This window comes from Halococcus hamelinensis 100A6 (assembly GCF_000336675.1).
Classification (GTDB): domain Archaea; phylum Halobacteriota; class Halobacteria; order Halobacteriales; family Halococcaceae; genus Halococcus; species Halococcus hamelinensis.
This window is the reverse complement of sequence record NZ_AOMB01000011.1, coordinates 1-56,922: the sequence shown is the minus strand read 5'-3', so window position 1 is coordinate 56,922 and position 56,922 is coordinate 1. Positions and strand designations below refer to the sequence as shown.

The following is a 56,922-nucleotide window of genomic DNA, read 5'->3' as shown; positions in this document are numbered from 1 at the left end:
TCGTTGTCTCATGCCCGACCAGCCGAAGCAATCGTGTCTCCGAGCGTGCGACTGCCGGGTGGACGGATCCGGCGGTTGTGGCTTTGAGAACGGCCGTACGTCCGGCGTGGTGTGAGGATTCGACGAGTCAGCGTTCGTCCACGACCCAGCGGTCGGAGTAGGCCGTCCCGCACTCACAGACCGCGTAGGCGTGGATCACGTCGCCCTCGGCGTAGATCTCGCCCACCTCCTCGTTCTGTTCCTCCGCGAACGCGAAGACGAATCGCGGGGCGTGCTCGCCACCGTCGCCCTCGGGACACTCGCCCTCGAACGAGTCGAGGTCGAGGGTTCCCTCGGCCTGCATCGCCGAGCTCGCGAGCGCCATCGGGTCGACGCCGGTCGCGCCCTCGAACGCGCTCCGGCCGCGTTCGGCTTCGAGGACGAGGACGACCCCCCGAGGGACCTGTTCGCCGTGCTGGGAGAGGGTGCCGAGGTCCGAGACCGCCGATTCGGCGAAGAAGACCAGGACCTCGTCGGGTTCGTCGCCCGCGAGGAACGCGCGTCGTTCGGGGTTCATGCGCGCCGTAGTCGATCCGCGAAGAAAAGCCCGGGGGATTCAGCCGTCGAGGTCGCGCGCGATGGACGCGAGGCTCTCGTTCGGTGACTCGACGGCCTCGTAGACCGAGCGCTCGCCCGGTTTACGGATCCCGTAGAGGAACCCCGACTCGACGATGTCGAGGGCGACCCGCCGACCGTGGTCGAGGCCCACCGCACGCCGCCAGGCTTCGAGTCGGTCCTCGCCGTCGTGCTCGCGCGCGAGACGGGCGTTATCGTAGGCTCCTTTGACCTCGTGGCCGCCGTCGTCGGTGGTCTCGATGGTCGCGTGGCGGGTGACGTCGTCGACGACCAGCCGCACGGCTCCGGGAGGAAAACGGCCATCGGCGGGGAGCGAGAGACGGGATCGGGTTCGGCCCCAGCGGTCGATGGTCACCTCGACCGTCTCGACCGAGGGGTGGTCGCTCGGGAGGCGCTCGGGCACTACTCGTCGGCGTCGTCGCCCTCGCCGAAGAGCTCGTCGACCGACTGGTCGCCACGCCCGGTGATGGTGGCGTTGATCTGGCGGGTCTCGTCGCCGACCTCGCGGCCCCGAACCGTGACGCGCTTTCGCTCGCCGTCGCTCGTCGGGTGGTACCCGGTGCCGCCCGAGAGGAGCACCGACGAGAGCGTCGAGCCCGCGACGTCCTCGCGCATCGGTCGGCCGGCGGTGTCCGACCCGCCCGTGAGTTCGACGGTGTAGCCGTCGAGCCCGACCGCGCCGCCATCGACCTCGTCGCCGATGGACCGTCCGATGAATCGGTTCGCGTCCTGTCCCTCGACCGCGCGCTGGTAGGCCGCCCCGTCCTCGGGGTCGGCGACGACGACCGTGAAATCAGCCATGGCGGAAGGAAGCCGGTCGCCCCTCAAAAGCGTATTGAAAGCCGGTCGCCCGGGCGACGCCCGTTCGACCCCGAGCGGCGGACGACCAGTAGATTCATGGCAACACCCGTTTCAAAAAACGCATGGTACGACGAACGGCCCTCATCCTCGTCGTCATCGCGCTCGTCGCACTCGCCGGCTGTAGCGGCCTCTCGAACAGTGGGGACTCGACCGCCGTGCCCACCGAGAACGGCTCCGAGCCCGGACCGACGGCCACGGCCGTCAAGGCGACGGCGACCGGGACGTCGATGTCGACGGCAGCGCCGACCACGGCCGTATCGACCGCGACCGTCACGTCGAGCGAAACGACCGACGGGACGGCGACGGCCACCGGAACGCGAACCTCGGCCACGACAGCCACGGCAACCGAAACGCCGGCCGGAACCACCCCGGCGACCGAGACGCCGACGCCAACCGAGACACCGACGGCAACGACGACACCGACCAACACATCGACTGGAACCGAGACCACCACGGCGACCGGTACCCCGACGTCCACCGAGACGGCAACCGAGACACCGACCGAGAACACGACGTCGACGACCGAAGCCGCCGTCGGGCCGGAGCCGCCGCTCGACGCCAGGTCGATCGCCGACGCCCACGAGAGCGCGCTGCAGTCGGCCGGGAGCTTCACGGTCAACGCGAGTTCGACGCTCCGCGACCCGACCGCGGACGGTCCCGAGACCGAGACGAGCGGCGCGCGTGTCGACCTCGACGCCGACACCGCGTATCAGGTCTCCAGCCCCACCGAGGAGGCCACTCGGTACACCTACGCCGAGGGCGCGACGGCCTACAAACGAAACGTGCTCTCGGGCGACTCCCAGTACGAGACCGAGGAGCTCGGCAAGCCGCTGGCGGGAAGCCTCACCGGTAGCAACCGGGTCTACGAGACCGTCCGCGCGGTCGACTACGAGCGCTCGGACACCGTCACCCGCGACGGCACCCGACTCGCGGTCTACGTCGCCAACGGGACCGACAGCGTCGACACCTCGGGCGCGCTCTACCGAGGCGAGGACGTCACGGCCTTCGGTTCGACGCTGGTGATGAACCCCGAGACCGGCGTGGTTCGGAGCCTCGAGACCACCCGGACCACTGACTACCTCAGCTCCGGCGAGCCCGTCACCATCGAGACCACCCGTCGGTTCTCGGGCGTCGGCTCGACCGACGTCGGCCAGCCGGGCTGGGTCGACGAGCTGAAGAACGACTGAGCGCGGGACCGACGGGCCGAAACCCGTCGGGCCGGTAGGGTCCACAATGGAACTCCGTTTCTGCGGCGGAGCACGCGAGGTCGGCCGGAGCGCGGTCCTCCTCGACGACTCGCTGCTCCTCGATTACGGCATGAAGTCCGGAACCCCGCCCGGGTTTCCCGTCGGCAACGTCGATCCGGACGCGGTCGTGGTCTCGCACGGCCACCTCGACCACGTCGGCACCGTCCCCGCGCTCCTCTCTGGCGACGCCCGCCCGCCGGTCCACTGGACGCCGCCGACGCGCGACCTGGGGCTGTTGCTCGCGCGCGACACCCTGAAACTCCGCGGCGGCACCCCGCAGTGTCCGTTCACCGAGACCGACGTCGCCCGGCTCACCCAGGTCTCGGAACTCCACGACTACCGCGAGCGGTTCGACGCCGCGGGCCACGACGTCACCCTCTTCGACGCGGGCCACATCCCGGGCAGTGCACACGTCCTCGTCGAGCGTGACGGCACCCGGATCCTCTATACGGGCGATTTCCACACCGCCGACCAGCGGATCGTGGGTGGCTCCACCGCACGGCCCGCAGCCGACGTCGTGGTCTGTGAGTCGACCTACTCCGACGTCGAGCACGAGGCGCGCGCGGCGGTCGAGGAACGGTTCGTCGAGAGCCTCCGGACCACGCTCTGGGAGGGCGGCACCGTCGTGGTGCCGGCGTTCGCCATCGGACGAACACAGGAGGTGATGGCGATCTGTGCACGTCACGACATCGAGTGCTACGTCGACGGGATGGGCAAGCGCGTCACCGAACTCCTCCGGCGCACGTCGGGCTTCGTCCGCGAGGACGCGCTCAAGCGGGCGAACGCACACGCCCGGTTCGTCTCGAACCCCGGCCAGCGCGAGCGGATCGCCGACCAGAACACGGTGGTGATCACCACCAGCGGGATGCTCTCGGGCGGGCCGGCGATGACCTACATCCCGCTCATCAGGGGGAATCCAGTGAACAAGGTCGCCTTCGTGGGCTATCAGGTCGCCGGCACGCCGGGACGGGAGCTGCTCGACACCGGTCGCGCCGAGATCGACGGCCGGGTGATGCCCGTGAGCGCACAGGTCGAACGCTACGACCTCTCGGCACACGCCGACCACGACGGGCTCAGCGCCTTCCTCGATTCGTACCGCGATTCGCGAGTGCTCGTCAATCACGGGGATCGATGTGCCGCGTTCGCCGCCGAACTGCAGGAGGACGGGTTCGATGCGAGCGCACCGGAACGCGGTGACGTCGTCGAGGTGTGAGGTCGGAGCCCGGAGCTGCCGACAGGCTTAGGACGGTAGCTCTATAACGTACGATCGTGTGAGATAATGGACTTCGAATACCGGGTCAGAGTAGCCGCACCGGCGACCGACGTCTTCTCGTTCGTCGCCGACCCCCGAAACGACCGCCAGTGGAAGGATCGAGTGGTAGCCGTGGACGAGTTCGACGGTGGGATGGCGGTCGGAGCCCGGTGGACGCGCGTGGTCCGAACGGCCGGCGGTCGCTCGGAGAACGTCGAGGAGTGTACCAGGTACGAGGCACCGACGACGTTCGGCTACCGGACGGTCGTCGGACGAACGCCCGTCGAGGTCACGTACACGCTGGCGACGTGTGATGGCGAGACCGTGGTCATTTACACCGGGAGCATGGCGTTTCGCGGTAGAATGCGGGTGCTCGCGCCGTTCGTTCGGGGACGCATCGAACGCGGGATCGGATCCAGCGTGGATCGGTTGGTCGAGCGGTTCGAACCCACCACCGCCGACCGAACCGACGCGGCGGTGTCGAGCGAGCCGGCGGTATAGAACCTCGAACCTCGGACCTCGGACCGAGTCAGACCGTCCGCGCGGGTGCGAGATCGTAGCTCACGCCGGTGAGTTCCTCCGAGACCGCCCAGAGCCGTCGGGCGGTCCCCTCGTCGTACGACCGGTCGCTCGATGCCTGGACCGCGGGGTGGCCGCGCATGTTCCGAAGGCCACCGGGGCCGACGTACTCGCCACCCTCGATGTCGGGCGTGGTCGCGGCGTAGAGCAGCGGGAGGGCTCCAGTGGCGGCGTCCTGGGCGACCAGCGCGTTCGCGGCCTGCATCCCCCAGAGCCGGAGCCGCGAGCCGGACTGCTCGGGACCGCGCCGCTGGAGGTCGGTCGCGGCGTAGCCGGGGTGACAGACCACGCTGGTGACGTCGTCGACCTCGGCCTCGCGGAGGCGACGGTGGAGTTCGTAGCCGAACAGGACGTTCGCGAGCTTGCTCTGGCCGTAGGCCGCCCACTCGTCGTATGCGTCCTCGCCCTGGAGGTCCTCGAAGTCGATCTCGCCGTTCTCGTGGAGTCCGCTGCTCTGGGTGACGACGCGCGTCTCGCCCTCGGTCTCGCGGAGGTGGCCCAGCAGCGCGGCCGTGAGCGCGAAGTGGCCCAGGTGGTTCACCCCGAACTGTGTCTCGAAGCCGTCGACCGTCTCGCTTCGGGGGACCGCCATCACGCCGGCGTTGTTGCAGAGCACGTGGAGCTCGTCGTGGGTGTCCGCGAACGCCGCGGCGAACGCACCCACCGACGAGAGGTCCGCGAGGTCGAGTTCGATCACCGTGAGGCGGGTGTCGGGTGCTTCCTCACGGATCCGTTCGCCCGCCTCGGTGCCCCGCTCGACGCTTCGACACGCGAGCACGACGTCAGCGCCGTGGAGCGCGAACTCGCGGGCGGCCTCGTAACCAAGCCCGCTGTTCGCGCCGGTGACGACGACGGTTTTCCCGTGTAGGTCCCCCATCTCGTCCGTAGTCCAGTCGCTGGCGGTCATGGACGGAACACGGGCCGGAGGACGGAAAGCGGTTGGCGTTCGAATCCAGTGACGGGGATCGAACCCGAAACCGCACGACTGAGAGCGGATCGGCGGCTAATCACCGTCGGAGCTTTCGGATCCCCTTGCCGCTAAACGGGAGTCAGGGTAGGGCTTACGGGTGGACGCGCGTTTATACAGGAAGCTACCGTACGATGTTCCGATGAAAGGAATCACTGCCGAGAGGGCACGACGGTCGCGGAGTCGCTTCCCGGGCGGCGTGCGGAGGACGAGCCGGTGAGCGACGCGAAAGCCGACGAGGAGTCCTCCTCGAACTACCTCGACGACATCGAGGACGGTGCGGGCTGTACTGAGATCTGGGAGCACCTCTCGAACCGGCGGGAGGCCGAGAGCGACGACGAAGAAGAGGACGACTGACCGGGTGCTCCGGGACTGCGGGGGCGGGGTGTTTTTGGTCGTTGCGACCACCGATCACCTATGAGCCCGGACGAGCCGACCACCGACCGCGAGTCACCGATCGGCGAGCCGGTCGTCCGGGGAGACCCGAGTTTCGCCGGCGAGCGCGCCGAGGAAGCCGTCCAGTTCGACCCGGACGACCCGGAGAGCCTCGCGACCGCCGCCGAGGTGGTCGAGGCGTTCGCCGACGATACCGTCGAGAGCGCCGACAGCGTCTACATGCTCCGTGGCGCGGCGGCGTGCGCGGCGCTCGTTCGCGGGGAGGGCTCCTACAAGGCCGCCGCCGCCCGTACCGGCGACGCCGTCACCGTCTCGTTCATCCGGAAGTGGGCCCGGGTCCACGACCTGCCCCGGTCGATCCGCCAGTACGTCGCCGCCGGCGAGATCGCGCCCACGGCGGCCAAACACATCGCGCGGGTCTCCGACCACGCACGCTTCCAGCTCGCGTGGGCGGTGCTCGACAGCGACCTCACCGTTCGCGAGGTCCGTGCGGTGGCGAGCGCGATCAACGCCGGCACCTCGCCCGCCGACGCCCTCGCTTCCCACGACGTGACGCTCGGCGAGCTACGGCTTCGGCTCCCGGTGGAGACCTACACCGAACTCAGACGCCGCGCCGCCCTCCGGCGGGTCGACCCCGCCGACGTGGTCGCCGACGCGCTCGCGGCCCTCGAGCCCACGACCGGCGAGCGGTACTGATTTACGCACGACACTCAAGATTCGGAACGAGGGCTGGTAGCTCAGTTAGGCAGAGCGTCTGGCTTTTAACCAGACGGTCGAGGGTTCGAATCCCTCCCAGCCCGCTGTTCCACTGAACGATAGTGAAGAGTGAACAGCGAACGCTGGAGGGTTCGGAGGACGGAACGAGCGAGCAACGCGAGCGAAGTTCAGGTGGTTCGAATCCCTCCCAGCCCGCTGTTCCACTGAACGATAGTGAAGAGCGAACAGCGAACGCTGGAGGGGTCGGGTCGAAGAGAGTCGTGAACGGAGCCGCGGGTCGGGGACGGTCGATGAGTCGAAAGCGCCAGTCGTCAGCCCCGGACCGGCAGATACGCCAGTGCGAGGACCAGGATGGCGGCGAACAGGCTGATGATGACGACACCCCAGAGCCCGAGCATGCGGTCGTTGAAGTGTTCGAGCGCTGCCTGCTCGGCCTGATAGCCCGAGACGTTCTGTGAGAGCACGACGCTGTCGTTCTGTGGGAACTGGGCGACGTAGGTCGTGCCGCCGAGGGTGACGTTCTCCCCGGCGGCGAGCTCCTGTGAACGCGTCAGGTTCGCCCGCCAGGCGAGCGTCACGCCGCTGGTGTTGATGGACTCGACCTGCGAGGAGTTGTTCCGGTAGGGGAATCGGTCACCGACGGAGACGTTTCGGGTCGTCGGTTCCGGGAGGTAGGCCTCGAGCGTCTGGGTCGTTCCGTTGCGATATCGGACGTACTCCGTGTCGTTCGCACCGCTCAGCGTGGTGTCCGCGACCGCCGGGTCGGCCCGCAGGCGGGCGGCGGTGTCGAACTCCTGGTGGAGGGTGAACGACGAGACGTTCGCGGCCGACGCGTTCCCGCCCGACGCGTTTCCACCCGAAGCGCTGCCCGCCGACTCGTTGGGGATGACGACGCGGAACTCGGTGCCGGGGGTGCTCGACGAGGCGTTCGTTCCGCCGCCGCTCGTGGTGGCGCTCGTCGACGGGCCAGTCGTGCTGGTGCCGGTCGTTCCGGCACCGCTCGTGGTGCCGGTCGATGCCGTTCCAGCACCCTCGCTGGAGTCGTTCGGTGCCGGCCGATACATCCCGTTCTGGAAGGCGAGCGAGGAGTTGTTCGAGAACGAGGTCGTGAACCGTGCCGAGTCGTTGGTCGACGAGACGTTGCCGCTTCCATCCGCGATGTTGACGGTCCACTGCGTGCCGCCAGCGGTGATGGGATCGCCCTGTGCGTAGCTCTCGCCCTCGACCGAAACCGACGGCTCCTCCGCGACCGTCGTCAGGGAGTACGCCGCGATCGCGACCACCACGAAGAAAACGACGTAGATCGCCGCAGCCCGTCGTTGCATACACCCCAAGATAGGTTCCTCCGGTATAATCGTTGCTTTTCGTGAGATGGATATTCGTGGCCGCTCCGCTATCCGATGGTTCCGGAGCAGTCACCCCGACGGACGATCAGCGGGACACAGTCGCTACGAAGCGAACTGGAACGGAAAATGGGTCGAAGGAAGCCAAGGGCCGGATTTGAACCGGAGAGAGGCTCACTTCGTTCCCCTCTCGTGATTCGAATCGGCGTGGCTTCCGCTGTTCGCGTACGTGCTCACAGCAGAAAGCCAAGGGCCGGATTTGAACCGGCGATGGGCGGCTCTGCAGGCCGCTGCGTTAGGCCGGACTCTGCCACCTTGGCGCGGTTGACACTACTCGTGGTGCTTGTATAACGATAGCGATCATCGCCGAGCGTTTCCACTCAGCGATGGTGAATGATGGGTCGGTGCACGCGAGGCGTGCACCGAGATATGAATGGGAGGCGGCGAACCACCAGTTGCGAGCCGTTGTAACGGAACGGTCTCGGGTTCCACCGGGACGGACCCTGCGTGTACTACCGATTGCGTTCCTGGGCTCGTACTTGGCCCCTCTTGCGAGGCAATTTTCCCAGAGGCTCGCGCACTCCAGTACTCGTTGGAACGCTGGCGGGCTTATCTGCCGTGTTCGGGATGGGTACGGGAGTCGCCCCGCCGCTGTGGCCGCCTTAATGCCGATCCGTGGACTCGAACCACGTGAAGCCGACGATCGGTGGCCGATGCGTTCGGGCTGCGTCGATGTGTGTAATACGTGCGATCCAGTTTGCGCCTGGACCCGTCCAGCTGGACGGATTCCAATGCGATATGACTAGTGTGGCTTGGTCTGTTAGTGCTCGCGGGCTAAACGCCTCGTTGCCTCGGCGCGTACACCCCGAGTCTATCGAACTCGTCTTCTACGAGTGACCTCGGTGGAACCTCTTTTCCGGGTGGGTTTCGAGCTTAGATGCGTTCAGCTCTTACCCCATGTCGCGTGGCTGCCCGGCACGTGCCCTCTCGGACAACCGGTACACCAGTGGCGACCAATCGTAGTTCCTCTCGTACTATACGATCGTTCCCGTCAGGTACCATAACACCCCCAATAGATAGCAGCCGACCTGTCTCACGACGGTCTAAACCCAGCTCACGACCTCCTTTAATAGGCGAACAACCTCACCCTTGCCCGCTGCTGCACGGGCAGGATGGAGGGAACCGACATCGAGGTAGCAAGCCACCGGGTCGATATGTGCTCTTGCCGGTGACGACTCTGTTATCCCTAAGGTAGCTTTTCTGTCGTAAATGGCCCGCATCAAGCAGGCTCATCCGTTCGTTAGACCACGCTTTCGCGTCAGCGTTCCCGTGTTAGAGAGAACACTGTCAGACCATCTTTTGCTCTTACGCTCTTTTCCGGGTCTCCGACCCGGATGAGATGATCTTCGGGCGGGCTCGATATCTTTTCAAGCCCGTACCGCCCCAGTCAAACTGCCCAGCTACCGGTGTCCTCCTCCCGGAGTAAGGGTCACAGTCACTAGTGGGTAGTATTTCAGTGATGTCTCGGCGGCCCGCTGGCGCGGGTGCCTGCGTAACGACTCCTACCTATCCTGCACACTAGCGACCGTGTCCCAGCGACAGCTTGCAGTAAAGCTCTATAGGGTCTTCGCTTCCCCTTGGGGGTCTCCAGACTCCGCACTGGAACGTACAGTTCACCGGGCCCAACGTTGGGACAGTGACGCTCTCATTCATCCATTCATGCAAGCCGCTACTGAAGCGGCAAGGTACTACGCTACCTTAAGAGGGTCATAGTTACCCCCGCCGTTAACGGGTCCTTCGTCCTCTTGTACGAGGTGTTCAGATACCCGCACTGGGCAGGATTCAGTGACCGTACGAGTCCTTGCGGATTTGCGGTCACCTATGTTGTTATTAGACAGTTGGAGCGTCCGAGTCGCTGCGACCTGCTCCATTCCGGAGCAGGCATCCCTTATTGCGAACGTACGGGACTAATTTGCCGAATTCCCTAACGTCGGTTGTCCCCGACAGGCCTTGGCTTTCGCCGCCACGGACACCTGTGTCGGATCTGGGTACGGTCAGCGTGCGCCTTTTCACGGGCTCTGGGTTGGATCGAGTTTCCCTGTCTCAACGTTCGCCCGCTTCGTGCCATTACGGCTTCCACGAGTTTTGATGATTCGACCGGGCGAGTGCCCGGCTCGATCGACCCCAAAGCGTCGGCATGATTGCACGCAGGCACTGGAATATTAACCAGTTTCCCGGTTCGTCCCACTCGAATTGCGGTGGGACTAAGGACCGGCTAACCCTCGGTTGACGAACATTGCCGAGGAACCCTTGTCCGTTTGGCCGTCGGGATTCTTACCCGACTACCGCTGCTACTGTGGCCAGGATTATCGTCACTGCTCGGTCCATACGAGTTCTCACCCGTACTTCCACCCGAACAGAGCGCCGACCTACGGAATCACACGTATGTGTGTCGTCAGGTCTCGGTGGTGGACTTGAGCCCCGATCATTTTCGGCGCTCCAAACCTCGGCCGGTAAGCTGTTACGCTATTCTTAGCGGGTAGCTGCTTCTAAGCTCACCTCCCGGCTGTCTATGGCTCGGAACCACCTTCGATCGCACTTAGTCCACACTTGGGGACCTCAACCAAACTCTGGGTTGTCTCCCTCACGGTGCACAGGCTTACCCCGCACACCGGACTCCCTGCGTCTACGGCGTTCGTAGGTTCGGAGTTCGACAGGAGGGCTGACTCCTCTCGGAGTCAGACCCTCCAATCGGTCGCTCTACCCCACGAACTACCTCAGCAGAGGTCATGCTTCGACATGTTTCGGTCGGAACCAGCTGTTGCCGGACTCGATGGGCCTTTCACCCCTACACGGCGGTCACGGGAGGGTATTGTAGGACACCATCCCTAGCAGGCCTCCACGCGGCTTTCGCCACGCTTCACCTTGCCGACGCGTAGATCGTCCGGATTCGGGTCGTGTCCGCTCGACTCCCCGCGCTTGAACACGGCGGCCCTCGCATCAAAGATGCTGCGGCCATGTCGGTTTCCCTGTGCCTTCCCCGATACTCGGGTTAGACTCGTCAAGCAGACACACTCCCTGGCTCGTTTTTCAAAACGCACGACGGAACATCGGCTCGCAACGAATCCTACTGCGGGGTCGCCCCCGGGTCGTTGTTCGTTGCGCCTTGTATGCCCCGTCGCTCGATCGCCAACTGAGTTCAAGCCCTATTGCACCTCCCTTCTTGGGGTGCTTTTCAGCGTTCGCTCACGCTACTTGTTCACTATCGGTCTCGAGTTGTGTTTAGTCTTAGCCGTCGATGCCGGCTATATTCACGAGGGATATCCAACCCCCGATACTCTGGAGCTGACGCACACCGTACTGACCTGTATTACGGGGTTTTCACCCTGTTTCACGCTCCATTCCAGGAGACTTCATACAGGCGATCCGGTGATGAGAGTCAGTCCGCACACCACATTGCTCACGAGGCGGTTGCCTCGAAGCTTCGGTTTGGACTGTGTCGTGTTCACTCGCGGTTAGTAACGACATCCCGTTCGGTTTCTCTTCCTGCCGGTACTGAGATGTTTCAGTTCCCGGCGTTCCCCATTGCGCGAAGCAATTGTTGTAGGGATTCCCATTCGGAAATCTCAGGTTCTAAGCCTCCGTGCGGCTCCCCTGAGCTTATCGCAGCTTGGCACGTCCTTCATCGGCACTCGAGCCGAGCTATCCACCAGTTGGCATAGTAGCCACGGTCTTCAATCAGAATCCATGAACCCGCTGAACGGGTCCAGTGGACGCCTGGATCGCACGTACACACGGTCTCATCCACACGCCTGAGTGTTGGCAGGCGTGTCTCAACCCTTCCCACCCACGCTTGCACGGGGTGGTGCATCGGTTCGGTCGGATTCAAGCATATCCCCGAGACCCACTTAAGGGACTCGGTTCGCTTCAACCCGACATATGGACCCACTGGGATTCGAACCCAGGGCATCCTCCTTGCAAAGGAGGCACTCTCCCACTGAGCTATGGGCCCGCCTTCCTCGTTCGCGTCCACCCGCTGCGGGACACGACAACGGAAGGCTGTCGCGTTCTGTCGGCAGCCCTTGGTAGTTCATCGGTGCCCGGTCGGCACCGTGGGTCGCTGACTGCGAACGTACGTGGGCCGGGCCGTCGGCCCGGTCCCGTTCGTTAGGAGGTGATCCAGCCGCAGATTCCCCTACGGCTACCTTGTTACGACTTAATCCCCCTTGCGAAGCCCAGATTCGACCGACGTTGCGTCGGCCTCATCCCGACCTCACTCGGGTGATTTGACGGGCGGTGTGTGCAAGGAGCAGGGACGTATTCACCGCGCTCTTCTGAAACGCGATTACTACCGAATCCAGCTTCATGCGGATGAGTTTCAATCCGCAATCCGAACTACGACCAGGGTTAGGAGATTAGCGTCCCCTCTCGGGGTAGCGTCCCACTGTCCTGGCCATTGTAGCCCGCGTGTCGCCCGGCACATTCGGGGCATACTGACCTACCGTTGCCCGTTCCTTCCTCCGTCTTAGCGACGGCAGTCTCCATAATGTACCCAGCCACCACAAGGGTGCTGCTGGCAATTATGGACGCGGGTCTCGCTCGTTGCCTGACTTAACAGGACGCCTCACGGTACGAGCTGACGGCGGCCATGCACCTCCTCTCAACGGCTCAGGTAAGCTCATCAAACTGACCGTCACTGCACGTTGTCGGTGCCGGTGAGATGTCCGGCGTTGAGTCCAATTAAACCGCAGGCTCCTCCGGTTGTAGTGCTCCCCCGCCAATTCCTTTAAGTTTCATCCTTGCGGACGTACTTCCCAGGCGGCTCGCTTCTCGGCTTCCCTACGGCGCAACGCAGGCTCGTAGCCTGCGTCACACCTAGCGAGCATCGTTTACGGCTAGGACTACCCGGGTATCTAATCCGGTTCGAGACCCTAGCTTTCGTCCCTCACCGTCGGGTCCGTTCTCCAGAGGCGCTTTCGCAACCGGTGGTCCGTCCAGGATTACAGGATTTCACTCCTACCCCGGACGTACCCCTCTGGTCTCCCGGCCCCAAGCCGACTGGTTTCCGCCGGACGCCCACCCGTTAAGCGGGGGGATTTCCCGACGGACCCGTTCGGCCGGCTACGGACGCTTTAGGCCCAATAAAATTGGCTATCACTCGGGCTGCCGGTATTACCGCGGCGGCTGGCACCGGTCTTGCCCAGCCCTTATTCTGTGACCACCTTACGGTCACGAAAAGCGAGGACTGTATGCCCTCGCACTCGGGATCCCCTTATCGCACTGTCGTGCAGTGTAAAGGTTTCGCGGCTGCTGCGCCCCGTAGGGCCCGGAATCTTGTCTCAGATTCCGTCTCCGGGCTCTTGCTCTCACAACCCGTACCGATTATTGGCACGGTGGGCCGTTACCCCACCGTCTACCTAATCGGCCGCAGTCACGTCCTCCGGCGGCGGACCGTTTCCAGCTTTCCGTTTTTCCAACGTGAAAGCAGTATCCGGGATTGACCTCAGTTTCCCGAGGGTATCCCGGTCCAGAGGGTGGTTTGACCACGTGTTACTGAGCTATACGCCACGAGTCTGAACTCGTACGACTAGCATGCCTGAATCGGATCCCGATAGCAATAGCCTCCGGCAGGATCAACCGGAATGTCCCGAGCACAAGGCTCGGGGGGTATAGGCGGGAACACAAGGGTGTGTTCACCTATCGGGTTCGCATTCAGCGACACCACGGACCGAACCGGGTGTCACCGAACTACCAAGGGCTACCATCAGATCCCGTCTTGACGGCGGACCGCAGGGGCGGAATCCTCATCTCCTTCGGACTTCCTCGTACATCGTTCGAAGGGATAAACCCTCCGAATCGGATGTCATCCGGGGCGAGTCGACCTCGCCCTCGGAAGCCCGCTGCAAAGACCGGCGTTGCCGGCCTTGGTTTCGCTTGCTTCGGATTCCATCGTACATCGTTCGAAGGGATAAACCCTCCGAAGCGATGTCGTCGAAGGCGAGCCGAACTCGCCTCCGGGAATCCATCCCGAGGGCCGAATTGAACGGCCCTCGACTTCGCTTGCTTTCTGCATTCCATCCGAGTGCCCTGTACCACTTAAGGGCGTCGGATTCCTGCTTCGTCGGTCGTTTCCAACCGACCTTCGCATTTCACTCCAAATCCCGACTAACTCATAAGTCCGTCGGATTAGACGCCGTGTGCGGCCCGTTGGCTTGCTTCGCGAAGTCGCCTCTCACGGACGATCCTTCATCGGGGATCGGCTGAAATGTTGCCGGTACCAAAACGAACTACCCTCAAAACGGTTCGATAGTCGGGGTCGTCGAGGGACTCGGAGGAATATCGCGCGGCTGGAGGCCGGCCGGTCATCCCACGCGTGCGCGTCGGGTCTGGTCGGGTGTCTGGCCGCGCAGCCGTGGCTCGTCGCGCGGCGGCAAAGTAAGTGGGGATTCGGCGGACTACAGTTCCTCTAGGTGTTCGATGCCCTGCTTCGAGACGTTCGCCTCGGTGATCGTCGAGGGCATCCAGTCCGGCTTGTCGTCGGGGGCGTCCTCGCGCCAGGCCCACCCCTCGTAGATGTGGACCTTGTGGGTCCCCTTCTCACGAAGCCGGAGGTCCTGTCGGCTCGCGTTCGACTCGCCGTCGGCCGGTTCGAGCCGTCGAGCGGCCTTCAGCGCAGCCTGACGCGGGGTTCGTCCCGAGAAAACGCTGGTCTCGCCGTTCGCGTCGCGCAGTGCGAAGTTCCGCTTGCCATCCGTATCACGTGCCATGGTTTCACCACTCCATGCCAACCCAACACAGGGCGATGTATAAACATGTCCCTCATATCGGGTGACGGAAGCCGATAGTTGGGGCTGGGTGGCCACGAACCCGACGGGACGACGAACGGACCGTAAGGTTAAGAGTATCCAACCGCGAAGTCCCGAGTCAGACGCCGCGATGGTACGGAAAAAGAAGCTCAGTCCGAGCGGGGCAAAAGACAACGAGGGCGAGTACCACAACGTACACGTCAACCTCCACGAAGACGAACTCTCGGTTGCGGGGATGGCGATCGGCGACGAGGTGTTCGTTCGCGTTCGCGAGGACAAGATCATCATCCAGAAGGCCGACCAGGACGAGGTCGAACACGACTTCTGAGGGTTCGACGTGACCGTCGGACCACCGAACCGCATGACAGGCTACGACGCGCTGAAGCCGCTGTTGTTTCGTCTCCCGGCGGAGTCGGTCCACGGAGCCGCGAAGACGGTTCTCGGAGCCGTCCAACACACCCCGGCCGAGCGCGCGCTCGACGCACGATATCGGGTCGACGACGACCGGCTCCGAACGGTCGCGTTCGGCCTCGACTTCCCGAACCCCGTCGGGATGGCGGCTGGCTTCGACAAGAACGCCGAGATCCCGCGGGCGCTGGCGGCGTTCGGCTTCGGCCACGTCGAGGTCGGTGGCGTCACCGCCGAACCACAGGGCGGCAACCCGCGCCCGCGGCTGTTCCGGCTGCCGGACGACCGCGCGCTCGTCAACCGGATGGGGTTCAACAACCACGGGGCCGACCGGATCGGCGAGCGCCTCGCGCACGCACGCGTGGACGTTCCGGTTGGCGTCAACATCGGGAAGTCGAAGTCGACCCCGCTCGACGACGCGGCCGCCGATTACGTCTCCTCCTACGAGCGCTGTTCGACGGGTGACTACTTCGTGGTCAACGTATCGAGCCCGAACACGCCGGGGCTCCGCGACCTCCAGAACCGCGCACACCTCGAACGGATCCTCGGAACGCTCCGCGAGGCGGGCGCGAGCCCGCTGCTCGTCAAGCTCTCGCCAGACCTCACCGACGACGCGGTCGCCGAGGCCGTCGCCGTGGCCGAGGACGAGGGGCTCGACGGGGTCATCGCGACGAACACGACCACCGAACGGCCAGCATCACTCCGCGGGGCACACCGGGACGAAAAGGGTGGGCTGTCCGGGAAGCCGTTGGATGCACGCGCGACGCGTACGGTGGCGTTCGTCGCCGAGCGCACCGACCTCCCCGTCGTCGGGGTCGGCGGCGTATCGAGCGCGGCGGGTGCCTACCGGAAGATCCGGGCGGGCGCGTCGCTGGTGCAGCTCTATACGGGGTTCGTCTACGAGGGACCGGCCATCGCGCGCGACATCAACCGGGGACTCCTCGAAATGCTCGACCGCGACGGCTTCGAGTGCGTCGCGGACGCGGTCGGCGCGGACCTCGATTGACTATCGGAGCGCGTCGGCCCGGAACTCGAAGCCCACGACGGGAACTTCGAGGCCGTGCTCGACGAGAACTTCTGGGTGGAGTTCGCCGACGACACCCGCGTGATCGCCGTCGAGCACCACGCTCGCGGCGCGCCCGTCGATGAACGAGGGGTGCTCGGTCGCGGGCGTTTCGAGGTCGACGTCGAACGCGCGCGCGAGCCCCGACAATCGACTTTTGGCGTCCTCGAACGAGGCGTCGGTCCGGGCGAGGACGCCGGCGACGTGGCGCTCCTCGGCGAGGTCGGTTTCTTCCTCGGGGTCGACGTGGGCGACGAGGCCGACCTCGGCGAGGGACTGTGGGTAGCGCCGGTGGGTGTTGTTTTCGAGCACCATCAACAGCGAGGGCAGTGCCCAGGTCCGGACGACCTCGTAATCACGGCTGTAGGGCTCGGCGATCCGGGCGGGGTCGGCCGCGCCGAGGGCGTCGTCCGACGGGTCGAGGGCCATCCGGTCGAAGTTCTCGGCCTCGCCGATGAGGTGGAAGTTCAACAGGTCCTCGAAACCGAGCCCCACGAGGGTCTCGCGGACCGCGCGTTCGTGGCGCGAGCGCTCGTGGCGGCCCCCGACCGTGCTGACGTCGGGGTACTCCGGTTCGAGGGCGTTGAAGCCGTAGGCCCGCCCGATGTCGTCGATCACGTCGACGGGGTGGAGCACGTCCGTCCGGTAGGGCGGTATCGAGACGGTGTAGACCGCGTCATCGGTCGGGTCGGTCTCGGCGTCGAGGCCCGACCGTTCGAGGAGGTCCACCACCTCGCGTTCGTCGAGCGCGACCCCGAGCGCGCGCTCGATCCGGTCGTGTGCGACGGTCTTTTCGGTCACCTCGAAGTCGGGCCGGTCGAGGTCGCCGTCGGGGTACTCGACGGTCACGCGCTCGACCGTCGCGCCGCGGGCGTCGAGCGCATAGCAGATGATGGCGCACATCCGGTCGATGGTCCACTGGTCGGTTCCCGTGAGTTCGACGAGGAGCTCACGGCTCCCGGTGTCGACCTCGGTCCGCCGGCCGTTGATGACGGGAGGAAACGAGAACAGCCCGAGGTCGTCGTAGATCGCGGGATAGCGCACGTAGTCGTCGAGGAGGTCGGCGTAGGTCTCGCCGGTCGGGTGGTCGGTGAGGATCTCCCCGGGGGTGCGTTCGGCGTCGTCGTCGAGCGCGACGAAGCTATCGCCATCGGGGTCGACCCCGCGGTAGGTGATCGAGTTCTCGCCGCCCTCGATCCGGGCCCGGCCCTTGACCATCGCCAGGTCGTGGATCCCGATGGCCCCCTTTGCGCGCCCGCGGCCCATCGTAGCGTGGAGTTTCTCCTGCAACTGGATCAGCGAGTCGAGTCCTGCCTCGTCGAGGTCCACCCCTCGGATCACCGCGCCCGTGACGTAGGGCCGCTCGTCCGGGACGCTCTCGTCGACCTCGATGGTCCAGTCGGGCGCGTTGGTGTTCGGGACGTAGATCCCCCGGTCGTCGCCGTACTGGTAGCGAAGCGAGCGCGCGACGCCCTCGACCGAGAGTCTGTCGAGCCGATCGGCCTCGAATTCGAGCTGGAACAGGCCGTCCTCGGTCTCGCCTTCGAACTCGAGGCCGAGCTCGAAGAGGTCGGCGAGGAGTTCGTCGTCCTCGGTTTCGTGACCGGTGAACCGCCGGAGTTCGTCGGGGTCGACGTCGACGACGGGCATCAGTAGACCACCTCCGCGTTCCGGAGGAAGTCGAGATCCACGAGCGTGCCGTGGACGTCACGAATGTCCTCGAAGCCGTGGGTGAGCATGAGGAGGCGTTCGAGCGCGAGCCCCCACGCCATCACGTCACAGTCCACACCAAGGGGATCGAGCATCTCGGGTCTGAAGAGCCCGGAGTTACCGATCTCGACGAGTTCCCCAGTCGTCGGATGTTCGCCGAAGAGTTCGAAACTCGGCTCGGTGTAGGGGTTGTAGGTGGGTTTGAACTGGAGGTCGGTGATCCCGAACTGCGCGTAGAACTCGGTGAAGGTGCCCATCAGGTCGCGTACCGAGAGGTCCTCGGCCATCACCCAGCCCTCGATCTGGAAGAACTCGAGGAGATGGGTCGAATCGAGGGTGTCGTTGCGGTAGACCTTCTCGACGCTGAAGAACCGCTGTGGCGGTTCGAGGTCGCCGACCGCCTCGCCCGAGAGGTAGCGCGCCGACAGCGAGGTGGTGTGTCCACGCAGTGTGAGGCCGCGCGCGACGTCCTCGGCCCACGGCGAGTGATAGCCCTCGCCGTCGTCGACGCCCTCCAGATGGGCACGCTTGACCCCCGCGACCAGGTCGTCCGGCAGGTCGTCGATCGCCGGGGGGTCCGCGAGCGTGAACTGGTCCCAGTGGGTTCTCGCGGGGTGGTCCTGGGGCATGAACAGCGCGTCGTTGATCCAGAACTCCGCGTCGGCGTGCGGGCCGTCCATCTCCTCGAAGCCCATACCGACGAGGACGTCCTTCACGCGTTCGGCGGTCCGCCGGAGCGGGTGGATCCGACCGCCGTCGACCTGCTCGGCGTCGGCTTCGACGTTGTACTCGGCGAACTCGACGTCGCGCCACTCGCCGGTGGTGAGGAGGTCGGAGGTGAGCTGGCCGACGGTGTCGGCGGCCTCGACGCCTTCCATCAGCGCCGTCACGCCGTCGTCGGTGAGTCGGACCTCGCGCACGACCGTCTCCTCGCGCTGGACGAGGTCCCGACTCGCGAGGCGGTCGAGGACCGCCTCGTCCGGGACCGATTCGCCGTCGGCGAGCGCGGCGAGCGCCGCGTGTTCGGGATCATCGTCGGGGTCGGCCTCGGGGTCGATGCGGATGGTTCCCGATTCGATTTTTCCATACTCCTTCCGGGCGAAGTTCGAGAGCGCGATGTCGACCGCCGGGCCGTCGAGTCCGGACGCGCCGATGACGGGCCCCATCTCGGCGTCGCCCTCGATCCCGTCGGCAGCCTCGTAGAGCCGGGTCTCGGGGAGTCCAGCGTCGGCGTACTCGCGGCCCTCGTCGGTGAGGCTCGCCGTCGTTCGGGTGTGTTCGATGACGTCGAGGAGCCCCTCGTCTTCGAGCGCGAAGGCCGCACCGGTGGCGGTCGTGGGGTTCGTGCCCGTCTCGGTCGCGATCTCGTCGATCGGCTGTGCCTCGTTCGCGCTCGCGGCTTCGAGCACCGCGAGCTGTGCTTCGGGGAGTTTCATGTGGGGTCTACCGGGAGTCGTTCAACTAACGGTTCCGACTCGGGTGTGAGGGTTTCGGCCGCCGCGGCGTCCACGCTCGTCAGAAGCGACCGAAAAAGCGAGAGCCGAAGCCGGGGCTGGTCGACGGTCGGGCTGCGTGCCGTCCACGGCGGCGTTCGGCTGCCATGGGAGGCAGTGGTCCGCTCGTCGGCAAAACTCTTGTGACGTGGTGGCGGGACCGCCGCGCTCGCCTATCCGCACGAGACGGGGCGACCGGGACCCAACCGTGGGTGTTTCCGGATGAGGTGGAGCCCGCGCCTTCGCGCGTCCGCACAGTCGAGCGGGCCCCGATACTCACAGATCCCGAGCCACTTCCCCGCGTCGAGGAACGGCGCGTACGCGTCGACTTCATCGTACTCGTAGGCCTGTTCGGCGAGACAGCCGTCGAAGGCGGGTTCGAGCGCCGCGACCTGTCCGGCGTCGTTCTTGAGAACCGTGGCGAGCCCGTGGTCGTGGGCGATCCGCGCGAGCAGCCGGTTGTACGCGATCTGGTCCGCCGCGGAGACCGAGACCCCGGTGTTCGGGTTGGCGTGGACGTCGATGTTGTCCCACTCGATGGCGTCGAACCCCTTCGAGCGCGCGAGCCGTGCGCGCTCGCGCATGATTGGTTCGAGGGCGTCGTGGCGGGTCACGTCGAGCCAGCGTTCGCCGGGCCAGCCGTCGAGCCCGTTGCCGAGTACCGAGTCCGGAAAGTCGCCCGCGTCGGGCCGCCATCGCTCGTACGACCCGCCCGAGAAGTACGCCATGAGGTAGCGTCCGTCGGCGGCGAGCGAGTCGAGGACCGATCGGGGTGTCTCGAACCCGTCGAGGTCGTAGAGCGCGACGTCGTAGCCGGTGTTCACGGGACCGGAGAGCTGCCACTGCCAGTCGGCGCTGGCCGGGGGCGGCGTCCATCCACCATCAAGGGGCCCGGTCGAATCGGCGTCGGTCCCGTCGGTCGCGCGGCGAACGAGCGCGTAGCCGATCCCCGCCGCACCGGAGAGCGCGAGCGCACTGAGGACGGCGCGTCGTGACGTCGGTAGTCGGGCGGTCGCGGTGGGGTGGACGGTCATCGGCTATCGATCGGAGGTCGGCGGCGAGGCGGGATAAACGCGGACGCATCGACGCGCAAGAACTAACGACGACGAGCGAGAGTGGACAGACAACAAATGTCCAAACGCCGTGCTCAAGAGCTGGCCGACGAGGCCGACATCGAGAACCAGCACGCGGTGGTGACCCGCGCGGAACCGATGGACCGCGACCGCACCGACGAGATCGAGACGGTGCTCGACGACGACCGCGAGACCCTCGTCGAGCGGTTGGACCTCGACTCGCCGCCGGGACCGATAACCGAGGACGCCGAGGGATGGGAGGAGGCCATCGACGCGCTCCGCGAGTCGGGCGCGAAGGCGGTCGCGACGGCGATGCGCTCGCGTGTCGACACCCTCCGCGAGCGCGCCGAGCGCTCGTATCCCTCGTTGCTTCAACTGGGATTCCGGCCCGAGCAGCCCTTCGAGTTCGTGCCGGGCCAGTTCGCCCGGATCAGCTACGAGGAGGAGGAACCCCGGGTCTACTCGATCGCGAGTTCGCCCAACGCCGAGGACATGGAACTCTGTATCCGACGGGTGCCCGGCGGCCACCTCACCCCCAACCTCTGTGACCGCACCACGGAGGGCGACGACCTCTTCCTGCGCGGGCCCTACGGCGACGAGTTCATGCTCCAGGACCCCACCGACCGCGACCTCGTCTTCGTCGCCACCGGGACCGGCGCGGCCCCGTTCAAGAGCATGATCGACTACACCTTCGAGGAGGGTCTCGACGAGTACGAGGGGACCGAACGCGACGTCTGGCTGTTCGTTGGCTCCTCGTGGGCCGACGACCTGCCCTACCGCGAGGCGTTCATGGACCTCGCCGACGAGCACGACAACTTCCACCCCGTGATGACCTGTAGCCGGGAGAAACACCTCGCCGAGTGGGAGGGCGAGACCGAGTACGTCCAGCACTCCCTCCTGAAGTATCTCGACCCCGAGAAAACCGACACTGGCTCGTTGCCACCCGAAACCGAGGAGTTCGTCGGCAGCGACGCGGCCTACGACATCGACGCGCGGATCGACCCCGCGAACGCCGAGGTCTACGTCTGCGGTATCGGCGTGATGTGCGAGAGCGTCAGGGACGTCGTCGAACCGCTCGGGGTCTCGGATCTCTACTACGAAGAGGAGAGCTACGGGTAAGCAAACGACCCGATTCTCGAGGCCGGTGCGGGAGACGGTGGCGCGCGATGAATCCGGCCGGAGGCCGGAGAACGCGCGAGGGATGAGCGGCGTGAGTGAAACGAACGGCGCGAATCGGTTGGGGAGGGTGTGGTCGGTGCGGGGCGGTGCGGTCCCTCGTTTGCGTCGGGATTTGCCATAGACGAGTTCGCTATCGACGCGACATCCGGTATGAAACTTCTACAGAGCTATTACGTCGCACGTGGGCTGTCGAGGTCGATGTCGAGGTCCTCCAGAAGTGCCTCGGCCTCCGCGCGTTTCTCCTGGTGCTCTGCGAGGAACTCGCGCATCAACTCCGCAGCCTGCTCCTTGCAACCACCACAGAGTCGCTCGCCGCCGGTACACTCCTCGTAGACCTTGGTCGCGAACTCGTCGTCGTCCGCCGCGAGGAGGTAGGCATAGAGTTCGTAGACCGGACACTCGTCGGCCTTCCCGCCGAGTTCGCGCTGTTTCTCCGCTGTTTCGCGCCCGCCGGTCGTGGCCGATTTCACTTTGTCGTAGCCGTCCTCGGGGTCGTCGAGCAGGCTGATGTGGCTCGCCGGGATCGAGGAACTCATCTTGCCGCCCGTGAGGCCGGTCATGAAGCGGTGATAGACCGAGGACGGGGCGACGAAGCCGTAGCCGCCGTGGTCGAGTTCGATCTCGCGCGCGAGGTCGTCGGCCGCCTCGGGTGAGAGCTCGAAGCTGTCGATGTGGCCCTCGTAGACCCGCTTTTCGCCCTCGACAGCCTCGATGAGCGCCGAGAAGGCGTCTTTGGTCGCGTTGCGGTCGAGAAAGCGGGTGCGCGGGCGAAGGGGTTCCTTGCCGGCGGCCCGGAGCTTCTCGATCGCCCCCGCCGCGGCGGCGGAGCCGTCGTCGCGCTCGGCGAGCCAGTCGGCGGCCGCGACGCACCTGACGGGGTCGTCCTCGTCGGATGAGGAGAGCGCCTCGAAGACCTCGGCGAGCAGCGCGCGTTCGGCGGGGTCGGCCTCGAAGCTCGCGTAGGCCTCCGTCACGCCGAAATATCGCATCCGCGCCGCGAGGTCGCGCGAGAGCCGAACGTGTGGGTCCTGGTCGGGGCCGACGGGGATCACCGTGGGTTTCGGCCCGTCGAGTTGGGGATAGAGGATGTCCGCCATCTGGGTCACGACCGACTGCATGTGCGAGACGTCGGTCTCGCCGCCGAAGCCGTAGATGCTCTCGAGTTCGGAGAAGTTCGTCTCGATACCGAGTTCGAACGCGAGGTCCTGGAGCGGGCGGTTGTCCGACTGCCGGTAGAGTTCGCCGTCCTCGGGGTCGAAGCCGAGCGCGATCAGGCTCAGGAGGTAATCCCGCGCGTGTTCGTCGATCTCCGCCCACGAGAGCCCGCGCGCGCTGTGGGCTTCGAGGTCGGCGATCAGGCCGTACGTATCCGCGCCGCGTTCCTGATGCCAGATCAGTTCGTCGAAGACGAGTTTGTGGCCGATGTGCGGGTCGCCGGTCGGCATGAACCCCGAGAGCGCGGCGGCGGGGTCGTCGTTCCGCAGCGCGTCGAGCACGCGCCCATAGCCTCGATGGCCGAAGATGACCCCGCGGCGCATCAGGTAGTGCGGGGCTGGCACGCCGGCCAGCACGTCGTCGAACGCCTCGATCCCGAACTCCTCGAAGAGGTTCCGGTAGTCGTCGACCGTCGAGGAACCCCACGGGTCGAGCGTCGTCTCGTCGGCCCCCGTGGCGGTATCTCGCGGACGTTGCCCGCTCGATCCATCCGAAGCGCTTCGCGCCTCGCGCCCGCCATCGGGATACGGCCGGTCCGGCGCTCGTGAGTCGTGGTCTGGGTCTGTCATGGGCGGATTCGCTCGACGGCGAGCCAGTCGATGGCTCCACTCGAAGCCGTCAGCGCAAAAACCGTTCGCTTGTGGACCCCACCCGCGAGCCGGGCATCGAGCGAGAGTTCGCGCGGCCCGAACGCGTAGCCCGCCGGGAGCACCCGGACCAGGTTCTCGGAGTGCCCGAGGTTCTCGACCGTTTCGACCGTGGAGTACGTCCGGAAATCCGCCCCGAACTTGAAGCCCGTCTTGGGGACCAGCCCCTTCGAACGGAGCGCCGCGTAGACCGTGAGCCGGCGGTCGAACCGTTCGCCCTCGACCTCGCGCCCGCGTTCGACGACCGCGGCGGGGTCGACGTCGAGGTCGAGGATCCCCTCGCGAGCGAGGTGGGCGGCCTCGACCAGCGAGAGCTGGAGCGGGCCGTCCTCGGCCCCGCGACCCGCGAGGCGCTGGCCGAAGAAACCGCGTTCGTAGAGGTTTTGGGGGGGATCCCAGAGCACGACCCGGTCCGCGAGGAGGTCGCCCGATGTGTGCGAGGGGTCGTAGTCGGTGCCACCCTCGATGGCCGGACGGGTCGTTTCGAGGTAGGTGATCTCGCTCTCCTCGTCGACCACCGCGAGCACGACCCCCCCGAGGTCGGTCGCCGGAACCGATTCGCGCTCGCCGGCCACCCGAACGCGATAGCGAACCTCGTCGTCCCACGGCCCCTTTCCCTGCGGGTAGACCACGAGGTCGGTGGCCGGATCGGGGTCCGCGACCCAGTCCTCGCGCGCGGGCGAGAGGTAGAACCCCCGTTCGCGGAAGTCCTTGTAGACCAAGAATCGAATTACGAGCCGGTCGTCGGTCGCGAGGAACTCCCGAAAGCCCATCCCGTCGACCGCATCGAGGTCGTCGCGGTAGAGGAGGTGGGCGGCCTCGACCGGGGCGAGCGCGACCCCGGACCCGGTTGGCCGACCGTAGCCCCGCGAGTCGTAGAACCGCTGGCGGGCGTCGCCGCCGGCGCGAACGACGTCGCCATCGAGCGTGGCGTCCATGGCCGAAACGGGCCGCGGGGCGACAAGTGGTCTGCGGTCGGGCGCGGCGGGAGAGGATGGAAGTCAGCCGGCGCGTTCGCAGGTCGCATCGAGACACCGTCGACCGTTGCCGGTCTCGAACGCCGGCAGTCCGCAGTCGCACTCGCCGTCGACGACGCCCGTCGGAACGGAATAAGCCGTCTCGCAGTCGGGGTAGTTCTCACAGCCCGCGAGGAGAGTCCCGTTTCGGACGATTCGGAGGCTGCCGTCACAGTCCGGGCAATCCCAGGACCGGTCGAACGCCGCCGTGACCGCCGCGTCGAGCGACTGACACTCGCGGTCGATACAGAGCGTGAACGCCCGGCCGCGCTCGACGCGCATCGTCGGGAGCCCACACGAGGAGCAGTCCTCGTCGAGGATTTCGACAGCCGCGGGCAGCCCGTACCGTGCCTCGCAGCCGAGACACGTCACGGCACCGTTCGCGCGGGTGAGCACGCCGTCGCAGTCGGGGCAGGTTCCCACGGGCGTCCCCGCGCGGGAGGCGGGATAGCGCCCGAGACCGTACTCGTCGTTCGCGGTGACCTCGAGCCGCGAGCCGTCGTCGACGGCGGTGAGCGAGAATTCCCCATCGGCAGTTCCGTCGTAGACCAGGCTCTCGGGCCGCGTGAGCCACGCGACGGGCTGGTAGCCGTCGCGGTCGTGGACCAGCACGGTGTTGTCGGGTTTGAGGAGCACGACGACCTCACCGCGGAGGTCGTTCTCCCTGGCTCCCGTCGTGGTGACGGTGCAGTCGCCGGCGAAGACCCGGATACCATCGGACATACCGAGGGTGGTCGCGTTCCCGTACTTAAACTCGGACCCGCTCGATCACGTCGGCGAAGCGCGTCAACCAGCGCTCGGGGTCGTCGCCGACGCCGCCGACGAGGACGTGGTCGACCCCCATCGATTGGAGGTCGCGGAAGTACTCGACGAACCACTCGCGCCCGGCGCGAAACCCCTGGTTGACGGGTTCGGGGCCCGTTTCGGGGTCGTCGGCGATCTCGGCCGTGACGGCCATCGCGAACGGCTTCTCCCCGCTCCGCTCGCGCCAGGTTTCGAGGTAGCTTTCGAGGGTAGCCTCGGGGAGGTGATAGAACAGCCAGCCGTCGCCGTGCGCGCCGATCCACTCGACGGACTGGCGCGCGTTGCCGGTCGGGAGCAGCGGGATCGACCCCGCGACGGGCTTCGGCGTCACGTCGAGGTCGCCGTCGAGGGTCCCCCACCGGGTCTCGCGTTCGGGGAACGACTCGCCCCACACGGCGCGGAGGAGGTCGACGGCCTCCCGGAACAGCGCCGCGCGGTCGTCCGTGTCGACGTCGAAGGCGGCGAACTCGGGCGGGCGGTCGCCGGTCGCGACGCCGAGCACCAGCCGTCCATTGGAGAGCCGGTCGACGGTCGCGGCAGCCTTCGCGACGTGAAGCGGGTGTCTGAGGGTGAGGACGACGCTCGCGGTGCCGAGCGCGATGTCGTCCGTGCGGGCGGCGACCTGCCCGAGCCAGACCCAGGGGTCGTAGGTCTGGCCCGCGTCGCGAAACGTCGGCCAGTACGTCGGGACGTCGCGTACCCAGAGGCCGTCGAAGCCGAGCGCCTCGGCGCGTTCGGCGAGCGCGAGTTCGTCCGCGATCGGCGGGGCGGACTCGTCGACCCCGGTCAGCGGGAAGCCGGTACCGAAGGTGAGTCCGTCGCCGGCGAAGAGTCGACGGAAGCCCGCGTTCTCGTGGGGTGACACAGCGGAGGTCGGCACGCGACCGGGAAGACCCTTGTCGACACCGGAACCCACTTTCCGGCCGGCCACCTCCGGCCGGTCGATGACCGAACTCCGCGCGGTGCTGTTCGACATGGACGGCGTCATCGTCGACTCCGAACGCTACTGGGCCGAGTACGAGGAGGAGCGGATCCTCCCCGCGGCGGAGGTCTCGGGGCTCGATCCCGGCGAGATCACCGGGATGAACTACAAGGAGATCGCCGCCTACCTCACCGAGAACTACGACGCGGCGGTCGGCGCGGACGAACTCCAGGGGATCTACGAGGAGTGCGCCGCGGAGCTCTACACCGAACGCGCCGAGCTCATGGACGGCTTCCGCGACCTCTGTGGCACGCTCCGGGACCGGGGAGTCCGGACCGCGATCGTGACCTCCTCGCCGCCCGAGTGGATCGAGATGGTCCGCGAGCGCTTCGACCTCACGGGCTTCGACGCGGTGGTCTCGGCCGAGGAGGTCGAGGGCCCCGGCAAACCCGAACCCCACATCTACCGCCACGCCGCCGAAGCGGTGGGCGTCGACCCGGCCGACTGCGTCGCGGTCGAGGACTCGACCAACGGCGTCGCGTCGGCCACGGCCGCCGGCACGACCTGCATCGGCTATCGCGGCGGCAGCGACCGAACCCTCGACCTCTCGGCGGCGGACGTCGTCGTCGATGGGCCGCAGGAACTCCGGGCCGAACTGCTAGCGCGATAAGCGAGGATTCGTGGATCGTTTCGTGAGATGGCTCGGCTCGGTGTCTGTTTTGAGAAGCACGTGAAGTCGATTGCGAACGCTGGTACAAATGAGAAACCGCACCGCGACCGCCCCGCGACAGCCACGAGCCTCCCACACCCACTTTTTTCCTCGTCGGGTGCGTTCGCTGCGCTCACACACCACTCCTCGCAAAAACCTGGACTAAAAAGGCCGCTCACTCACCTATGGCTCGTTCGCGGTTCGAACACAATCAGTCCACGACCGCCCCGCACCGCCCACACACCTCCCCAGCCGATTCGTTCGTGGTTCGAAAATCGCTACGCGATTTTCGTCATCACGAAAGGCGCTTCGCGCCTTTCGAACGACTCCCTCCGGTCGCTCACTCATCCCTCACACGAGCGTCGCGCGCCGCCCGTCGGACGGCGCGCGGGCCGCGTGCCGACCGCACCGCCCAGTGGATCACGGGTCGCCGTCGTCGAGCGAACGGTCCTGGATCTCGACCCGGCCTTCGGGCACTCGGAGCGCGACCACGACCTCCGTGTCGGGGTCGGACGAGTCGTCGAGTTTGTCCACCGAGTAGGCGGTGTAGGTGCACTCCTCGGGGGTGAACTCGACCACCGAGTAGCCCCAGTGGTGGCTGTCGAAGAACTCGATGTGGGGGTTCTGGACCCGGACGAACGGCGAGAGGAGCCTCTCCGAGATCGTCTCCCAGAGCCCATCGCTGGCCCCGAGACCCTCGCTGACCGTCACGCTCGTGATCGCGGGCGTCATGAACTCGACACCGACCCGGTGGTCGGTGTTCCCGGGTTCGCCGTTGAACACGTGCGAGAACGGGTTCTCGTAGGTCGTCTGCTGGTAGCTCGCGATGTAGCAGTGCATGTCGCCCGTGAGGGTGACGAAGTTCTCGATGTCGGCCCGCGCGACCTCGTCGGTGATGAGCCGGCGCTCGTGGCCGTACCCGTCCCAGCCGCTCTCGGAGGGGTGCAACGTCAGCGGCCCCATCCCCACCCGAAACGGCACCGTCAGCACCTCGTCGGACCACACCGTCCAGGTCGCCGTCGAGTCGCGCACCTCGTCGAGGAACCACTCGCGCTGTTCGTCCCCGAGCATGCTCCGTTCGGGCGCGTCGTAGCCGAACGAGAGCGGGAACCACGCCGGCAGGTGGTTGTCGGCGTTGCGCGGCGGGTCGCGATAGAGCCGTTCGTCGGTCATCACCAGGTCCACGAGGTCGCCGAACGCGAAGGACTGCCAGAGCCGGTAGCGCTCGCCGAACGAGTCGGCCGCGGGGTCGTAGCCGATCCGCGCGGGCATGTACTCCCACCACGCCGTGAGCGCGTCCGCCGCGAGCCCCAGCATGAACTCGGGGTCCCGCCCGCGTGGATGGTTCGGGCCGCGCGGCGCACCGGCCTCGGGGTCCCAGTAGACGTTGTCGGTGAACTCGTGGTCGTCGCGCGCGGCGATGATGGTGTGGCGTTCGAGCGCCTCCTGGAGGAACTCGTCCGACCGGTAGGCCCGATAGAGGTATCGGTAGTCCTCGAGGGTCCACGCGAGGTCGTGACCGCTCGGCAGTTCGAGGTCCCGGTCGGGCAGGTCGGGACTCCCCCGACCCTTGTAGTCGCCCGCGACGGATTCGTAGATGAAGTCCCCGACGTGGACCACGAAGTCGACGTCCTCCTCCGCGACGCGGTGGTACGCGCCGTAATACCCGTTCGTATAATCCTGACAGGTCAACACCGCCAGCCGGAGCGAGTCGGGGCTCGCATCCGCGGCGGGCAGCGTGTGACACCGCCCGACCCGACTCCGAACCCCGTCGTAGGTGAAGCGGTAGTGGTAGAACTGATCGGGGTCGAGCAGCCCCAGCAAGTCCACCGAAACGGCGTAGTCGTGGGCGGGCGTGACGTGCTCGGAACGGAGGGTGCCACGATAGACGGTCTCGTCGAAGTCCGGGTCGTGCGCGACCTCGATCCCGAGGGGTTCGTCCTCGCGGTACGCCTCGGGGTCGATACGGGTCCAAACGACGACCCCGGTCGGTTCTGGTCCGCCGCTCGCGACCGACTGCGGGAAGGTCGTCTCGGGGGCGACGTCGGGGTCGGCATCGAACACGTTCTCCTCGACGGTTTCGGCGGGTTCGACCGGGAAGGAGAGCGAGCGCGCGTCGAGCGCGGCGGCGAGCTTCTCGTGACCGTCGCTCGTCATCGGTTCGGCTTTCGGGCGGGACGGTTTGAAGCTACCGGACCCCACTTTTTTACTTCGTCGGGTTCGCCTCCGGCGAACCACTCCTCGCAAAAACCTGGACTAAAAACTGCCGCTCGTTCGGCCTCCGGCCTCACTCGCGGTACAACCACTAACCCTCCCGCTCCGCAGCCGCCTCGCGACAGCCACATACCTCCCCAACCGACTGCGCTCCTCGTTCGCTTCGCTCACTCCGGTGCTCATCCCTCGCACAATGTCCACGACCGGCCCTCACTATTGTTCGGACCGGTCGCGAGCGCGCGCCACGGTGGTTGGTCGCGACGCGGATCAGTCTTCGACGGTGGCTCAATCCACCCAGACGGTTCTCGTCTCCGTAACTGGCGGGAGCGGCAGGTCGGGAAAGACGACCTCGACGGCGAACGTGAGGGTGTCGGGGTCGCCGCCGAAGACCGGCGCGGGGAGGGTCTCGGTCCCCAGAAACGACGCGGTCTCGGTCATCTGGGTGTCGTTGACCGTCACCCGGAGGCCGGCCCGCGCACCCTCGCCCCGGTTCTCGACGGTGACCTCACACAGGTCGTTCTCGCCGCGCGCGATCCGCTCGGGGAAGGCCCCCCAGTCGATGTCGAGCGCGGGAAGGGCGCGCGCACGCTCGACCACCCGCTCGGCGACCCCCTCCGAGAGCCCGACCTCGACGAGTTCGTCGACCCCGGCCGAGACGACGTCCGCCGGGGTCTCGATCCCCGAGCTCGCGAGTTTGCTCGCCCGGCCCGGCCCGACGCCGTCGATGGCGGTGAGCGCGGCCGCGTCCTCGCCGACGCCGTTCTCGATGCGTGCCGCGACGCGACACGCCCGGTTGGCCTCCCAGGCCGACCCGAAACGGTCGAGGAAGGCCCCGAGTGCGGCGAGCAACCGGAGCGCGTTCTGGCGGATGACCCACGCGTCGCTCCGGAGTTCGGCGGGGGTCGAGCCACGGGTGCTGGATTCGAGGATCGCGAGCACCTTCCGCGGGCCCGAATCGAGGTCGTCACCGGAGCCGAGCACCCCCGCGATGGCGTCGCGTTCGGCACGGCGGGCGTTGACGCTGTCGAACTCCGTGCTCCGGGCGACGGTTTCGAGGATCGCTCGAACACTGGGGCCGGTCCCCGCGAGGTCGAAGAACCGGCGGGCGGTCGGCAGCCGGAGGTAGTACGACGAGGTCAGGGTGCCGAGCGGCGTCGCGGCGACGTCGAGGTCGTCCGTCTCGATGAACCCACGGTCCCGGAGTTCGGAGAGGGTCTCACGGACCGCCTCGCGGAGGGTCTCGACCGCGTCGGTCACGTGGTTGTTCTTCGCGCGGACGAACCCGAAGGTGGTTTCGAGCCAGTCCATCACGTCGCCCACGTCCCGGATCGTGCCCATCGCGATCTCGGCGTTGAGGTGGGTGTCGAGGTCCGCGGCGAGGTGGGAGTCGATCTCCTTGCCGTCACGGAGGAGTTTCCGGTACTTGTCGGCGTCGGCGGCGTCACAGACGACGTAGGCGTAGCCCGCGTCGTCGTAGCCCGGTCGACCCGCGCGCCCGAGCATCTGGAGCACGTCGAGCGGGCTCATGTCGACTTCCCCCTCCAGGGGGTCGTGGTACTTCGTATCACGGATCACGACACACCGAGCAGGCAAATTCACCCCCCACGCGAGCGTCGAGGTCGAAAAGAGGAGCTGCACCTTTCCCTCGCGGAACCACTCCTCGACGTGGTCCTTATCGGACTTCGAGAGACCCGCGTGATGGAAGGCCACGCCGTCGAGCACGGAGTTCCGGAGGGTCTGGTTCTCGAGGACCTGGCTTTCGGTGTGGAAATCGTAGTCGCCGCGCGCGCCCATCGGCACGTCCCGTGAGGCGAGTTCGTCGCGGGCCTTCTCGGCCGCCCTAACGGTGTCTTGGCGCGAGGCCACGAACACGAGCGCCTGACCCTCTTCCCGGATGTGGTCCTCGGCGAGGTCGAGCGCGCGATAGAGGCGACGGTACTTGTCGGCGAAGGCGTTCTCGCCGTGGGTGTAGGTCCGGACGCCCGATTCGAGGTCGACGGGTCGATACTCGTCGCCGAAGTCGAAGGTCGTCTCGGGGGGAGCGTCGAGCCAGTCGGCGATGTCGCCCACGTTGGGCATCGTGGCCGAGAGCGCCACCACGCGGGGGTCACAGAGCCGCCGGAGCCGGGAGATGGTGACTTCGAGCACGCTCCCCCGTTTCTCGGAGTCGAGGAGGTGGACCTCGTCGATCACACAGCACGAGACGTCGGTGATGAAGCCGTATCTGGGGGAGTCGTGTTTCCGCGTCGCGGAGTCGACCTTCTCGGGGGTCATCACGAGGATGTCGGCCCGCTCGGCGCGGTGCGGGACCAGGTCGCGTTCGCCGGTGACGACGTAGACCGAGTAGCCCATCGACTCGAAGCGCTCCCACTCGGACTCCTTCTCGTTGGTGAGCGCGCGCAGCGGCGCGATGAAGAGGGCCGTCCCGCCGGTCCGGAGGCACTTGCAGATCGCGAGCTCGGCGAGGGCGGTCTTGCCCGAGGCCGTCGGCGCGCTGGCGACGACGTTCTCCTCGCGTTCGAGGATCGCGGGCAACGCCTCGCGCTGCATCCGATTGAACTCCTCGAAGGCGAACGCGTCGGCGAACTCGGGGACCGTCTCGGCGACGCTCACGAAACCCACCGCCGGCGGTGGGTTTCGTGCGTTCGTTGCGAACGCAGTGACGCAACGGTGCTCACGGGGTCAACCTCGTGAGGCGGGTCCGCGCCGGTCCTCGCGGGTCGGACGAAACGACGGTGATCACGTGAAACGATACTGGGGGTGGGGCCGACAAAGGCGTTTCTTCTCCCGCATCGTGGACCGCCCGCGATCGTCCGCACGGTCCGGCAGCGGTTCAGTCGCCGTCGGAATCGCCGTCCGTATCCCCGTCGTCGCCATCCGAATCCGTGTCGCCGTCGGAGTCCGCGTCGTGTCCGTCGAAGTCCCTATCGATCCCGTCGAAATCCGCGTCGGCTCCATCGAAGTCCGCATCATAGCCATCGGAATCCGCGTCGGCTCCGTCGAAGTCCGCGTCGGCTCCGTCGAAGTCCACGTCGGCGTCCCGAACCACGCCAGTGGTGCTGGAGGCGTGGTCGTTCGGCGCGGTCGCGGGTTCGGGGTTCGTCGGTTGGGGTTCGGGTTCTGAGAGGTCGTCGCCGGTGAGATAGAGGTAGACCGGTGGGAGCAGGTAGGCGACGATCGCCACGAGGGCGAACCAGCGCTCGTAGTACGCGAGGAGTCCGAGAACGGTGAGCGCCGCCGTCGCGCCAGCGTGGACGCCCGTTCGCCGCAGTGTGTAGCGCCGGTAGTACTCCCAAGCCCCGCGGACGCGGTCGGTGATGGTCGCCACTGGCGCGGACATGGCGGCGATTGTGCCGAGAGCGGTATCAGTCTATCCACCGCACGGACAAGCCAAAGCCTCATGGGGGCCACGCGAGCACCCAAACTGAATGAGTTCCGAGAAGCCACAGGGACCGCTCGAACAACAGCTCCGCCAGCTCCGGTCGGTGAGTTCGCTCGAGGACCTCACCAACCGACAGCGGACCGTGGTGAAGTATATCGTGGTGCTCGTCTCGGTGCTCGTCAGCTACGCCGTCATCTACCAGGCCGGAATGCGGACCCTCGAAGGCGACGACATCACGATCTTCCGTGCGCTCCAGACGGTGGTCGAGACGATGACGACCACCGGCTACGGGGCCGGCGCACCGTGGGTGACGCCGTACATGAACCTCCTCATCATCTGGTATCAGATATCCGGCGTGCTCATCGGGCTCGTGACGCTGCGGATCCTCATCATCCCGCTGTTCGAGCGCGCCCCGGTGGTGCTCGACGACCGTCTGACCACCAAGGACGACCACGTCGTGGTCTGTGAGTACGGCCGGGGGAAGGACGTGCTGCTCGACGAGTTCGAGGCCTCGGGGATCGACTACGTCCTGGTCGACCCCGACAAGGAGGAGGCCATCGACCTCTCGAACCGCGACTACCAGGTCATCGACGGCGACCCGACGAGGACGGAGACGCTCCGACGGGCCGGGGTCGAGGACGCGGCGTTGGTCGTCACGGACGCACGGGCGCGCAACGCGAGCGTCGCGCTGACGGCTTACCAGTGCAACGACGACGTGCGGGTGCTCTCGCTCACCGAAACCCCCGACCGGCAGGACGCGCTCGAACAGGTCGGGGTGGACCGGGTGGTCTGCGTCCCGTCGCTCATCGGCCGCCAGTTGGCCGAGAAGGCGACGGCGACGGCGACGTTCGCGACCGCGGCCGACGCCATCGGCGACGGGACCGTGGTTCGGGAACTGGTCGTCCGCCACGACGGACCGCTCGCCGGGGCGCGGGTCGAGGACACGCCCATCGTGGCGAACCCGGACCTGACGCTGGTCGGAGCGTGGATCGACGGTGAGCTACGGCTTCCACCCCGGTCGTCCGAACGGCTCTCGCCGAACTCGGTGCTCGTGGTCGTCGGACCCGAAGCCGCTTTCGAGGGGATTCACGACGAGGACGACGGGTTCCGGTCGCTGACGACGTACGACAGTGTCGTGGTCGCCGGACTCGGCGAGGCGGGAACGGCGGTCACGGAACACTTCCCGGACGAGGTCGACGTCACCACCATCGACGTGGACGAGAGCACGGGGGCGGACGTGGTGGGGAACGCGAGCGACGGGCCCGTGCTCGCGGAGGCCGGTATCGAGGACGCGACGGCGCTCGTCGTGGCCGTCGACGACGACGAGACCGCGTTGCTCGCCACGGCGGTCGGCCGGTCGATGGCCGAGGAGATCGACATCCTGGTTCGGGTGACCAACGCGGAGGACGTGGCGAAGGGGTTCGACGCGGGGGCGGACTACGTGCTCTCCGAGCGACGAACGATCGCACGACTGCTCGCCGCCGAGGCCCACCGGGAGCCGGTGGTGCACCCGATCGGGCAGATACGGTTCGCCAGGGTCGAAAGCGACGAGTTCGTCGGACAGGACCTCGGGGAGATCCAGCGGAACGCCAACCAGGAGTGGGTGGGCGTGGGTCTCGAACGCGACGGGGAGTTCCTGACCGACGACACCATCGAGATCGCCGACAGCGACACGCTCGTCGTCGCGGGGACCGACGAACGGCTTCGACGTCTTCCCGACGAGTGAAACGCCCGTTCGGCCGCCGGTCAGGTGCTGGCGCGCTCGCTCGCCCGCTGGAGCATCCCGTCGCCCACCTCGCGACGGTAGTAGAACCAGAGACCGACGGCGACGACGAGGTTCGATATCGTCACGGCCCAGAACACCGCGACGACGCCGGCCCCCAACACGACCCCCGCGCCCGCGGCGAGCGGAAGCCGAACGACCCAGAACTGGGCGAGCGTGGCGACGAGGCTGGTACGGGTCCGGCGCGCGCCGTTGAAGCCCGCCTCGAAGAGGTAGGCGACGCCGATGGCGGGATAGCCGTAGGCGAGGATCTCGAGGTACGAGACCGAAAGCGAGAGCGCGCGGTCGGTGAACGCCGGCGCGAACAGGGTGGCGACCGGGACCGGGAAGAGCCACTGGACGGCACCGATGACCGCGAGTCCGCCGGCGGCGAGCCCGACACCGAGATAGGTCGCTCGTTCGGCACGGTCGGGCTTTGCGGCACCGAGGTTCTGCCCGACGACGCTCTGGGCGGCCTGCTGGAGGCCGAGGGCGGGCACGAAGGCGACCGACGCGACTCGGCCGCCGATGGAGTACGCCGCGAGCCCTGCCGTGCCGCCCGCCGCGAACGCCACCGTGACGATCAGGACCCGAACGACCTGACGCACGGCACCCTGTCCGGCGATCGGCGCGCCGACGTCGAACAGCTCACGGAGGTCGTCGGCCTCGAACCGGGCGGTCGCCCGGGTGTAGACCCAGCCGTCGCGGCCGGCGAGCGCGAGACCAGCCGCGAGCAGGAAGCCGGCGACGTAGCCCGCGACCGTCGCGAGCGCCGCGCCCTCTACCCCGAGCGCGGGGGCCGGCCCGAGCCCGAAGATCAGGACCGGGTCGAGCACGAGATTGGTGGCGACCGTGGCGACCGAGACGTAGAGCGGCGCGCGCGAGTCGCCCCAGCCGACGAACGCCGCCTCGATCGCGTCGCTCGCGGCCGCCGCCGGCAGGCCGACCGCGAGCACCGAGAGGTAGACCGTCGCGAGCGCCGTGACGTTCGCCCCGCCCGGCTGGACCCGCGTGAGGAGGTCGACGAGCGGGCGCGCCCCGACCCAGAGGACGAGCCCCCCGACGACCCCGAGCGCCACCGCGACCCCGAGCCCGGTCGCGGCGGCCCGGCGTGCCCCGGAGACGTCCTCGCCGCCGACGCGCTGGGAGACGAGGATCTGGGTGCCGACGAACGGGAGCGTGATCACGAGCGCGAAGCACAGCGCGAGGACCGGGAGCGAGAGCCCCACCGCGGCGACCGCGGCCGAACTCAGCCGTCCGAGGAAGAAGAGGTCGACCACCTGCTGGACGACCTGCACGAGGTTCTGGACCAACAGCGGGGTCGCGAGCACGACCAGCGCCCGCGTCAGCGACCCCTGGGTTATCTCCTCGGAGGAGAGGTCGAGCACGGAACGTCGTTGAAATGTAATGGTAATTAATCATTCGTATCTCCGGATGGAACGGAGGTCCGGATTCGGGTGTGTGCCGCGACGGAAGGGCGGGTTCGGTCGGCCTCGTGACGGCGAACCCCACCCTTTTGCCGACGCGACCCGGAGGGACACCAATGAGTCGCGCGCGAAAACCCGGCTGGCTGAAGAGCCGCCCGCCGTCGGGGGAGCGGTTCACCGACATCAAACGAACCCTGCGAGACCGCGACCTCCACACCGTCTGCGAGGAGGCCAACTGCCCCAACATGGGCGAGTGCTGGTCCGGGGGCGCGGGCGAGGGCCCCGGCACCGCGACGTTCATGCTGATGGGCGAGCGGTGCTCGCGCGGCTGTAACTTCTGTGACGTCGAGACCGGCGGGATGGGTGAATTGGATCCCGACGAACCCGAGAACGTCGCGGCGGCGGTCGCGGAGATCGGCCTCGACTACGTGGTGCTCACCTCCGTCGACCGCGACGACCTCGCGGACCAGGGGGCGGCCCACTTCGCGCGAACCATCGCGGCGATCAAGGAACGCGACCCCGAGATCCTGGTCGAGGTCCTGATCCCCGACTTCCGTGGCGATCTCGACCTCGTCGACGAGATCATCGCGGCGGGTCCGGACGTGATCGCCCACAACATCGAGACCGTCTCGCGACTTCAGTGGCCCGTCCGCGACCGCCGAGCGGGCTACGAGCAGTCGCTGTCGGTGCTCGAACACGCGGCGGACACCTTCGAGGGCTACACCAAGACCTCGGTGATGCTCGGCCTCGGCGAGTACGACCACGAGGTCTACCAGACCCTCTCGGACCTGCGAGAAGCGGACGTCGACGTCGTGACCCTCGGCCAGTACCTCCAGCCCTCCCGGAGCCACCTCGACGTCTCCGACTACGTCCACCCCGACAAGTTCGAGACGTGGCGGCGGGTCGCGGAGGCGGAGTTGAATTTCCTCTACTGTGCCAGCGGGCCGATGGTGCGCTCGTCGTACAAGGCGGGCGAGCTGTTCGTGGACGCGGTCGTCCGTGAGGGGCGCTCGGTCGAGGCGGCGCGGAAGAGCGCTCGGGCCGCATCGAACTCGGCGTGATTCGGGTCGTTCTTCGAAAAAGGTTTTTTTGAGGGGCCGAATCGGTTCGAAAGCCGCTGCGAACCCGACACAACTGAGAAACGCAGACCGCACCGCTCCGCGACGGCCACACGCCTCCGCGCCCACTTTTTTCCTCGTCGGGTTCGCCTTCGGCGAACCACTCTCTGCTCACGGGCGCGAAGCGCCCGTTCGCACGTCGAAGGAAATNCGGCCACACGCCTCCGCGCCCACTTTTTTCCTCGTCGGGTTCGCCTTCGGCGAACCACTCTCTGCTCACGGGCGCGAAGCGCCCGTTCGCACGTCGAAGGAAATCTCCGATTTCCTGACCGTTGGAAAGCCTCGCTTTCCAAGAGCACGAGGGACCGAAGGTCCCTCGCTGCTCGCAAAAACCTGTCTTGCTGAGTGCAACGAAGCAAGGCTCGGAAGACGCGAAGCGTCTTCCGGTGGACTAAAAAGGGCCGCTCGCACAGTGTTCGCGGTCGTGGATTCACGTCCGCTCACGGGTCACTTCGTTCCCCGTTCGCATCGAGGCGCTTCGCGCCTCGCGTCGCTCACCCGCGACCGCGAGCGCGCGCCGACCATATCGGGCTAGAATAGCCTACCGTCCGATTCGTCGACGATCAATGATAACTGTTGACGAACGTCGAGAGACGAGTATGTGAAGTAGACACATACGTGGTTTGACGGGGGCGGTCGGCAAGAATGGCACCCACAAGAAGGTTTTTACAAAAAGAATATAACCGCGGCGACCGATGATCGAACATGTCAATGAGGTGTCCCCGTCCGTGAGTACGTTACAGCACGACCCCGGCGACCGGATCGAGGTGCTCGACGAGAACGGCGGGGTGCGGGAGGGCGCGCGGGTGCCCGACCTCGACGAGGACCAGCTCGTGGGGATATACCGCGAGATGCGCCTGGTTCGCCACTTCGACCAGCGAGCGGTGTCGCTCCAGCGTCAGGGCCGGATCGGGACCTACCCCCCGCTGTCGGGTCAGGAGGCCGCCCAGGTCGGGAGCGCCCACGCGCTCGCCGACGACGACTGGCTCTTCCCGAGCTATCGCGAACACGGCGCGACCCTGATCCGCGGCTTCTCGCTCGAACGCACCCTGCTCTACTGGATGGGCCACGAGGTGGGTTACAGCGACGACGACGCCAACATCTTCACCCCCGCGGTCCCCATCGCGAGCCAGCTCCCCCACGCGGTCGGCGCGTCGTGGGCCTCGAAGTTGAAGGGCGAGGAGAAGGCCTTCCTCTGTTACTTCGGCGACGGCGCGACCAGCGAGGGCGACTTCCACGAGGCGATGAACTTCGCTGGCGTGTTCGACACCCCGACGATATTCTTCTGTAACAACAACCAGTGGGCGATCTCGGTCCCCCGCGAGCGCCAGACCGCCTCGGCCACCCTGGCCCAGAAGGCCGACGCCTACGGCTTCGATGGGATCCAGGTCGACGGCATGGACCCGCTCGCGGTCTATCGCGCGACGAAACTCGCCGTCGAGAAGGCAAAGGACCCCGACGACGAGCCCCGTCCGACCATGATCGAGGCGGTCCAGTACCGCTTCGGAGCACACACCACCGCCGACGACCCCTCGGTCTACCGCGAGGAGGGCGAAGTCGAGGAGTGGAAACGAAAGGACCCGATCCCGCGGCTCGAAGCCTACCTCGAAAACGAGGGGATCCTCGACGACGACCGCATCGACGCGATCGAGACCGATATCGAAGCGGAAGTCGCCGAGGCCATCGACGCGGCCGAGGCCCACCCGCGACCCGACCCCGCCGAGATGTTCGCCGACGTCTACGACGGGATGCCGAAACGCCTCGACGCCCAACTCCAGTACCTCGAACGTCTCCGTGGCGACCACGGCGACGAGGACCTCCTCGAATAATGAGTACGATACAACAGCTCGACGACGACGCATCGACCCAGAACCTCACCCTGGTCCAGGCGGTCCGCGACGGCCTCTACGGCGAGATGGAGCGGGACGACGACGTGCTCGTGATGGGCGAGGACGTCGGCAAGAACGGAGGGGTCTTCCGGGCGACCCAGGGCCTCCACGACGAGTTCGGCGAGGACCGCGTGATCGATACCCCGCTGGCCGAGTCGGGGATCGTCGGGACGGCGATCGGGATGGCGGCCTACGGGCTGAAGCCCGTCCCCGAGATCCAGTTCATGGGGTTCATCTACCCCGCCTTCGACCAGATCGTCTCGCACGCGGGCCGGCTCCGCAACCGCTCGCGCGGGCGGTTCAACTGCCCGATGGTGATCCGCGCGCCCTACGGCGGCGGCATCCGCGCGCCGGAACACCACTCCGAGTCCAAGGAGGCATTCTTCGTCCACGAACCCGGGTTGAAGGTCGTCGTGCCGAGCACGCCCGCCGACGCGAAGGGCCTGCTCGCGGCGTCGATCCGCGATCCTGATCCGGTGATCTTCCTCGAACCGAAACTCATCTATCGGGCCTTCCGGGGCGCGGTCCCGGACGATTCCTACACCCTGCCGCTCGGCGAGGCCGCGGTCCGACGCGAGGGGAGCGACGTCTCGGTGTTCACCTGGGGCGCGATGACCCGCCCGACGATGGAGGCCGCCGAGACCCTCGCCGAGGAGGGCATCGACGCCGAAGTGATCGACCTCCGCACGCTCTCGCCGCTCGACGACGAGGCGATCCTCGAATCGTTCAAGAAGACTGGTCGGGCCGTAGTGGTCCACGAGGCTCCCAAAACCGGCGGCCTCGCGGGCGAGATCACCGCGACGATACAGGAGGAGGCGCTGGTGTACCAGGAAGCCCCCGTGAAACGGGTGACGGGCTTCGACACGCCGTTCCCGCTCTACGCCCTGGAGGACTACTACCTCCCCGAGTCGGCCCGGATCGAGGACGGCATCCGGGAGGCCGTGGAGTTCTAGATGGTTCGCGAGTTCGAACTTCCCGACGTGGGCGAGGGCGTCGCCGAGGGCGAGATCGTGGGCTGGCTGGTCGAGGTCGGCGACGCGGTCGAGGAGGACCAGCCCGTCGCCGAGGTCGAGACCGACAAGGCGGTCGTCGAGGTTCCCTCGCCCGTCGATGGGACCGTCCAGGCGATCCACGCCGACGCGGGCGAACTCGTTCCCGTGGGGACGGTCATCATCACGTTCGCGGAGGACGGCGACGAGACGGCCACCGAGGACGAGGAGCCGTCGGAGACGCGAACCGACACCGCGACCGAGACCCGTTCCGAGGTCGGCGCGGTGGAGTCGAAGGACGACGGGGCGAGCGACGACGGAAGCGGATCGGCTTCGAGCGGCCGGGTGTTCGCCGCCCCGAGCGCTCGACGGCTGGCCCGCGAACTCGACGTCGACATCGGGGCGGTCGACGGCTCGGGCCCCGGCGGTCGGGTGAGCGACACCGACGTGCGGGCGGCCGCCGAGAGCGATGACGACGGCGACGGGGCATCGACGGCGGACGAACCGGCCCCGAAACCCGCCGTCGAGCGGGTCGAGGGCGGCGACGAATCGGATCCCGGGCCGGCGATGGCGACCGGGAGCGCGAGCCGCGAGCGGACCCTCGCCGCGCCCGCGACCCGCCGGCTCGCCGAGGAGTCGGGTATCGACATCGATAGCGTTCCGACCGACGAGGAACGCGACGGCGAGGCGTTCGTCACGCCCGCGGCGGTCGAGGCGTTCGCCGAATCCCAGCGTGCGGCCCAGGACGCCGACCGGGCGGCGCTCGCGGGATCGGGCGGGGAGGAGCGTATTCCCTACCGAGGCATGCGCCGGACCATCGGCGAGCAGATGGCGCGCTCGAAGGCCACCGCGCCGCACGTCACCCACCACGACGAGGTGGACGTGACCGAACTCGTCGAGACCCGTTCGGAGCTCAAGGCCGAGGCCGAAGAGCGCGGCATCGGCCTGTCGTACATGCCGTTCGTGATGAAGGCCTGCGTCGCCGCGCTCCGGGCGTTCCCGTCGATGAACGCGATGCTCGACGAGGAGGCCGAAGAGATCGTCGAGAAACACTACTACAACATCGGCGTGGCGACCGCGACCGATGCCGGGTTGATGGTGCCCGTGGTGCGGAACGCGGACGAGAGGAACCTGCTCGAACTCGCTTCCGAGATGAACGAGCTGGTCGGGAAGGCCCGCGAGCGCTCGATCAGTCGGGAGGAGATGCAGGGCGGCACGTTCACGGTCACGAACGTCGGCGCGATCGGCGGCGAGTACGCCACCCCGATCATCAACGTCCCCGAGGTCGCCATTCTGGCCCTCGGCGCGATCAAGGAGAAACCGCGCGTAGTTGACGGGGAGGTCGTTCCCCGTCACGTGTTGACGCTCTCGCTCTCGATCGACCACCGGGTGATCGACGGCGCGATCGCCGCACAGTTCACCAACCGGGTGATGAAGTACCTCGAAAACCCGCAGCTCCTGTTGTTGGAGTGAGTCGGACGGAGCGGGCGGTACAACCCCCCTGTTTTTCACGCCAGCGCGTCTGGGTCGGTCATGGTCGTTGGAGACGTCACGACGGGCACGGAACTACTCATCATCGGCGCGGGTCCCGGGGGATACGTCGCCGCGATCCGCGCGGGCCAGCTCGGGATCGACACCACGCTGGTCGAGAAGGACGCCTACGGCGGGACCTGCCTGAATCACGGCTGCATCCCCTCGAAGGCGCTGATCTCGGCGACGGACGTGGCCCACGACGCGCGCGAGGCCGAGGAGATGGGCATCCACGCCGATCCCGCCGTGGACCTCGCGGGGATGGTCGACTGGAAGGACGACGTAGTGGACCAGCTCACGGGCGGGGTCGAGCAGCTCTGTAAGGCCAACGACGTCAACCTCGTCGAGGGCCGCGCGGAGTTCGCCGACGAGAACACGGTGAGAGTAGCCCACGGGGGCGAGGGTCAGGGCTCGGAGTCGATCGAGTTCGAACACGCCGTCGTCGCCACCGGTTCCCGACCGGTGGAAGTCCCGAACTTCGAGTTCGACGGCGAGCACGTCATCTCCTCGCGCGACGCGCTCGCACTGGATTCGGTCCCCGACAGCCTCGTAGTCGTCGGCGCGGGCTACATCGGGATGGAGCTCGCAACCGTGTTCGCGAAGCTCGGTACTGATGTGACCGTCGTCGAGATGCTCGAGGGCATTCTCCCGCCCTACGAGGACGACGTCTCGAAGGTCGTCAGGGACCGCGCCGAGGAGATAGGCATCGACTTCTTCTTCGGCGAGGCCGCGAGCGACTGGGAGGAGTCCGGCGACGGGATCACCGTCCGCACGGAGAACGAGGACGGCGAGGTCTCGGAGTTCGGCGCGGAGAAGGCGCTGGTGGCGGTCGGGCGCGCGCCCGTCACCGACACCCTGAACCTCGACGCGGTGGGGCTCGAAACGGACGAGGACGGTTTTCTGGCGACCGACGACCGCGCCCGAACGGACGTCGAATCCGTCTTCGCGGTGGGCGACGTCGCGGGCGAACCCATGCTCGCGCACAAGGGCATGAAGGAGGGCGAGGTCGCCGCGGAGGTCGTCGCGGGCGAGCCCTCGGCGCTCGACTATCAGAGCGTTCCCGCCGCGGTGTTCACCGACCCCGAGGTCGGGACGGTCGGGATGACCGAAGACGAGGCCGAGGAGGCGGGGTTCTCGCCGGTCGTCGGGCAGATGCCGATGCAAGCCAGCGGGCGGGCGCTCACGCTCGGCGACACCGGCGGGTTCACGCGCGTGGTCGCCGACGACGACGCGGGCTTCATCCTCGGCGCGCAGGTCGTCGCCCCCGAGGCCTCGGAGCTCATCGCGGAGTTCGGCCTCGCGATCGAGATGGGCGCGACCCTCGAGGACGTCGCCGCCACGATCCACACCCACCCGACGCTCGGCGAGACGGTGATGGAGGCCGTCGAGAACGCCCAGGGGAAGGCGATCCACACGCTGAACAGGTGAGGAGCGTTCCTCTCCGGGACGCGAGAAGGACGGGTCTCAGTCGGGTTTGTTCGCGAAGTTCACGAACGCGTCGAGTTTCTCGGCGGCCCCGTCGGTGACCGAGGAGCCGTGATAGACGAGGCCGGCGTCGAAGTCGTAGTCGAGCAATCGTTCCAGGTTCTCGTCGGCCGCGTTCAGGTCGGTCGAGTAGAACGCGGTCGGCAGGACGAAGTAGCCCGCCGGCAGGCCGCGTACGTCCGAGCCGAAGACCGCATCGCCCATCACCGCGACGCCGCGTGACTCGTCGATCAGGACGTGGTTGTCCGCGGTGTGACCGGCGACGTGGACCGCCTCGAACGCCCCGATGTGGTCGCCGTCGCCGTAGCGGTGGTCGGGGTCGTGTTCGGTGTCGAGGTCGGTTCCCTCGGGGACGAACGTCTCGACGCCGTAGCGCTCGACCACCTCGTCGAACCCCCCGACGTGGTCGCCGTCGCCGTGGGTGACGACGAGGCGTTCGGGGTCGATCCCCACCTCGTCGACGCCCGCGACGAGCGCATCGACGGTGTCGGCGAGCCCACAGTCGAACAGCGTCGGCACCTCGCCGTCGACGAGGTACACCCGGAACCGGCCGTTGCCTTCCCGAACCGTGATGTCGTGGACGTCGGGACGGATCTCGGTCATGGTCGTGGGTGGGGCGACGGGCGCATAAACCCAGCGAGGAGGGGTCTCGCGTGGACGAGCACCGGGCCACGAGGCGGCGAGGCCCCGTGTCCGCCGGGTTTTTGTCCGGTCGTCCACAACGGGGCGTATGAGCGGCTCCGAGGAAGACATCGAGGAACTCCGCGAACAGAAGCTCGAACAGCTGAAGGAACAACAGCAGGGCGGCGGGTCCCAGGACGCCCAGGAGGCCCAACAGGCCCAGCAAGAACAGGCCGAAGCCCAGAAGAAGGCCGTGCTCCGTCAGAACGTCACCGACGAGGCGCGCCAGCGGCTCAACTCCGTGAAGATGTCGAAACCCGACTTCGGCGAGAAAGTCGAACAGCAGGTGTTCGCGCTCGCGCGCTCGGGTCGGCTCGGCGACAAGATCGACGACGACCAGATGCGCGAACTCCTCACCGAACTCAAACCCGACCGCAAGAGCTTCGACATCAAGCGTCGGTAGAGCCGGGACCGAAAGGCGAACCGTCCGCGCTCGTCGCTCGTCGGTGTACCGTCGATCAGGTACCTCGGACACCTCCGCCGGACGAGGGCGGTGTCGTGTTCCGTAAGGGTGAACCCCGAATATCACTAATCGACGGTATATGTACGACGGCATCAAGGGGTTTCGCGACGTCTACCCCGACGAGATGGCCGCGCGCCGGACGGCCATCGACGAACTCGAAGACACCGCGCGACGGTACGGCTTCCGCGAGATAGCCACCCCGGCCCTCGAACGCGCCGAGCTCTGGACCGACAAGTCCGGCGACGACATCGTCGAGGAGCTCTACGCCTTCACCGACCGCGGCGGCCGTGAGGTGGCGATGACGCCCGAACTCACGCCGACCGTCGCGCGGATGGTCGTCGCGAAACAACAGGCGCTCTCGAAACCGATCAAGTGGGTCTCGACCCGCCCGTTCTGGCGGTACGAGCAGGTCCAACAGGGCCGCTTCCGGGAGTTCTACCAGACCAACGTCGATATCTTCGGCTCCGCGGAGCCGACGGCGGACGCCGAGGTTCTCGCCTACGCCGCCGACGCGCTCGTCGAACTGGGGCTCACGAGCGAGGACTTCGACTTCCGGGTCTCCCACCGCGACATCCTCGGGGGGGTGCTCGAATCCATCGACCCCGAGGTTGACACCGAGGCGGCCATCCGCGCGGTCGACAAACGCGAGAAGCTCGAATCGAACGAGTACGACGGCCTCCTCCGGGACGCGGGCCTCTCGACCGACGAGGCCGAGTCGTTCGACGCGCTGCTCGACACCGAGGAGGACGACCTCGACGACCTCGTGGCTTTCGCCGAAACCGAGCGGGTCGAGAACGCCGTCTCGAACCTCGAAGCCGTGCTCGCGGCCGCCGACGACCTCGGCGCGCGCGAGTACTGCACGCTCTCGCTCGACACCGCTCGTGGACTCGATTACTACACTGGCGTCGTCTTCGAGTGCTTCGACACGACGGGCGAAGTGGGTCGGTCGGTGTTCGGCGGCGGGCGCTACGACGACCTCATCGAGGGCTTCGGCGGCCAGCCTACGCCCGCGGTCGGCGTCGCACTCGGGCTCGCGCCGCTCTCGTTGCTCTGCCAGCGCGCCGGCGTCTGGCCCGACGAGGCGCTGACGACCGACTACTACGTCCTCCAGGTCGGCGACACCCGCGAGACGGCCGCCGAACTCACCCGCGAGTTGCGGGAACGCGGCCACGTCACCGAGACCGACGTCGCGGGCCGGAGCTTCGGGGCCCAACTGGAGTACGCCGACTCGATCGAGGCCGAGACGGTGGTGATCGTGGGCGAGCAGGACCTCGCGGAGGGACAGTACACGGTGAAGGACATGGAGTCGGGCGACCAGACCGAGGTGCCGGTCGAGGCGTTCCCCGGCGAGTACGACCGGCCGACCTACGACGACCTGGCCTGAGATGACGAAGCGGATCTATCCGCCGGCGCTCACGTCCGGCGACACCGTCGCGTTCCTCGCGACCTCGCACGCCGCCCCCGAGGGTGCGGTCGAGATCGCCGCCGACCGGCTGCGGTCGTTCGGGCTCGACGTCGAGCTGTTCGAGACCGCGAGGCGGGATTCGGCGTGGCTCCGTGAGCACCCCCGAGCCCGTGCCGAGGACCTCCATCGCGCGTTCGCCGACGACGGTATCGCCGGCATCGTGTCGGTGATGGGCGGCAACACCGCCCACCAGATCCTCCCACACCTCGACACCGGCCTGATCCGCGAGCACCCGACGCGGTTCTTCGGCGGCAGCGACAACACCCACCTCCACCTCGTGTGCTGTGCCGCCGGCGTGGTCTCCTTCTACGGCGGGCAAGCGTTCCCCGACCTCGCGACGGACGCCGAGATGCATCCCTACACCCGCGAGACCGTCGAGCGCGCGCTGTTCGAGACGCCGTTCGGCGAGCTCTCGCCGTCCGAGTCGTGGACCGACGAGTACGACGACATCCACGACCCCGAGCCCCGGGCGTGGTTCTCGGCCCCCGAGTGGTACTGGCACGGCGACGGACGGGTCGAGGGGACGGTCGTCGGTGGCTGCTTCGAGATGCTCGAAACCCAGTTGATGCTCGACGACAGCCCCTTCCCGGCGGTCGTGGAGCCCGGCGACGTCCTCGCGGTCGAGACCTCGGGCGAGACGCCGTTGCCGGCGGAGATCGAGCGGTTCTTCGGCGTGCTCGGCGAGCGGGGGCTGCTCGACAGCCTCGGCGGCCTCGTGGTGGGCAAACCCGAGACCCCCGGCGGTCCGCTCGAAGAGCGCACCGCCTACCGACACGAACAGCGCGAGACGATCACGCGCTCGCTCGAGGCGTACGACGCGGACCTGCCGGTCGTCTTCGACCTGGATTTCGGCCACACCGTGCCGGTCCTCCCGCTGGCGCTCGGGGCGGAGATGGTGGTCGACGCCGACGAACGGACCGTCGAGCTACGGTGAGCGGTGGTGGTCGCGGGCGATGCGTGGCGGACGACCGGTCGGCGGGGTCGAGCTCAGTCCTGTGCCGTCGGCTGTCCGTCCGCGGTTGACTCGCCCACGCCGGGGCCGACGGTCTCCTCGACCTGGCTGTAGACCAGTACGAGCCCGACCACCGCGAGCGCCGCGCCGAAGACGAACGGTGCGGGGTAACCAAAGCGCACGAGAAAGCCAGAGGAGAGTGGTCCGATCGCGGTGCCGAGGCCGAACGACATCGTGAGCACCGAGAGCTGGGTACCGGACGCCCCCTTCCGCGCGAGGTCGCCCGCGAGCGCGAGCGCCGGCGCGAACACCGCCGCCCCCGCGAGGCCTTGGGTCGCCCGCGCGACGATCATCTCCCAGGGCTGGGTCACGAGCCCCTGGGCGAGGGTGGCCGGCACGAGTATCGCGAGCCCGGCGAGGATGAACGGCTTGCGGCCGATGCGGTCGCTCGCGCTCCCGATCGGGGCTTGGACCAGCACCTGCACCAGCACGAACGCCGCGAACTCGACGCCGAAGAGCTGGGCAGTCTGGCCGAGGCGTTCGTTGACCTGTGGTTCGATCGCCGAGAGCAGCGCGATCCCGATCGCCATGAACAGCGAGGCGACCCCGAGGGTGAACACCGGGTCGAGAACCCCGTCGCCCTCGTGGTCCAGAACCGCTATCGAGGTGTCCTCGGAGCCGTCGGCGGGTTCGACGTCGGAGTCCTCCACGAGCAGCGTCACGAGCACGATGCTCACGGCCGCCGAGACCGACGCGATGTAGAAGGCGGCGTCGAAGCCCGTCACCGAGACCCCGAACACCGAGTACGGGCCGGCGTGGACCACCGTTCCGGCGGCGATCGGGCCGGCCCCGAAGCCGAGCAGCCGGAAGGTGTTGAACGTCCCCATGTTCCCGCCACGGCTCGTGTCGTCGGCGAGTTCGTTCACCAGCGCGATCGTCGCGACGATCGTGAAGGCGACGCCGATCCCCTGGGCCGCCCGGATCGCGAGCAGCATCCAGTAGCTCGACGCCAGCGAGTAAGTGAAGTTCGCGACCGCGAGCACGACGAGCCCGAACAGCACGAACACCTTTCGCTTGCCGAGGCGGTCGGAGATACGGCCGGCGAACGGCTGGAGCGCGCTGTTGAAGAAGCCGAACGCCGCGAGGATGACTCCGGTGATCAGCGAGACGCCGAGACCGCCGGCCCCACCCGTGATGACGCCGCTCGAGATGTAGAGGGGGAGGACGACGATCAGAAACGAGTTGCCGACCGAGTCGGCCATCCGGGCGATCGCGAGCGCGAGCACCTCGCGCTTGATGCCGAGTCGGTCGGGTATCGTACTCACGAGTCGCCCGGGCCCGTTCGCAGTCGGCTCGACCGCCCGTCCTCGCCGGACGACGGTCTCGATTCGAAGTGCGTTCGCTGGAACATACAGTCAGCGGAGGGTAGCGTGTAGTCGTGTATCAACGCTTCGGCACCGGCGGTCGACGCACCGAAGACCCCCGCGACCGACCCCCACCTATGCGCGCGTTCCGGGTGGCCTACGACGGCCGGCCCTACCACGGGTTCCAGCGCCAGCCGACGGTCCCGACGGTCGAGGACACGATGTTCGATGCGCTCCGCGAACTCGGCGTGCTCGACGCGACCGCCGACAAACCGTCGGGCTACGCCGCCGCGGGCCGCACCGACCGTCGAGTGTCGGCGGTCGCCCAGACCGTCGCGTTCGATGCCCCCGACTGGCTCGTGCCGCGGGCGCTGAACAGCGAACTCCCGGAGTCGGTCCGGGCGTGGGCGCACGCCGACGCGCCCCCTGGTTTCCACGCCACCCACGACGCGGCCTCACGGACCTACACCTACCACCTCCACGCGCCCGCCGCCGACGTCGGCCGGGCCGGCGAGGCGTGCGACCGCCTCGCTGGCGAACACGACTTCCACGACCTCACGACCGACGACCGCAACACCGTCCGGGCGCTCGACGTGAGGGTGGAGCCCGACGGCGAGTTCCTGGTGCTGACCGTGCGGGCGGGCGGCTTCTCGCGGAACCTCGTTCGGCGGGTCGGGGCGCTCGTTCGAGCGGTTGCGACCGGCGAAGCGCCGCTCGCGAAAGTCGACCGGGTGCTCGCGCCCGAACCGCTCGACGGGCCGGAGGGCATCGGCCCTGCGCCAGCGGCGGGGCTGGTCCTGACCGACGTCGAGTATCCCGACCTCGATTTCGAGGTCGACGAGGCGGCCGCGACGAGCGCGCGCGAGGTCTTCGAGGGAAAGCGGGTCGCGGCCACGACCGCCGCGCGAGCGGCGGGCGAGGTCGGCGGCCGGATCGGCTAGTCCCAGTCGGGGGGCCAGACCTCGGCCGCGCGCATCCCGGGCTCGGCCCCCGCCTCGCGGAGCGTTTCCCGGAGTTCGTCGGTGTCGATGGGTCGAGGATCGGTCGTCGTGAGGTCGCGCACGAGGAGCGCGGCGAGCATGGCGTGTGTCCGGAGGTTCCGCGGGTCGACCTTGTCGCGGGTGTCGGCACGGGTGTGGGTGAACCCACGGTCCCACTCCCCGCCACCATCCGGTGCCTGGCTGTGGAGCTGGAGCGCCGGGATCCCCCGCCTGAGAAACGGCCAGTGGTCGCTGTAGGGGTGTGGTCCCTCGGCCGTCTCGATCGGTTGGCCGGTGTCGTCTGCGACGCGCTCCGCGGCGTCCGCCATCGCCTCGGCGGTGTGGGTGAGCGCCCGGAGGTTCCGGAACCGGCCCGCGCCGTCGACGTTGACGACCGCTTTCACGCGGTCGAGGTCGAGGGAGTCGGCGAGCGCCGCGCTCCCGAGCAGCCCGAGCTCCTCACAGCCGACCGCCGCGACCCGGACCCGAGAGCCGAGGTCGAGCCCGGTGAGGAGGCGCGTCGCGGCGAGCGCGACCGCGACGCCACAGCCGTTGTCGAGCGCCCCTTCGCCGACGTCGTGGGCGTCGTAGTGGGCCATCACGAGGACTTCCGAGTCCGACTCGGGACCGAGCTCGGCCACCACGTTCCGACTCTCGCCGTCGTCGGTGGTCGCGTCGACTCGAAGGCCCGCTTCCGCACCGGCCGCGTACTCCCGGAGCCACGCGCCGGTTTCGTGGCTCACCCCGACGCCGGGGATCGGGGCCTCGTGGCCGAACTGGAGCGCGCCGGTAGGCGGCAGCTGGCCCCGGACGTGGTTGTGGAAGACGAACCCTCGTGCGCCGGCCGCCGCGGCGTGACCGAGCTTCTCCATCCGGTGGGTGTGGCGCTCGCCCGCCGGCGAGTCGGTGCTCGCAACGGCGATCTTCCCCTGAACGGCGGCCGCCTCGACCTCGGCGGGGGTGCCGTAGCCCACGTCGACGAGCGGCGCGCGGAGGTCGGCGGCGGGCGAGTACGGGAGCGCGACCGCCTCGAACTCCCGACCGCTCGCGTCGGGTGGGTGGACGGCGAACTCGGTCCGACCGCGGGTCCAGCGGCGCATCCCGAACGGCTCGATTCGGGGGTCGAGGCCGAGCGCGTCGAGTTCGTCCGCGACGAGCCGACCCGCACGGCGCTCGCCGGGGCCGCCGCCGAGGCGGTCGTCGAGCGCACAGAGACGGGTGAGGAAGTCCCACGGGAAGTCGTCGTGCCACGCCGCCCCGAGCGCCGCGTCGATGTCCTCGGAAACCATGGCGACCGTGCGTGCCCGAACGGGAGGTGCGTTGCGGTCGCGGGAATCGGCGGGCTCAGTCCGCGAGGAGGGTCGATTCGACGTAGGTGTCGAGGGTGTCGCGGGCCGCCACCCTCGCGTCGTCCGACGTCACGAGGTGGCGCGTCATGCCGCCGTCGGTGAGCGAGAGGAGGAGGTCGGTTGTGTACGCCGGGTCGACGTCCCGGAAGTCGCCGGTCTCGATACCGCGTTCGAGGATCTCGACGAGGGTCTCGTAGAGCAGCCGGTCGGCGCGGGCGAACTGTTCGCGGTAGGCCTCGTTCATCGGGGCCTGCGAGCGGAGTTCGAAGATGGTGAGCCGGAACGCGCGCGTCTCGTCGTCGAGCGTCGCGGGCAGGGACCGGTCGAGGAACGTTTCGAGCTGTTCGCGCGGGGTGGCGTCCGGGTCGACCGCGTTCCTCGTCGCGAACCGGTCGAGGCCGTCCTTCAGCACGTCGATGAGGAGGCCGTCCTTGGTGTCGTAGTGATAGTAGAGCAACGACTTGCTCTTCTCGAACTCGTCGGCGATCGTCTGGATCGTGAGGTCGGCGTACCCGTGCGTCTGGAGCGCGGCGTAGGTCGCCTCCACGATGGCGCGCTGGGTCTCCGAGCGTTGGTCGACGTCGCCGTCTGCGGCCATGGCTACTGAATAGCCGTTCAGTGTCGAAAAGGGTTTTCCTTCACTGAGTCGGTCCGGAACCCGGCTCGTCGAGTGGTTCGGCACACCACCGACAGAACGCGAGGTCGTCGTCGACGTCCCGCCCACACTCGGGGCAGACCGCTATCTCACCGTCGGCGGTGCCAGTTCGGAGCTGAAGCAGGTAGTTGTCGACGACCGCGATCCGGTAGGCGTCGAACACGCTGAGCGCGCTCACGACGAGGAGGGGTGTGGCGTCGAACCACGCGAACGAACCGCCCGACAGCAGCGCGTCGAGCGTCGCGTCGGGGACGAACGCGGTCGAGAGCAGCGTCAGCCCGATCCAGCCGAGCGCACGGAGCCAGCGACGGAGGTAGAGGTGGCCGAGCGCGGGCACCGCCGCCCCGAGGACCGCCGCGAGCCACGGCCGTTTCTTCGAGCGGGTTTCCATCACGTTGACTGAACAGTTAGTTACAAATCAACCTTTCGCCCACCGAGTCGCTGCTCGGGTTCACGGGCTGACCGGGCGGAGAGCTTATGGAGACTGACCGTTCAGTTAACGTCGACGATGGACGCGATACGCATCGACGAACTCACCAAGGAGTTCGGGTCGGTCACGGCGGTCGACGACCTCTCGTTCTCGGTGGCCGAGGGCGAATTGTTCGGGCTGATCGGGCCGAACGGCGCGGGGAAGTCCACCCTGATCAACATGCTGGTAACGTTGCTCGGGCCCACGTCCGGAACCGCGCGTGTCAACGGCCACGACATTCGAGACGAGACCGGTGCGGTGCGGGACAGCCTGGGGATCGTCTTTCAGGAACCCGCGCTCGACGAGGAGCTCACGGGCGTAGAGAACCTCGCGTTTCACGCCAGGCTGTACGGCCAGCGGAAGGCCGAACGCGACGCGCGGATCCCCGAGGTGCTCGACCTCGTGGACCTCGCTGAGGAAGGCGACCGACCGGTCGGCGAGTACTCGGGCGGGATGCAGCGCCGCCTCGAGATCGGTCGCGGGTTGCTCCACGAACCCGCCGTCCTCTTCCTCGACGAACCCACCGTCGGGCTCGACGCCCGCACCCGGCGGGACACCTGGGAGTACATCCGTCGGATGAACGAGGAGTCGGGCGTGACGATCGTGCTCACCACCCACTACATGGAGGAGGCCGACGCGCTGTGTGACCGCGTGGGGATCTTCGACGAGGGGAGCCTCGTGGCGCTGGACACGCCCGAGAACCTGCGGGACGGGCTGGGTGGCGACGTCGTCGCGCTCGGTATCGAGGGGACGTCGACGGCGTTTCGCGACCGGCTCGATGGCCGAGCCTGGGTCCGGGACTATACCCCGACCGACGACGGCGTCGACGTCACGCTCGCCCACGGCGAGACCCGGATCGTCGACCTCGTTCGCCTCGCCGACGACGCGGGCGCGACGATCACGTCGGTCGACCTCAGGAAACCAAGCCTCGAAAACGTCTTCCTCTCGCTCACGGGGAGCACGATCGCCGAGCGCGAAGCCGACGGCGGGACGGGTGACGAAGCCGACGACGCGTCGAGCGACGAGCGGCGGACGGCGGTCGCGGAGGCGGGCGAATGAGGCTAGTCGACCCCCTCGGGATCTACGGGCTCTGGCTCCGGGACGTCAAGCGGTTCCTCAGAACCCCCTCACGGATCGTGGGCTCGCTCGCGATGCCGCTGTTGTTCCTCGTCTTCCTCGGGTTCGGCCTCGACGGCGCGGCGATCCCCGGCCTCCCGGCGGGTATCGACTACATCGAGTATCTGGTGCCGGGGATCCTCGGCTTCTCGATGCTGTTCGGGGCCTCGTTCGCGGGCCTCGCGATCCTCTCGGACCAGGACGTGGGCTTTCTGAAGGAGATCCTCGTCGCGCCGGTCAGCCGGACCTCGATCGTGCTGGGACGCACCGCGGGCGGCTCGACCACCGCGATCGTCCAGGCCGCGCTGATCCTCGTGGTGTCGATACCGCTCGGGTTCGAGGTCACGGGCTGGCTCTCGGTCCCGCTCGCGGCGGTGTTTCTGGTGTTGATCGCCCTCACGTTCGTCGGGTTCGGGATCGTGCTCGCCTCGCAGTTCTCCGACAGCGAGGGGTTCGGCCTCATCGTCCAGTTCGTCGTCTTCCCGCTCTTCTTCCTCTCGGGCGCGATCTATCCCCTCTCCGGGCTCCCGCGGGTCGTCCAGTACGTCGCGATGGTCAACCCGCTGACCTACGGCGTCGACGGGCTCCGCGGCGCGCTGGTCGGGGCGTCGTCGTACCCACTGGTCGTGGACTTCGGTGCGCTCGTGGTCTCCTCCGTGGTCATGGTCTCGCTCGGCGCGTACCTCTTCGAACGGGTCGAGGCGGTCTGAGCCCGGCACCGCCCGGTCCGTTCGAACCCCTCAGGAGCCGTCGGGCGCGATGAGTTCGACCGGGTGGACCACGCCCGCCTCGAACATCGCCCCGAGCTGTTCGGTACACGAGGTGCCGCTGGCGACGAGCTGGCGATCCGGGTCGTCGAACGCGCCTTCGAGTTCGCTCCCGACGTCCATCGAGAGGTCGTAGTACTCCGATTTGTAGCCGAAGCTCCCCGCCATCCCACAGCACTCGATCTCGGAGGTCTCGACGTCGAAGCCGAGTTCGTCGAACACCGCCTCGGTGTAGGTTTCGAGCCCGAGGGTGCGCTGCTGGCAGTGGCTGTGGTAGGCCACCGGCGTCGTCGGCGCGGCGAGGGCGTCCTCACTCGCGCCGTCGGCGAGCAACCCGTAGACGTATTCGAGGACGTCGTAGCTGTTCGTCGAGATCCGGTCGTAGTCGTCGGGCACGAGCTTCTCGTACTCGCGCCGGAACATCGCGAGGTCCGAGGGTTCGATGGCGACCACGTCGAAGTCGGCATCGAGGTAGGGGTCAAGCTCCGCGGCCAGCGCCTCGGCGTGGTCGGTGGCGGTCGCGATCATCCCCTGGGAGAGCGGCGCGCGCCCGCTCTCCACAGGCGGACAGAGTTCGACGTGCACCCCGAGGGCTTCGAGGGTGCGGACGGCGGCCTTCCCGCGTTCGACGAGCACGTAGTTGGTGTAGACGTCGGGGTAGAGCACCACCGACCTGTTTGCCGTCGCGTTCGGCGCACGGGGTCGCCGCGAGTCGAACCAGTCGACGAGGGTCCCGCGCTGGAACGTGGGGAGGTCGCGCTCGGGCGCTACCCCCAGGAATCGGTCCATCGCCTTCCTCGCGAGCCCGAACGACGTCACCCAGTTCGAGAGCGGCGCGGTCGCGCTCCCGAGTTTGGCGAGCGTCTCGAAGTTCCCGAAGAACCGCTTCTGGACGTCGACCGTTCCCTCCGCGTCGGGCGTGAGCCCCTCGACGAGGAACTCGAACTCCGAGGGCGTGGCGTCGGCGTTCAGGCGGTCCCGGACGACGGTGTTGATCCACGGAATGTCGATCTTGACCGGGCAGGCGTTGACACAGCGCGAGCAGCCGGTACAGAGGTCGTTGAAGTCGGCGGCGGCCTCCTCGCCGCCGATGCCGGCCTCCCAGCCGGTGGCGATGCCCCCGGTGTAGGTCTCGCCGCCGAAGGCGTGGCCGCCGACGTGCTGGAAGTTGGCACACGAGTTGGCGCACGCGCCACACCGGATGCAGTAGAGGGTCTCGCGGAGTTGGTCGTCCTCGCGCATGTCGAGCCGGCCGTTGTCGATGAGCACCAGGTGGAAGTCGCGTTCGTCGTCGCCGCTTCCAAGCGGTTCGTCGGGCCGGTCGAAGTCGATCGTCGGCGTCTCAACGGGCGGGGTCAGCATCGAGACGTACTGGGAGATGTCCTGGCCCGTTGCGCTCTTCGAGATCAGGTCGACGAACGGCTGGAGTTCGGCGGCCCCAGGGATGACCTTCTCGACGCCCGCCACGGCGATGTGGGTGTTCGGGGTGACGGCGCTCTTTCGCGCGTTCCCCTCGTTCGTGACGAGCGTGATGGTGCCCGAATCGGCGAGCACGAAGTTCGCGCCGGTCATCCCGATGTCCGCGTGGCGGATGCGCTCGCCGAGGTAGTCCCGGGCGAACTCGGTGAGTTCGTCGGCGGTTTCGAGCGGCTCCTCGGGATCGAAGACCGCGTTGAACAGCTCCGCTATCTCCTCGCGGGACTTGTGGAGCGAGGGGCCGACGATGTGCGAGGGGGATTCGTCGGCGACCTGAAGCACGAACTCCCCGAGGTCGGTCTCCCAGACGTCCACGCCTCCCTGTTCGAGCGCCTCGTTGACCTCGATCTCCTCGGTGGTCATCGACTTCGACTTCACCAACGAGTCGGCGTTCTCGGATTCGGCGACGGTAGTAATATAGCGGTTGGCGTCGGCGGCGTCCTCGGCGAGGTAGAGGTGGCCGCCGTTCGCCTCGACGCTCTCGCGGAGGGTGTCGAGGAGCGCGGGGAGGTCGGCGATGGCGTTCTCCTTGATCTCGCGGGCCTCGTCGCGGAGGTCCTCGTACGCCTCGAAGCGCTCGGCGGCGGCGTAGCGCTCGCGGTTCATCCGCGAGACGTTCTCGTTGATCGCGTCGCCCTCGGTCTCCATCAGCCCGCGGATCCGCTCGGCCTTCCGTCGGCGGGCGCGCTGGGAACTCATCGGTCCTCCACGAGGACGACGTGGACGTGTTTCGGGCCGTGGACACCCTCCACGAGCGCGCCCATGTCGCCCGTCGAGCTCGCGCCGGTGGCGAAGACCGCCGACCCGCCATCCCCGAAGATCTCGTCGAGGCGGTCGACGGAGGCCTCGACGTCGTCGCACACGTCGCTCGCGCGCAGGACGGCGACGTGGTTCGGCGGGTAGAGGCTCAGGGGTTCGGTGCCGGCAGCGTCCGAGCGGATCAGGAGGGAGCCGTAGGCGGCGACCGCGCGGTCGGCCCTGGTGACGCCGGTCCCGGCCTCGTGGAGCCGTCGGGGGGTGAGCTCCGTCTCGACGGCGGTGTCGGCGAGCGAGACGCCCTCGATGTCGAGCGCGGCACCGATCGCGGGTTCGACGACCGCGTCGTCGATCGCGGCCGGGGCGGTCGCTGCGTCGGTTCGGCTCACCGAGACGTCGAGGTCCGCGAGGGAGGCCGTGAACGGTTTCACGCCAGTCGTTGCCATACCGGACGATCGTGGCTCGGGCGGTAAGAACTGTCGCTCCGAACGACCGAACCCCACGACCGGGCGAGGGTTCCGATGTGCGAAGGCTTACTTCGAGTACGACCGAACTCGACCCATGAGTTCGGTTCCCGAACGCAGCGAGATAGACACCGAATACACCTGGGATCTGGAGAGCCTCTACGCGACCGACGAGGACTGGGAGGAAGCCTACGCCGACGTCGAGGATTCGCTCGCCGACCTCGAAGCCTACGAGGGGCGCGTGACCGAGGACGGCGAGACCCTGCTCGCGACCCTCGAAACCCGCGAGGAGGTCTTCCGGAAGCTCGCGAACGTCGCCTCCTACGCCCGAATGCGCCGGGACGAGGACACCAGGGACCAGGAGTACCAGGCGCTCACCGCGCGCTCGCAATCGCTCGCCGCCGACGCCTCCAGCGCGGCGAGCTTCATCGAGCCCGCGCTCCAGGACTGCGACCGTGAGGAACTCGACGCGATGGCCGAGGACGTTCCCGAGTTGGCGGAGTACGACCACTACTTCGACGACGTGCTCCGGATGAAGCCCCACACCCGCTCGGCGGAGGTCGAGTCGCTGCTGGCCGACCTCGGGGAGGTCACGGGCGCGGCGAGCGAGGTCTACGACATGCTCACGAACGCCGACATGGAGTTCCCGACCGTCGAGGACCCCGACGGTGAGGCGGTCGAGATCTCGCTGAGCAATTTCACAACGCTACAGAAGAACCCCGACCGCGAGTTCCGGCGGGAGGTCCACGAGCAGTTCTACGACGAGTGGGAGACGGTACGGAATTCGGTCGGGACGGCCCACCGCAACAGCGTGAAGGCCGACGTCAAACTCGCGAACGCACGGCACTACGACACCGCACGCGAGGCGGCGCTCGACGGCGCGAACATCCCGACGGAGGTCTACGACACCCTCGTGGACACCGTCCACGACAACCTCGACGTGCTCCACCGCCACGCCGACCTGAAACGCGAGAGCCTCGGGGTCGACGAGCTGCGGATGTGGGACCTCTACATGCCGATGGTCGACTCCGAGAGCCCGGAGGTCACCTACGAGGAGGCCAAGGACCACGTGGTCGAGGCGCTCGCGCCGCTCGGCGAGGAGTACCAGGGACGGGTCGTCGAAGGCCTCGACTCCCGGTGGGTCGAC

The 56,922-nt window shown here is 67.5% G+C and carries 46 protein-coding genes, 3 tRNA genes and 3 rRNA genes; 23 read left to right on the top strand and 29 right to left on the bottom strand.

The window, feature by feature from the left end; all coding sequences use genetic code 11:
- Nucleotides 1-127: 127 nt before the first annotated feature.
- From C447_RS04440 to C447_RS04430, 3 genes are read right to left on the bottom strand one after another with little or no spacing between them, the layout of a single operon-like run.
- The gene (locus C447_RS04440) at nucleotides 128-556 is read right to left on the bottom strand and encodes a DUF5807 family protein (protein ID WP_007691317.1); all 429 of its coding nucleotides are present in this window, start codon (nucleotides 554-556) and stop codon (nucleotides 128-130) included.
- A 39-nt stretch (nucleotides 557-595) separates the two neighbouring features.
- Nucleotides 596-1,018: a DUF7112 family protein gene (locus C447_RS04435; RefSeq protein WP_007691316.1), complete on the bottom strand. Its 423-nt coding sequence runs from the start codon at nucleotides 1,016-1,018 to the stop codon at nucleotides 596-598.
- Nucleotides 1,018-1,416: a 30S ribosomal protein S6e gene (locus tag C447_RS04430; protein ID WP_007691314.1), complete on the bottom strand. Its 399-nt coding sequence runs from the start codon at nucleotides 1,414-1,416 to the stop codon at nucleotides 1,018-1,020. The genes C447_RS04435 and C447_RS04430 overlap by 1 nt, the downstream gene beginning before the upstream one ends.
- 122 nt (nucleotides 1,417-1,538) lie before the next feature.
- Here C447_RS04430 and C447_RS04425 point away from each other — a divergent pair, with 122 nt between their 5' ends.
- The 3 genes from C447_RS04425 to C447_RS04415 all read left to right on the top strand — a co-directional run bounded on the left by C447_RS04425 (nucleotide 1,539) and on the right by C447_RS04415 (nucleotide 4,476).
- The gene (locus C447_RS04425; RefSeq protein ID WP_007691313.1) at nucleotides 1,539-2,663 is read left to right on the top strand and encodes a DUF7537 family lipoprotein; all 1,125 of its coding nucleotides are present in this window, start codon (nucleotides 1,539-1,541) and stop codon (nucleotides 2,661-2,663) included.
- A gap of 46 nt (nucleotides 2,664-2,709) precedes the next feature.
- A complete protein-coding gene (locus C447_RS04420; protein WP_007691311.1) occupies nucleotides 2,710-3,936 on the top strand; it encodes an MBL fold metallo-hydrolase in 1,227 nt (408 codons plus the stop codon).
- Between the two features lie 66 nt (nucleotides 3,937-4,002).
- On the top strand, nucleotides 4,003-4,476 hold the full coding sequence (locus C447_RS04415; RefSeq protein WP_007691309.1) for an SRPBCC family protein: 474 nt from the start codon (nucleotides 4,003-4,005) through the stop codon (nucleotides 4,474-4,476).
- Between the two features lie 28 nt (nucleotides 4,477-4,504).
- Here C447_RS04415 and C447_RS04410 read toward each other — a convergent pair whose 3' ends face one another.
- Entirely contained in the window at nucleotides 4,505-5,461 is a 957-nt protein-coding gene (locus C447_RS04410) for an oxidoreductase (protein WP_007691308.1), read from the bottom strand.
- A 276-nt stretch (nucleotides 5,462-5,737) separates the two neighbouring features.
- Here C447_RS04410 and C447_RS18060 point away from each other — a divergent pair, with 276 nt between their 5' ends.
- The 3 genes from C447_RS18060 (at nucleotide 5,738) to C447_RS04400 (ending at nucleotide 6,717) form a co-directional block, all read left to right on the top strand.
- Nucleotides 5,738-5,878, top strand: coding sequence for a hypothetical protein (locus C447_RS18060; protein ID WP_007691306.1), 141 nt, complete (start codon nucleotides 5,738-5,740; stop codon nucleotides 5,876-5,878).
- Nucleotides 5,879-5,938: 60 nt separating this feature from the next.
- The gene (locus C447_RS04405; protein ID WP_007691304.1) at nucleotides 5,939-6,613 is read left to right on the top strand and encodes a DUF7119 family protein; all 675 of its coding nucleotides are present in this window, start codon (nucleotides 5,939-5,941) and stop codon (nucleotides 6,611-6,613) included.
- 30 nt (nucleotides 6,614-6,643) lie between these two features.
- Nucleotides 6,644-6,717 (top strand) — tRNA-Lys (locus tag C447_RS04400).
- A gap of 228 nt (nucleotides 6,718-6,945) precedes the next feature.
- Here the strand turns inward: C447_RS04400 and C447_RS04395 are convergent.
- From C447_RS04395 to C447_RS04365, 7 genes are all read right to left on the bottom strand, one after another.
- Complete coding sequence (locus C447_RS04395; RefSeq protein ID WP_007691303.1) at nucleotides 6,946-7,959, bottom strand: hypothetical protein; 1,014 nt, start codon at nucleotides 7,957-7,959, stop codon at nucleotides 6,946-6,948.
- A gap of 262 nt (nucleotides 7,960-8,221) precedes the next feature.
- A tRNA-Cys gene (locus C447_RS04390) sits at nucleotides 8,222-8,297 on the bottom strand.
- A 226-nt stretch (nucleotides 8,298-8,523) separates the two neighbouring features.
- Nucleotides 8,524-8,642 (bottom strand): 5S ribosomal RNA (rrf, locus tag C447_RS04385).
- A 137-nt stretch (nucleotides 8,643-8,779) separates the two neighbouring features.
- Nucleotides 8,780-11,711: ribosomal RNA gene (locus C447_RS04380) — 23S ribosomal RNA — on the bottom strand.
- 206 nt (nucleotides 11,712-11,917) lie between these two features.
- Nucleotides 11,918-11,989, bottom strand: a tRNA-Ala gene (locus C447_RS04375).
- Nucleotides 11,990-12,146: 157 nt separating this feature from the next.
- Nucleotides 12,147-13,621 (bottom strand): 16S ribosomal RNA (locus tag C447_RS04370).
- The 16S, 23S and 5S rRNA genes sit together here with 2 tRNA genes alongside, the layout of an rRNA operon.
- An 811-nt stretch (nucleotides 13,622-14,432) precedes the next feature.
- On the bottom strand, nucleotides 14,433-14,744 hold the full coding sequence (locus C447_RS04365) for a non-histone chromosomal MC1 family protein (protein ID WP_007691302.1): 312 nt from the start codon (nucleotides 14,742-14,744) through the stop codon (nucleotides 14,433-14,435).
- A gap of 169 nt (nucleotides 14,745-14,913) precedes the next feature.
- Here C447_RS04365 and C447_RS04360 point away from each other — a divergent pair, with 169 nt between their 5' ends.
- Together C447_RS04360 and C447_RS04355 are read left to right on the top strand one after the other, a co-directional pair.
- A complete protein-coding gene (locus C447_RS04360; RefSeq protein ID WP_007691301.1) occupies nucleotides 14,914-15,111 on the top strand; it encodes a hypothetical protein in 198 nt (65 codons plus the stop codon).
- A gap of 33 nt (nucleotides 15,112-15,144) precedes the next feature.
- Entirely contained in the window at nucleotides 15,145-16,197 is a 1,053-nt protein-coding gene (locus tag C447_RS04355) for a quinone-dependent dihydroorotate dehydrogenase (protein ID WP_007691299.1), read from the top strand.
- Here the strand turns inward: C447_RS04355 and pheT are convergent, their stop codons facing one another.
- The 3 genes from pheT to C447_RS04340 all read right to left on the bottom strand — a co-directional run bounded on the left by pheT (nucleotide 16,198) and on the right by C447_RS04340 (nucleotide 20,491).
- Nucleotides 16,198-17,904 carry a phenylalanine--tRNA ligase subunit beta gene (pheT, locus tag C447_RS04350; protein ID WP_007691297.1) on the bottom strand — a complete coding sequence of 569 codons (1,707 nt, stop codon included), beginning with the start codon at nucleotides 17,902-17,904 and terminating at the stop codon, nucleotides 16,198-16,200.
- The gene (gene pheS / locus C447_RS04345; protein ID WP_007691296.1) at nucleotides 17,904-19,400 is read right to left on the bottom strand and encodes a phenylalanine--tRNA ligase subunit alpha; all 1,497 of its coding nucleotides are present in this window, start codon (nucleotides 19,398-19,400) and stop codon (nucleotides 17,904-17,906) included. The genes pheT and pheS overlap by 1 nt, the downstream gene beginning before the upstream one ends.
- Nucleotides 19,401-19,630: 230 nt before the next feature.
- Nucleotides 19,631-20,491, bottom strand: coding sequence for an endo alpha-1,4 polygalactosaminidase (locus C447_RS04340; protein ID WP_007691295.1), 861 nt, complete (start codon nucleotides 20,489-20,491; stop codon nucleotides 19,631-19,633).
- A 96-nt stretch (nucleotides 20,492-20,587) separates the two neighbouring features.
- Between C447_RS04340 and C447_RS04335 the strand changes: the two genes are divergently transcribed.
- A complete protein-coding gene (locus C447_RS04335; protein WP_007691294.1) occupies nucleotides 20,588-21,649 on the top strand; it encodes an FAD-binding oxidoreductase in 1,062 nt (353 codons plus the stop codon).
- A gap of 230 nt (nucleotides 21,650-21,879) precedes the next feature.
- Here C447_RS04335 and C447_RS04330 read toward each other — a convergent pair whose 3' ends face one another.
- From C447_RS04330 to C447_RS04315, 4 genes are all read right to left on the bottom strand, one after another.
- A complete protein-coding gene (locus C447_RS04330; protein ID WP_007691293.1) occupies nucleotides 21,880-23,493 on the bottom strand; it encodes a tryptophan--tRNA ligase in 1,614 nt (537 codons plus the stop codon).
- Nucleotides 23,490-24,509: a tRNA-intron lyase gene (gene endA / locus C447_RS04325; protein ID WP_007691291.1), complete on the bottom strand. Its 1,020-nt coding sequence runs from the start codon at nucleotides 24,507-24,509 to the stop codon at nucleotides 23,490-23,492. The genes C447_RS04330 and endA overlap by 4 nt, the downstream gene beginning before the upstream one ends.
- Before the next feature lie 63 nt (nucleotides 24,510-24,572).
- Nucleotides 24,573-25,310 (bottom strand): endonuclease NucS domain-containing protein, encoded by a 738-nt coding sequence (locus C447_RS04320; protein ID WP_007691290.1) that lies wholly within the window; start codon nucleotides 25,308-25,310, stop codon nucleotides 24,573-24,575.
- 25 nt (nucleotides 25,311-25,335) lie between these two features.
- A complete protein-coding gene (locus C447_RS04315; protein ID WP_007691288.1) occupies nucleotides 25,336-26,367 on the bottom strand; it encodes a TIGR03571 family LLM class oxidoreductase in 1,032 nt (343 codons plus the stop codon).
- Here C447_RS04315 and C447_RS04310 point away from each other — a divergent pair.
- Nucleotides 26,336-26,983 carry an HAD family hydrolase gene (locus C447_RS04310; RefSeq protein ID WP_044955555.1) on the top strand — a complete coding sequence of 216 codons (648 nt, stop codon included), beginning with the start codon at nucleotides 26,336-26,338 and terminating at the stop codon, nucleotides 26,981-26,983. The two genes, C447_RS04315 and C447_RS04310, sit on opposite strands and share 32 nt — an antisense overlap.
- 459 nt (nucleotides 26,984-27,442) lie before the next feature.
- Here C447_RS04310 and C447_RS04305 read toward each other — a convergent pair whose 3' ends face one another.
- The 3 genes from C447_RS04305 to C447_RS18730 form a co-directional block, all read right to left on the bottom strand.
- Nucleotides 27,443-29,179 carry an alkaline phosphatase D family protein gene (locus C447_RS04305; RefSeq protein WP_007691279.1) on the bottom strand — a complete coding sequence of 579 codons (1,737 nt, stop codon included), beginning with the start codon at nucleotides 29,177-29,179 and terminating at the stop codon, nucleotides 27,443-27,445.
- A gap of 342 nt (nucleotides 29,180-29,521) precedes the next feature.
- Nucleotides 29,522-31,849, bottom strand: a complete 2,328-nt coding sequence (locus C447_RS04300) for a DEAD/DEAH box helicase (protein ID WP_007691277.1) — start codon at nucleotides 31,847-31,849, stop codon at nucleotides 29,522-29,524.
- Nucleotides 31,850-32,069: 220 nt separating this feature from the next.
- Nucleotides 32,070-32,576 (bottom strand): hypothetical protein, encoded by a 507-nt coding sequence (locus C447_RS18730; protein WP_010611993.1) that lies wholly within the window; start codon nucleotides 32,574-32,576, stop codon nucleotides 32,070-32,072.
- 88 nt (nucleotides 32,577-32,664) lie between these two features.
- On the opposite strand from C447_RS18730, the gene C447_RS04290 reads away from it, so the two are divergent.
- Nucleotides 32,665-34,344 carry a potassium channel family protein gene (locus C447_RS04290; protein WP_007691273.1) on the top strand — a complete coding sequence of 560 codons (1,680 nt, stop codon included), beginning with the start codon at nucleotides 32,665-32,667 and terminating at the stop codon, nucleotides 34,342-34,344.
- Between the two features lie 20 nt (nucleotides 34,345-34,364).
- On the opposite strand, the gene C447_RS04285 is transcribed toward C447_RS04290, so the two are convergent.
- Nucleotides 34,365-35,789, bottom strand: a complete 1,425-nt coding sequence (locus C447_RS04285; RefSeq protein WP_338034824.1) for an MATE family efflux transporter — start codon at nucleotides 35,787-35,789, stop codon at nucleotides 34,365-34,367.
- 134 nt (nucleotides 35,790-35,923) lie between these two features.
- Between C447_RS04285 and lipA the strand changes: the two genes are divergently transcribed.
- The 5 genes from lipA (at nucleotide 35,924) to lpdA (ending at nucleotide 42,761) form a co-directional block, all read left to right on the top strand.
- Nucleotides 35,924-36,868, top strand: coding sequence for a lipoyl synthase (gene lipA / locus C447_RS04280; protein WP_007691269.1), 945 nt, complete (start codon nucleotides 35,924-35,926; stop codon nucleotides 36,866-36,868).
- Between the two features lie 785 nt (nucleotides 36,869-37,653).
- Nucleotides 37,654-38,754, top strand: coding sequence for a pyruvate dehydrogenase (acetyl-transferring) E1 component subunit alpha (gene pdhA, locus C447_RS04275; protein ID WP_007691267.1), 1,101 nt, complete (start codon nucleotides 37,654-37,656; stop codon nucleotides 38,752-38,754).
- The gene (locus C447_RS04270) at nucleotides 38,754-39,767 is read left to right on the top strand and encodes an alpha-ketoacid dehydrogenase subunit beta (protein ID WP_007691266.1); all 1,014 of its coding nucleotides are present in this window, start codon (nucleotides 38,754-38,756) and stop codon (nucleotides 39,765-39,767) included. The genes pdhA and C447_RS04270 overlap by 1 nt, the downstream gene beginning before the upstream one ends.
- Nucleotides 39,768-41,276, top strand: a complete 1,509-nt coding sequence (locus C447_RS04265) for a dihydrolipoamide acetyltransferase family protein (protein WP_007691265.1) — start codon at nucleotides 39,768-39,770, stop codon at nucleotides 41,274-41,276.
- Between the two features lie 60 nt (nucleotides 41,277-41,336).
- Nucleotides 41,337-42,761: a dihydrolipoyl dehydrogenase gene (lpdA, locus tag C447_RS04260; RefSeq protein WP_007691264.1), complete on the top strand. Its 1,425-nt coding sequence runs from the start codon at nucleotides 41,337-41,339 to the stop codon at nucleotides 42,759-42,761.
- A 36-nt stretch (nucleotides 42,762-42,797) separates the two neighbouring features.
- Here lpdA and C447_RS04255 read toward each other — a convergent pair whose 3' ends face one another.
- Complete coding sequence (locus C447_RS04255) at nucleotides 42,798-43,421, bottom strand: MBL fold metallo-hydrolase (protein WP_007691263.1); 624 nt, start codon at nucleotides 43,419-43,421, stop codon at nucleotides 42,798-42,800.
- 127 nt (nucleotides 43,422-43,548) lie between these two features.
- Between C447_RS04255 and C447_RS04250 the strand changes: the two genes are divergently transcribed.
- From C447_RS04250 to C447_RS04240, 3 genes are all read left to right on the top strand, one after another.
- Complete coding sequence (locus C447_RS04250) at nucleotides 43,549-43,902, top strand: DNA-binding protein (protein ID WP_007691262.1); 354 nt, start codon at nucleotides 43,549-43,551, stop codon at nucleotides 43,900-43,902.
- A gap of 139 nt (nucleotides 43,903-44,041) precedes the next feature.
- On the top strand, nucleotides 44,042-45,346 hold the full coding sequence (gene hisS, locus C447_RS04245; protein ID WP_007691261.1) for a histidine--tRNA ligase: 1,305 nt from the start codon (nucleotides 44,042-44,044) through the stop codon (nucleotides 45,344-45,346).
- 1 nt (nucleotide 45,347) lies between these two features.
- A complete protein-coding gene (locus tag C447_RS04240; protein ID WP_007691254.1) occupies nucleotides 45,348-46,361 on the top strand; it encodes a S66 family peptidase in 1,014 nt (337 codons plus the stop codon).
- A gap of 53 nt (nucleotides 46,362-46,414) precedes the next feature.
- On the opposite strand, the gene C447_RS04235 is transcribed toward C447_RS04240, so the two are convergent.
- The gene (locus C447_RS04235) at nucleotides 46,415-47,704 is read right to left on the bottom strand and encodes an MFS transporter (protein ID WP_007691249.1); all 1,290 of its coding nucleotides are present in this window, start codon (nucleotides 47,702-47,704) and stop codon (nucleotides 46,415-46,417) included.
- A 176-nt stretch (nucleotides 47,705-47,880) separates the two neighbouring features.
- Here C447_RS04235 and truA point away from each other — a divergent pair, with 176 nt between their 5' ends.
- Nucleotides 47,881-48,684, top strand: a complete 804-nt coding sequence (truA, locus tag C447_RS04230; RefSeq protein ID WP_007691247.1) for a tRNA pseudouridine(38-40) synthase TruA — start codon at nucleotides 47,881-47,883, stop codon at nucleotides 48,682-48,684.
- Here truA and C447_RS04225 read toward each other — a convergent pair.
- From C447_RS04225 to C447_RS04215, 3 genes are read right to left on the bottom strand one after another with little or no spacing between them, the layout of a single operon-like run.
- Entirely contained in the window at nucleotides 48,681-50,012 is a 1,332-nt protein-coding gene (locus C447_RS04225; RefSeq protein ID WP_007691246.1) for a M28 family metallopeptidase, read from the bottom strand. The genes truA and C447_RS04225 overlap by 4 nt on opposite strands.
- 55 nt (nucleotides 50,013-50,067) lie before the next feature.
- Nucleotides 50,068-50,670, bottom strand: a complete 603-nt coding sequence (locus C447_RS04220; RefSeq protein WP_007691245.1) for a TetR/AcrR family transcriptional regulator — start codon at nucleotides 50,668-50,670, stop codon at nucleotides 50,068-50,070.
- A gap of 40 nt (nucleotides 50,671-50,710) precedes the next feature.
- A complete protein-coding gene (locus C447_RS04215; RefSeq protein ID WP_007691243.1) occupies nucleotides 50,711-51,118 on the bottom strand; it encodes a zinc ribbon domain-containing protein in 408 nt (135 codons plus the stop codon).
- Nucleotides 51,119-51,235: 117 nt separating this feature from the next.
- On the opposite strand from C447_RS04215, the gene C447_RS04210 reads away from it, so the two are divergent.
- Together C447_RS04210 and C447_RS04205 are read left to right on the top strand one after the other, a co-directional pair.
- Entirely contained in the window at nucleotides 51,236-52,255 is a 1,020-nt protein-coding gene (locus tag C447_RS04210; RefSeq protein WP_007691239.1) for a daunorubicin resistance protein DrrA family ABC transporter ATP-binding protein, read from the top strand.
- Nucleotides 52,252-53,022 carry an ABC transporter permease gene (locus C447_RS04205; protein ID WP_007691236.1) on the top strand — a complete coding sequence of 257 codons (771 nt, stop codon included), beginning with the start codon at nucleotides 52,252-52,254 and terminating at the stop codon, nucleotides 53,020-53,022. Before C447_RS04210 ends, C447_RS04205 begins: the two co-directional genes overlap by 4 nt.
- A gap of 30 nt (nucleotides 53,023-53,052) precedes the next feature.
- Here C447_RS04205 and C447_RS04200 read toward each other — a convergent pair whose 3' ends face one another.
- Both C447_RS04200 and C447_RS04195 read right to left on the bottom strand, forming a co-directional pair.
- A complete protein-coding gene (locus C447_RS04200; RefSeq protein WP_007691235.1) occupies nucleotides 53,053-55,254 on the bottom strand; it encodes an LUD domain-containing protein in 2,202 nt (733 codons plus the stop codon).
- The gene (locus tag C447_RS04195; protein WP_007691234.1) at nucleotides 55,251-55,757 is read right to left on the bottom strand and encodes an LUD domain-containing protein; all 507 of its coding nucleotides are present in this window, start codon (nucleotides 55,755-55,757) and stop codon (nucleotides 55,251-55,253) included. The genes C447_RS04200 and C447_RS04195 overlap by 4 nt, the downstream gene beginning before the upstream one ends.
- A 115-nt stretch (nucleotides 55,758-55,872) precedes the next feature.
- Between C447_RS04195 and C447_RS04190 the strand changes: the two genes are divergently transcribed.
- A partial coding sequence (locus C447_RS04190) for a M3 family oligoendopeptidase (protein ID WP_007691233.1) occupies nucleotides 55,873-56,922 on the top strand: 1,050 nt, incomplete at its 3' end.

Excerpts from the sequence above, each read along its gene's own strand:
- C447_RS04440 (WP_007691317.1), bottom strand. The coding sequence starts at position 556 with ATGAACCCCGAACGACGCGCGTTCCTCGCGGGCGACGAACCCGACGAG.
- C447_RS04430 (WP_007691314.1), bottom strand. The coding sequence starts at position 1,416 with ATGGCTGATTTCACGGTCGTCGTCGCCGACCCCGAGGACGGGGCGGCC.
- C447_RS04425 (WP_007691313.1), top strand. The coding sequence starts at position 1,539 with ATGGTACGACGAACGGCCCTCATCCTCGTCGTCATCGCGCTCGTCGCA.
- C447_RS04420 (WP_007691311.1), top strand. The coding sequence starts at position 2,710 with ATGGAACTCCGTTTCTGCGGCGGAGCACGCGAGGTCGGCCGGAGCGCG.
- C447_RS04415 (WP_007691309.1), top strand. The coding sequence starts at position 4,003 with ATGGACTTCGAATACCGGGTCAGAGTAGCCGCACCGGCGACCGACGTC.
- C447_RS04410 (WP_007691308.1), bottom strand. The coding sequence starts at position 5,461 with ATGACCGCCAGCGACTGGACTACGGACGAGATGGGGGACCTACACGGG.
- C447_RS04405 (WP_007691304.1), top strand. The coding sequence starts at position 5,939 with ATGAGCCCGGACGAGCCGACCACCGACCGCGAGTCACCGATCGGCGAG.
- C447_RS04395 (WP_007691303.1), bottom strand. The coding sequence starts at position 7,959 with ATGCAACGACGGGCTGCGGCGATCTACGTCGTTTTCTTCGTGGTGGTC.
- C447_RS04365 (WP_007691302.1), bottom strand. The coding sequence starts at position 14,744 with ATGGCACGTGATACGGATGGCAAGCGGAACTTCGCACTGCGCGACGCG.
- C447_RS04360 (WP_007691301.1), top strand. The coding sequence starts at position 14,914 with ATGGTACGGAAAAAGAAGCTCAGTCCGAGCGGGGCAAAAGACAACGAG.
- C447_RS04355 (WP_007691299.1), top strand. The coding sequence starts at position 15,145 with ATGACAGGCTACGACGCGCTGAAGCCGCTGTTGTTTCGTCTCCCGGCG.
- pheT (WP_007691297.1), bottom strand. The coding sequence starts at position 17,904 with ATGCCCGTCGTCGACGTCGACCCCGACGAACTCCGGCGGTTCACCGGT.
- pheS (WP_007691296.1), bottom strand. The coding sequence starts at position 19,400 with ATGAAACTCCCCGAAGCACAGCTCGCGGTGCTCGAAGCCGCGAGCGCG.
- C447_RS04340 (WP_007691295.1), bottom strand. The coding sequence starts at position 20,491 with ATGACCGTCCACCCCACCGCGACCGCCCGACTACCGACGTCACGACGC.
- C447_RS04335 (WP_007691294.1), top strand. The coding sequence starts at position 20,588 with ATGTCCAAACGCCGTGCTCAAGAGCTGGCCGACGAGGCCGACATCGAG.
- C447_RS04330 (WP_007691293.1), bottom strand. The coding sequence starts at position 23,493 with ATGACAGACCCAGACCACGACTCACGAGCGCCGGACCGGCCGTATCCC.
- endA (WP_007691291.1), bottom strand. The coding sequence starts at position 24,509 with ATGGACGCCACGCTCGATGGCGACGTCGTTCGCGCCGGCGGCGACGCC.
- C447_RS04320 (WP_007691290.1), bottom strand. The coding sequence starts at position 25,310 with ATGTCCGATGGTATCCGGGTCTTCGCCGGCGACTGCACCGTCACCACG.
- C447_RS04310 (WP_044955555.1), top strand. The coding sequence starts at position 26,336 with ATGACCGAACTCCGCGCGGTGCTGTTCGACATGGACGGCGTCATCGTC.
- C447_RS04315 (WP_007691288.1), bottom strand. The coding sequence starts at position 26,367 with ATGTCGAACAGCACCGCGCGGAGTTCGGTCATCGACCGGCCGGAGGTG.
- C447_RS04305 (WP_007691279.1), bottom strand. The coding sequence starts at position 29,179 with ATGACGAGCGACGGTCACGAGAAGCTCGCCGCCGCGCTCGACGCGCGC.
- C447_RS18730 (WP_010611993.1), bottom strand. The coding sequence starts at position 32,576 with ATGTCCGCGCCAGTGGCGACCATCACCGACCGCGTCCGCGGGGCTTGG.
- C447_RS04290 (WP_007691273.1), top strand. The coding sequence starts at position 32,665 with ATGAGTTCCGAGAAGCCACAGGGACCGCTCGAACAACAGCTCCGCCAG.
- lipA (WP_007691269.1), top strand. The coding sequence starts at position 35,924 with ATGAGTCGCGCGCGAAAACCCGGCTGGCTGAAGAGCCGCCCGCCGTCG.
- C447_RS04270 (WP_007691266.1), top strand. The coding sequence starts at position 38,754 with ATGAGTACGATACAACAGCTCGACGACGACGCATCGACCCAGAACCTC.
- C447_RS04265 (WP_007691265.1), top strand. The coding sequence starts at position 39,768 with ATGGTTCGCGAGTTCGAACTTCCCGACGTGGGCGAGGGCGTCGCCGAG.
- lpdA (WP_007691264.1), top strand. The coding sequence starts at position 41,337 with ATGGTCGTTGGAGACGTCACGACGGGCACGGAACTACTCATCATCGGC.
- C447_RS04255 (WP_007691263.1), bottom strand. The coding sequence starts at position 43,421 with ATGACCGAGATCCGTCCCGACGTCCACGACATCACGGTTCGGGAAGGC.
- C447_RS04250 (WP_007691262.1), top strand. The coding sequence starts at position 43,549 with ATGAGCGGCTCCGAGGAAGACATCGAGGAACTCCGCGAACAGAAGCTC.
- hisS (WP_007691261.1), top strand. The coding sequence starts at position 44,042 with ATGTACGACGGCATCAAGGGGTTTCGCGACGTCTACCCCGACGAGATG.
- C447_RS04240 (WP_007691254.1), top strand. The coding sequence starts at position 45,348 with ATGACGAAGCGGATCTATCCGCCGGCGCTCACGTCCGGCGACACCGTC.
- truA (WP_007691247.1), top strand. The coding sequence starts at position 47,881 with ATGCGCGCGTTCCGGGTGGCCTACGACGGCCGGCCCTACCACGGGTTC.
- C447_RS04225 (WP_007691246.1), bottom strand. The coding sequence starts at position 50,012 with ATGGTTTCCGAGGACATCGACGCGGCGCTCGGGGCGGCGTGGCACGAC.
- C447_RS04220 (WP_007691245.1), bottom strand. The coding sequence starts at position 50,670 with ATGGCCGCAGACGGCGACGTCGACCAACGCTCGGAGACCCAGCGCGCC.
- C447_RS04215 (WP_007691243.1), bottom strand. The coding sequence starts at position 51,118 with ATGGAAACCCGCTCGAAGAAACGGCCGTGGCTCGCGGCGGTCCTCGGG.
- C447_RS04210 (WP_007691239.1), top strand. The coding sequence starts at position 51,236 with ATGGACGCGATACGCATCGACGAACTCACCAAGGAGTTCGGGTCGGTC.
- C447_RS04205 (WP_007691236.1), top strand. The coding sequence starts at position 52,252 with ATGAGGCTAGTCGACCCCCTCGGGATCTACGGGCTCTGGCTCCGGGAC.
- C447_RS04200 (WP_007691235.1), bottom strand. The coding sequence starts at position 55,254 with ATGAGTTCCCAGCGCGCCCGCCGACGGAAGGCCGAGCGGATCCGCGGG.
- C447_RS04195 (WP_007691234.1), bottom strand. The coding sequence starts at position 55,757 with ATGGCAACGACTGGCGTGAAACCGTTCACGGCCTCCCTCGCGGACCTC.